This is a genomic window from Metabacillus malikii, assembly GCF_030813355.1.
Lineage (GTDB): Bacteria > Bacillota > Bacilli > Bacillales > Bacillaceae > Metabacillus > Metabacillus malikii.
Genome location: NZ_JAUSUD010000017.1, coordinates 57672 through 112040, shown reverse-complemented (window position 1 = coordinate 112040; position 54369 = coordinate 57672). Strand labels below are relative to the sequence as shown.

Here is a 54369-nt window from a genome sequence, read left to right as displayed (position 1 = left end):
GATCACCCTCTCAGGTCGGCTACGCATCGTCGCCTTGGTGAGCCGTTACCTCACCAACTAGCTAATGCGCCGCGGGTCCATCTGTAAGTGATAGCCAGACGCCATCTTTCAATTTCGAACCATGCGGTTCAAAATGTTATCCGGTATTAGCTCCGGTTTCCCGGAGTTATCCCAATCTTACAGGCAGGTTACCCACGTGTTACTCACCCGTCCGCCGCTAATCTTCGGGAGCAAGCTCCCTCAGATTCGCTCGACTTGCATGTATTAGGCACGCCGCCAGCGTTCGTCCTGAGCCAGGATCAAACTCTCCAATAAAGTGTTTGATTGCTCAATTGTTTTGTGTACATATAATGTACGATTGTTGTTAATAAAAATTAACGTTGGCACGCTTGGTTTTGTTTAGTTTTCAAAGAACATCATTGTCATCTTCTCTCGGAAGCGACTTTCTTAATATATCACCTTAAGTAAAGCTTGTCAACTCTTTTAAAATTATATCTTTTAAGTAAAAGATTGAAATAATTTGTCGGTTAACGCGGCGACAAGAAATAATATATCATGCTATGATTTTTGTTGCAACCCTTTTTTATAAATATTTATAGTATTGTCCACTACTTCTTTAATCAGAACTTTGTTGTCTCTTAATTTAGTTTGTTATTTCAAAGTTGAATTACTCATAGTTATTGGTGATGGTGAAGAGTTAGATAACTTTTGAAGCTATTTATTCAGAACGTACTCTACAATATGTTGATATCTTTGATTCTACATCGTACGCGAAGAAATACCTTATTTTATTTTGATATTCAGTTAAGTTTGTTTTCAGATAGACGAATTCAATTTCATGATGCAAATGCCTCACATTTACTTCGAATCCGGAGAAGTTTCTTTATTGGTTCTAAACTTTCCGTATTAAGTTATTGTATATAATTATCTAATAGAAGAACTCATTCTATAATATATAAACCCTTCTACCCATTATTTTTAAGTACCCTCCCCCGATTCACTAATCTGGTATTTGATATGATTAGCACGTTACGTTTACTAGGATTAACCCGGAATACTCAGAACTAAACAGAGATATGCAACCTTATAATAGAATAATTGTATCCAAACCTGAAAACATTAAATCAACTTTAGATACAATTCCAAATACTAACCTTGGTCAAATTTTTAACGATACGTGTACAGAGTAGATATTATATTCTTCACTTGTTACCATAGTTTTTTTGATGTATAGTAACGTTAAAATATAATATGCATAAAACCACAAGGGGAGCCTATTGGCTGAGATTGAATATCTATTATTATTCTAACCCTTCGAACCTGTTAGTTAATGCTAGCGTAGGGATGTGGATGGCCATAACAAAAGCAATGCTTGGAACCATCTTTCATATTCCATGCATTGCTTTTTTTCATGCACTGGTCTATAAATTTCTTATTTTTTCTACTAATAGGTGTTGGTTGATATGCAAGGAGAGAGGGTATTAATTTGCAAGTGAATCAACGTTTACTATTTTTGATTGAAGTAGCCATGATGGCTGCGTTGGCTTTTTTACTAGATTTAATTTCCGGAATGTTCTTTAAAATGCCACAGGGTGGAACTGTTTCGTTAGGGATGCTCCCGGTGTTTATTATGGCTTTTCGCAGAGGCTTAAGTGGTGGTCTTTTAACAGGTTTACTTTTCGGTTTTCTGCAGGCAGTGCTTAGTAATGCAAGTATTTATCATCCAGTGCAAGGGTTTTTAGATTATTATTTAGCCTTTACTGTCGTAGGCTTCAGTGGTTTATTCTTTTCGTTTATTCAAAAGGCTGTTGAAAACAATAAACGCAACCAGGCCGTTATCTATATTGTACTTGCGACACTAATTGGAAATGCACTTAGATATATCGTCCACGTAATCGGTGGTGCAGTATTTTTCGCAGAATATGCACCTGAAGGAGTACCGGCAATTCTTTATTCACTAGGATATAATGCTACTTATATGATCCCAACCTTCCTAGTGTCTGCTGCTATATGTTGTTTTACATTGTTGACAGCATCAAGACTTATTACAAGAAAATAAATTGTCCTTTAAAGATGACTCAATCCCAAAGTTTCAGCATCGGCAATTCATTAGATAGATTAAATAGGAAGTACATTCTAAATCTATTGGTGTTTGTTGAAGCGACTAGACAGGCTTGTGTCATCTTTTTTCTTTCTCTATTAATTTGTATTCATATTCTTAAAACTATTAGCATCTATTAATAGTAATAGAATAATGAATTGTTAATGGAGGATGACATGATGAATATGACGTTTGCGTTAATGCTGCTGACACTTTTTCTTTCAATTTTTCATTTTTTATATGGTTATAAGGAAGCATTACGGATTAGTAATGAGGACGGACGTGTTAACGGAGTATCTGTTATCTTTAGTATTCCACTAGGTTTTGTTTTTGCCATATTGTGTACTGCTTTGTATCAACAAATTTGAACAGATGATCAATCAGCTTGAGACTGGAACAAACTGTTATTAAGAAGGAGCTTTAACTTACTTCCATTTTTAACATTTGGCTAAGCTTGTATATTATATGAGGTAGTCGTTACGGTTGATTTCCGCTCTAGTACACGCCTTTCAAAGGAGTCTCGCAATTTGCTCCAATCAACAATTATATAATATATACAAAAAACAACCCCCAGTAGTTTGTATTTACCGGGGGTATTTACGTTATCCTCTTTCAGTTGCATTCCTCATAATCCAAATTTATTTAAAATTTCATGATTTTTTTCAACAATGTCTCATAAATATGTAAAAAGGAAAATCACCTTAGGAGGATTTTATTGGACATTGTAAAGACAATTAGCAAACATTTACTTATCTTTTCCCTTGCTCTTATCTTCCTTTTTCTATTCTTTTTAATCATTTTCATATTTACACATATCCTATTAGGCTTGGTTATTAGTATTATCCTTTGCCTAATGTCTGTTGGTTTGTTCTTCTTCCTCGTATTTGATTTTGTCAAAGGCAGGAACTTAGTGAAAATTTCGTTACCAGACACTTTTAATAGACGTGTATCGCTTTCATGTTTTTCACTAGCTTTCATATTTGTCTCCTTTTACTTCTTGTCAATTCATCTTATGATTAGAATGGAATTAGGAAGCAACCTCTCAATGAACGAGAAAATTCAATACTATATGCTTCCTTTACAAAAGCAACCATCTGATTCGATTGATTATCATGCTATGAAGAAGAATAAGCTGACACATACTTATATGAATGTTACCGTGTATTATGACAAAGATGAAGAAGTGCTGTTACCAATCATTGAAGAAGCACTGACGAAAGCTGATAAACTAACGACAGATATCATCGGTACATTGAAGGATAACGAGATCGAGTTACTATTACATTCCTCACCTGATGAGCTTTATGAACAAACAAAACTTGTCAAAACAATGGGCTATTTTGATGACCCAAATGATATTGTTGGGATCGCTATAACAAATCTCGATGAAATCATTTCAGACCAAATGCCTGGGGCGTTTTATTTCCAAAGTACGATTATGCACGAGTACACTCATTATCGATTGCAAGCATTCATTAAAGAACAAGGATTATTTGTTTACCGGATTCCATTATGGTTTCATGAAGGTGTTGCCGAATATATCGGTATGAACAACGTTGACCAGCGTTATTATCCTTTTAAAGATACTTCATTTCAGCATTTACAAACACATGAAGATTGGGAAGAGTACCGCTTGGATAATTATGATGTCTACCTGCAAAGCTATTATGCGATTCATTTTTTAATTAATACGTATGGAGAGGAAATCATAAAGGAAATAATCCTTGAAACGGCGAAAACAAATGATTTTAATAAGGGTTTTAAAAAAGCTACAGGAATGAATATGGATGATTTACAATCGGTGTATTTACTATTTGAGCAATCGAAAAATAGTGAGAACGAGGATAATTCTTATTGATCTTAAAAAATAGTAGAAGATTCTCTATATTTCGATATTTTGTCTATAGTATAATAAATTCGAATGACTAAAGGGGGGAAATAGATGATTTTCCAGCTTGAAGCAACACGTAAAGAACTATTGACGGTAATTGAGGCGATACCAGAAACCTTCATAAACGTAAAAGAATCTGAAAAAAAGTGGAGCATTGGACAAGTGCTTGACCATTTACACAAAACGGAGGTAAACATTACAAAGGTCATCAAACATATGTCTACATTACCAGAACAGCAAGATAGTCTCCCAACTAAACCATTAGTACTTACTCTAGATCGAACAAGAAAAGTGAAAGTATCTGATTCATTAGCTCCTGCATTAGCCGAGCTGGATAAACAAGAGTTATTAGACGCACTTGCACAATCACGAGCAGAATTAATTAATGTTATTGAAGCAATTCCACAAACAGTCGATTTTACTAAAATCGGATATAAGCATCCAGTTTTTGGTGAACTTTCACTTATGCAATGGATCGAATTTATCGGTTATCATGAAAAACGTCATCTTGCACAGATTGAAGAGGTTAATGCGATACTCATAAATGAAAGCGTTTGAATATTGGAATACGAGGCTGCCTCAACATAGAAAGAATGAGACAGCCTCTGTATTTTTTGTTAATCCTCTTCCCCTATTGTCGTTTTATCTTTAAAAGGGCCTTTATGTCCGCCAAAGTAATAATGTCTGTCTTCATCAAACGGGAATAGCTTCTGTTCTCTAGCTTCATCAGCGTGCTTTGTATAAATTTCTTCCATTAACTCATGTGGAGTCTTGTCCTTTGCATCAATTCCTAGAATCTCAGCAGTTTGTAGAATTTTTTTCTCGAACACTTCCATCATTAATTCGCGTTCAGTCTTACCCTTTGTATCGATGCCTAACTCTTGAGCATCTTGTTGGATTATTTTTTCACGAATTGCTTTCGCTAATTCATCCATATCCTTACCTTCAGTCTCAATTTTCAATTCAGCAGCTTTTTTCATTAAAATCGTTTTTCTTACTTCCTTGGCGATTTCTTCAATTTCTTTGCCGTTCGTATCAATACCCATCTCTTTCGCCTTCAGTAAAATTCGTGTTTCCTTTACTTCCTTTGCCAGCTCGTCAATTCCTTTGCCATCGACTTTAATCCCTAATTCTTCTGCATGACGTTTAATATGTGCTGCTTTTACTTCTTCTGCAAGTTCTCTAGGCTTTTTTCCTTCTGTTTCAATTCCTAATATCTTGGCCTGTCTTTTTAATACTTCATAATGCTTTTCTAGGTTCATATGATTTTCAGCAATTTCGTTTTTAATCACAACGCTTTTGTTGCTTGTATAGCCTATTTCGGCATGTACCTCATTCATATGGATGAAGCCTAAAGTGAATATTAACGTAACATATGTAAGAAATTTCTTCATGTTGTGCCCTCCAATATAGTTGTTTGTAGCTGCCTTTATATACCGATTCACCTCATTATCATTTAGTGCTACTTTGTATCTATTTTCTATAAGAAGAGAACAAATTATGAATACATTTTAATTTTTTAACAGAAATGAAATATTTCATTTATTAGATTAGGTGCATCATGCTCATCAATATTCCCCGGGAGTTTAAATAAAAAAAGCAGTCATTCATCGAGGAATAACTACTCTTCTACTTTTATTTAGTTGGACGGTAACGATTACCAGGAAATCCCGTGACATTCAGTTTCACTTTAAAAAGTCCACCTGACAATGGATATTGTCTTAGCTCCTCTTCAGCTAGTCCAATACGGGCTGTTGTGATGTATAACTCATCTAAATGCTCGCCACCGAATGTACATGATGTCACATTTTTAGCCGGTATCTCAATTCGATCAAGCTGTTGCCCTGTTTGTGGATTCCAACGTGATACACACGCACCACCCCAATGAGCAATCCAGACCATTCCTTCCGTATCAATTGTCATGCCATCTGGTGAACCCATATCGTGTGGGATTTTTACCCCAACTTGTTTATATGTAATGTCACCAGTAGTCTCGTCATAATTGTAAATGCAAACTTGACCTGTCGGAGTATCGATGTGATATAAGAATTTTCCATCTGGACTAAACGCTAACCCATTTGATATCGTTAAATTTGTAAGTAACGTATGGATTTGACCATCAGGATCGAGACGATACAGTGCACCCGCTCCCTCTTTAGCATCTACATCCATTGAGCCAATATAAAAACGACCATACTTATCACACTTACCATCATTAAAGCGATTCATTGGTTTATCCGCTTCTGGATTTGCTAGGAATGTTAATTGTTTTGTCGCGAACTCATATTGATGTAGGCCATTTTGCATTGCAAGAATCATCTTACCAGCTTCACTCGGCACCGCAGCACCAATAAATTGTTCAAATTGATCATTAACATCTGTATTTGTTTCGGACTGAAATGCATGTAGCTTCTTATTTAAAATATCAACCCAATATAATGTTTTTGATTGCTCGTCCCAGTGTGGACCTTCCCCTAACGTGGCCTTTGCATCGATTACTAATTGTACATTGTATGTCATTCGTCTACCTCTCTCCTTGTTGGTTGCTTTTACTACGATTCCACATAAAAAGGTAAAATCCTTTAAAATTTTTTTAAAGGAGATTGAAGATTTTAAGCGAATTGTGGTTAAGGGGTGATAAAATGACTCATTTTCAACTGCTTTTTAAACTTAATAAAGATAATCAAATCGATACACGTGAAAAGGATGGTAAACTTTTACTAGATATTGAAGGCAAACTAGAGGTAATGATTAATAACCAATGCTTTTTTTCTGAGTCTTACTTAGCCTTGCTAGAGTTTGCGGTAGCATTATCACAGTGGGACCAAAAAGATTCCTTTACTTATTATACAATGGAGCATGATGAAAGAGAGGGTCCCATTCTCACATTTCGAAAACATGAAGATAACACCTGGTCCGTTTTTTCTATTTGGCAAACATTTGAATACAATGGAACAATATCGAGTACTATTTTACATAGCGAGGTTGACAGGTTCCTGCTAGCAATAAACAATGAGCTAGCCCAAACCTATAAACTGACCACGAAAAGCTTTCGATAAGTTAGTAAGCACTTATACATAATGATTTTACAACTTTGGAGGTTGAAATGAAGAAAATATTAATTATTATCGGTTCATCCATTATCGTAGCAGGAGCAATCTTTTACTTTACTTTTACAGGTTTATCTGAAAAACCAACTTCACCAAAAAAAGCTGCCACAATGACAGTAGAAGAAACGAATACTGGCAAGGCAGTCGAAATTGAAGAGGTAAATAAGAAACCCGTTGAAGAGGAATTTCCTCTCGATATGGAAGAATATCGAATCAAGGATGCCATCCACGGAATGTCCCACCAAAAAATTAAAGCGGATAAGAAATGGGGATTCATTCCACTTACATCAGACCGGGTCAGCCGACTACTTGAAATCGTAGAAGCAAATAAGGCAAACTACAAACATTCAACCGTCTACCTAGAAATCCTAAACCGTTGGGCAAAGAAAGACTTCTCACGAGTTGATAAAGACCATAACGAAATTTGGGAATTACAGAACGGAACAATTGGAAGAGCAACTGGAATACTAAGTAGCGAAGAGGAAATGGAATTTATACAGAAATATTATAATGTAGACCAATAATAGTAACTTTGCGCTTTTCATATTACATAGTAAATGTAGTAGAAAAGCGCATTTTTACTATACATGACAATTAAATCATTCATCATGATACTAGTCCTACTAATGGATGGATGTTACTCTTATGAAATAATAAGAATAAACATTAATAGAATGAGGAGGTCAAAATTCATGACTGAACAACTAGTCGTAAAAGACGAAATCATTATCGAGGCAGCACCCGCAAAAGTATGGGAAGTCCTCATTAAACCTAAATATGTCGCACAATGGGATGCACTTCCTGACAATTACCCTCAAGAAGATATGACGATAGGGAGTAAGGTCATTTGGGAAAATCCTAATGGTGGAGAAACAATTACAACAATAATAAAAGCAGATGAAATGAAAGAATTAAAAATTGCTTTATACTTATCAAACTGGGAAGTCAAACCAAATGAAGGTGATGTCGCATACCTTTATCGTTTAGAAGACTTAAACGACCGCACTTTGTTAAAAATCGAGATTGGTGATTTTGCTTTATTGAAAGATGGTCAAAAGTATTATGATGCTTCGGTGGAATTTGCCGATGAGTCGAAGCATGTTATTAAGGGTTTGGCGGAGAAGCATTAGGTTTTATATCGTTTATTGGAAAATGTTTTTCATAAATTCGATGAACCCATTTTGGATTTTCATGTGGAGAGAAAGGTCTTCATAAGTTCGATGAAGAACATTTTGGATTTTCCTACGAAAAGAAATGGTCTTCATAACTTCGATGAAGAACATTTTGGGTTTTCCTACGAAAAGAAATGGTCTTCATAGGTTCGATGAAGAACATTTTGGATTTTCCTACGAAAAGAAATGGTCTTCATAGGTTCGATGAAGACCATTTTGGGTTTTCCTACGAAAAGAAATGGTCTTCATAAGTTCGATGAAGAACATTTTGGGTTTTCCTACAAAGAGAAATGGTCTTCATAGGTTCGATGAAGAACATTTTGGATTTTCCTACGAAAAGAAATGGTCTTCATAAGTTCGATGAAGAACACTTTGAATTTTCCTACGAAAAGAAATGGTCTTCATAAGTTCGATGAAGACCAAAAGGAATGCAGAACCAGAAAGGAATGTCCTTCATGAACAGGGATGAAGACTAAAATGTAGGATAGAGATTGTGCTTAATAGAAATCCATAGGAAGATGGATCTGAAAAACAAGAAAAGCCCTACCAAAAGCCGCTTCACAACAATGAAGAAACCTAAAAACTGCGATTTCCCCAAAAACGTCCCTTACACATCACTTTGTACAATCCTATATAGTCGAAAATGCACATAATTATATTGACATTAATAAATGAGGTTCAACGTGAGTTACAACATAACATTATACAAGACGTTTCCTATAGGGCGTCTTTTTTTCTGTTTTTTAGGCTTAATCGATATGTAAGTTCTAGTTTTACAATTTAATTTATCGCACATTTTTGATTATTGACTAATTTTTCTGACCATATTAAAATATTGATTATTATTAAGGGGCATTAGCTCAGCTGGGAGAGCGCTACACTGGCAGTGTAGAGGTCAGCGGTTCGATCCCGCTATGCTCCATTTATAGAAAAGCCACTCCTAAGAATAAGAGTGTCTTTTTCTGTATTAGAAACTATTTTTGTCTTTTAGTACTATTACCGCATCACATCACCTTAATCTTCCACCAGCCTTAGAAATTCATTGAGCATACACTTAGAACATCACTTTACACTCTTTTCTTGTTTACTACCCTTGAATTAAATCTAAACTTTCATCGATATACAAATGTCTGTATACAGTAATGTAAATAATAAAGAAGCTACTATGTATTATTTCTTTTATATCATACTGATTTTTTCCCACTATATTCTTGTGTAACACAGACTAAAGGGAACAATGCTGAAATTGTTTCTTTAAGACATTTCATAATAAGCGTGTGCTTTATTTTTACACAAATTTGCTTTTCCAAATATTATCTGTTAAGCTTAAGAAGAATTATTTTTGTTCGGTCTGTAAGGAAAGAATAAGTTTTTAAAACTTTCGCCTTTGATATCTAATTGAGCAACGATAGTAATAAATTGTGGATTTCATCCACACAGGAGGAAACAAACATGCAACAAGGTACAGTAAAATGGTTTAACGCAGATAAAGGTTTCGGATTCATCGAAGTTGAAGGTGGAGAAGATGTATTCGTACATTTCTCAGCTATCCAAGGCGAAGGATTTAAATCATTAGAAGAAGGTCAAAAAGTAACTTTTGACACTGAGCAAGGTCAACGTGGCCTTCAAGCTACAAACGTAAACAAAGCATAATGACTGAGGACTCCATAATGGAGTTCTTTTTTATTTGGAGAAAAATATAAAACCCCCTATTCAATATTGAATGAATAGGGGAAAGATTCAAGATGCTATAAGGTACTAAATGGTTAGCTAAAGCATAACACACTGCTTGCAGATAACCTAATCTTATTTCTAGAATTGTGCTTTAATAAAGCAACCTTCTATTTTTATCAATTTTTATATTTTCTGAATCTAGGACATAACGTAAAACCTCCAATAAAAACAGATGTGTTTCTTGACTAGGTTTATTAGGTCAGGTCAACTGTCTTTTCACTTCCATACATAACCCTACATTCTTCCCTAGTTTTATACTCCATACTCAAAATCTCAATTGAATTTTCAAAGTCTGTATTTATTGTCATTTCCCTCATAACTTGGTAGATTTCACTATTCACATCAATCAAACAATTTCTCTATGGATTGCATTCATTATCTCCATTCTCTGTTTTGTCTCTAAATATAAATAAAACGAAGTACTCATCTCCTACTTTTGACTAGCTTCGAAGCCAAACTCTACGAATCTCACATCCACATTGACAAGGAAACATTTCAACCACTACATGACAATTGTCACCCCACATCATGACATAACCCACTAATCTCACTTCAACATCCATTGTAAACTTACCTCATAAGCAAATCGGAGGTGTCACAAATGGAACAAATCATTGAGTTAAAAAATGTTCAAAAAGTGTTTAAGGATAAAAAGGCGGTAGACGGGATTTCCTTTTCGATTACGAAGGGAGAGATAGTTGCCATTCTAGGACCAAATGGGGCAGGAAAGACAACGACCATGAATATCATGCTTGGGTTATTAGAGCCTAGTGAGGGGCATGCTCAATTATTTAACAAGCATCCAAAGGACAAATTTGTTCGGGAGAAAATTGGTGCAATGCTTCAAGAGGTAAGCGTTATCGATGCTTTAAAGGTGAGTGAAGTGATTCAACTTTTTAGAAGTTATTATCCTACTCCCCTGTCATATGAGGAATTAGTTCAGTTCACTGGTTTTAGCCAGAAAGAGTTGCAAAAACGGGCAAATAAGCTATCTGGTGGACAAAAAAGACGTCTTGGCTTTGCACTTGCGATGGCGGGTAATCCTGATGTGTTATTTTTTGATGAACCGACAGTTGGTTTGGATATTACAGCAAGAAAGATGTTTTGGAAAACGGTGCAGGAGTTAAAGCATCGCGGGAAAACTATTTTGTTCACGACTCACTATCTTCAGGAAGCAGATGATGTTGCTGAACGTGTCATTCTCTTTCACGATGGAAAAATTGTTGGTGATGGTACTCCTACAGAAATTAAAAATAAGCTGACAAAACAAGCGATTACGTTTTCAACCGATTCAACTATTCCTCACGAAGAATTAAGCACCCTTCCTTTTGTAACAGATGTATATGAAAAAGATGGGCGGATGTTTGTATTAACAGAACAGCCGGATGATGTGTTAAAAGCTATTTATAGCAAGAACCTTGATGTACGTAACATAGCGATTGAACGCGGAAGACTTGAAGATGCATTTGAACAATTAATGGAAAAACGGGAGGTCATTTAAGATGAATGGATTTTTGATGCAATGCAAGGTTGAGATATTGAGGATATTACGGAATCCCTATTATGTGTTTTGGTCGTTGTTCATGCCTATTGCGTTTTACATTGTGTTTACGAAAATTTTCAACTCTGCCATGGAGGATCAACAACTTTGGCAGGCACATTATTTAATGTCAATGACAGCCTTTAGTTTGATGGGTTCTGCGATTATGACGCTCGGTATTCGTTTAGTTGAAGAACGTACACAAGGTTGGTCAACATTTATGAGATTAACCCCTTTAAGTGACCACGCTTATTTCATTGCAAAAATGGTCGGACAAATGATGATACACTTAGTTTCAATTGTGGTTATTTTTACAATCGGTGCAATTGTTAATGGGGTTACCCTAACTGCTTTAGAGTGGATAATGTGTGGTATATGGTTATTGTTTGGTTCCTTACCGTTTCTAGCTCTAGGAACATTAGTAGGAACGATGAAAAGGGTTGATACAGCTGCAGGTATTTCAAATATGGGTTATATGGTTCTTGCCATCGCAGGAGGTATGTGGATGCCACTTGAGATTATGCCAGACTTTGTACAAATGATTGGGAAATGGCTACCTTCATACAATTTTGGCAATGGTGCATGGAATATTGTTCGTGATAGCAGTCCTGACTGGATTAATTTTTTCCTATTAATAGCGTATCTCATTGTATTCGTGCTACTTTCAGGATATATTAGGAGAAAACAGGAAATGACGGTGTAGTATACATGCTTCAAAAACTGAAGAGTTTTAAAGTTTTCCCAGCAAGATACGGCTTCTTTCCATATGTATTTTTAATCTATCTTTTCATGCCAACCTACTATGTGTTATCTGAACAAGGTTGGAAACAATCACTTGGGATTGGGCTGTTACTGTTGTTTCTCGTAACTTATCGACAGCTCTATAATTCCTTTGACAAAAAATCCTATACGTACTGGTTAATTATTCAGGTGTTGATTATTATAACTCTAGCAATCTTCTATAATCTTTATAACGTATTTTTAGGATTTTTCTCCGCTCATTTTATCGGCTGGTATAAACATAAGCAAATGTTTTACTGGGCATTGGGACTGTTTTCGATAGCTATTATTTCCCCATTCATTGCCCGGTGGAACAGACTAGAATTAGAGAATGTCTTTTTTTATGGGATATTTATCGTGATTATGATTATCTCTCCATTTGGCATTAAATCGATGAATAGTCGAATGGAGTTAGAAAAAAAGCTCGATGAAGCAAATGAACAAATTAGAGAATTGGTAAAACGGGATGAGCGAATGCGAATCGCTAGAGATCTTCATGATATCTTAGGGCATACGCTATCACTTATTACATTGAAAAGTCAACTCGTCTATAAATTAATTAGCAAGGATATTGAAAAAGCAAAATTAGAAACAAAAGAGATTGAAAGAACGACAAGGTCGGCACTTAAGCAAGTAAGAGAATTAGTATCAGATATGAGGACAATTACGATAGCAGAGGAACTAATCGAGTCAGAAATCCTTTTACAAGCAGCTGGAATTTCCTTTGAATATAAAGGTGACCCAAAACTTGAAGAAGTACCTCCACTTACGCAAAATATCCTCAGCATGTGCTTGAAAGAAGGAGTAACAAATGTCGTCAAGCATAGTCAGGCAAGTACTTGTCTTGTTCAGATTGTGAAAAAAGATGGCGAACTCGAATTATCGATCACAGATGACGGCAAAGGACTTGATGGGATAAATGAGGATGGCAACGGACTAAAAGGAATTAATGAACGATTAAGGTTAATTGACGGTTTATTAAAAGTCATTTCACATAAAGGAACAAAATTAATCATTACGGTTCCAATCATTGTTAAGGAAAAGAAGGTTGGTGTTGGTTCATGATTAACGTGTTAATCGCAGAAGACCAAGGAATGTTAAGGGGCGCATTAGGCTCATTACTAGATTTCGAAGACGATATTGATATTGTCGGGAAGGCATCAAATGGCAAGGAGGCATTACAGTTAATCCTCTCCCTCCAACCTGATGTATGTTTAATGGATATTGAGATGCCTTTTATGAGTGGCCTTGAAGTAGCTAGTGAGGTAAAAAAGCAAATGTCATCATGTAAAATTATCATTTTAACGACATTTGCTCGTCCTGGATATTTTGAACAAGCAGTAAAAATTGGTGTTGATGGCTACATGCTAAAAGATGGGTCAATTGATGAATTAGCTGAATCAATCCGAAGTGTGATGAGAGGCAAAAGAGAATTTTCCCCTGAATTAATATTTGGTAGTATGAAGAACGATAACCCGTTAACTGACCGTGAAAAGGATGTATTACGGTTAGCAGGGGAAGGAAAAACGTCAAAAGAAATGTCTGCTGAGTTATTTTTATCAGCAGGAACTGTTCGAAATTATATGTCTGAGATTATAAATAAATTAGAAGTAAAAAATCGAACTGAAGCTGTGACGGTTGCGAAGGAAAAAGGCTGGATTTAATAATAGCATTGAAATATATTTTTTATTAATAATGAATTAGGGGATGTCCAAAAGATTGGTTTCTTTTGAACATCCCCTTGTATCTTACTTTAATTTAATTTCAATCGTTTCAGTTCCCCAAAATCCTGTTTGACATTGGAGGACTGCTTTTGTTAAATCAAGGTCGCCAGGTACTTCGAAGACGACTTTACCTGATTTAGAAAGTCCCGGGTTGATTTGTTCTAAGAAGAAGTCAGTGCCGGCATCACCCATTGCCATAGTTACTTCTGCATCTGTTACAGCCTCATATTCAGTACCATCGTCTTTTAAAATTTTGAAAAAGCTAGAGTTAATTGTTAAAGCTTCCTTTTGGGCATTTTCGATTGTTACATCTGCAATAATGAATTTACCTTCTGTTTTAGCATTTTCAATAAATTCGTTCCCACTTTTTATTTCATTTGTTTCTTCTACTCCATTTACAGTGAAGCTCACATCTGCAATTGTTGCCTTTTCCCCTACTTTTACAGCAGTAACTTCATCCTCTTTTGCTTCTTCTTTCGGTTCTTCTTTTGCTTCTTCTTTTGGTGTTTCCTCTTTTGTTTCATTTGCAGCAGTATTTTCATTTGTCTCTTTAGTAGCAGTGTCCTCCTCGTCACCCCCGCCACTAGCAAATGCAATAATAACAATAATTACAATTAACCAGAACCACCATTTTTTATAAAATGGCTTATTCACATTGTCTTTAGCCATTACGAATACCTCCTGGATGTATATTCATGTAGTCAACTCATTTGGCTTGTACAACTGTTATTATGTACAATGTTAATGAATCAATTCTTTTTTAGAAGGTGTAGTTGGCTCAGTAAAAATTACCTGTAATTAAAGATACTTGAAATAAAAAATCCACACCCATTCAAAAGACAAAAAGAAGCTTAGGGGATCCCAAGCTTCACAGTGTTGCATTACTTTGCTATATAAGTTGCTAACGCCTTTTGCACATCGTATATGCTCTTATCTTTTTTAAATTGTTTAGAAACTGGATTTGTCGTACTAGAAATCCAAATTTTTAATTCAGCATCTAAATCAAAGCTACCAGCAGTTTCTACACTAAAATGTGTAATACTTTTATAAGGAATCGAATGATATTCAACTTTTTTACCTGTGACACCTTGCTTATCAATTAGAATTAGCCGTGTATTCGTGAATACAATTAAATCCCGGATTAACTTATACGCTTTTTCAACCTGTTCATGCTCTGTGATAACTAATTCTAATTCCTTCTCAACCGCTGTCGTATCAACCTCTGAAACGTTACCCATTAAACCATCTAAAATACCCATGTAACCCCCCATTACTCATTTAAGAAATTTTATATAAGCTAATGATTCCCTCATAACTTTAATATATATTCAAACATAATTGTTCATACTACATAATTAGGAAATGCTTTATGTATGAACTACATGTAAATAATGAGGTGTTAAATGAACTTTAGATAGTTAAACAGTATATAGTAAGATGTTATTTTTTTCTCGGGTCAACATAATCCGGATAGTCGGTAATAATGGCATCAACCTTCATTTCAAACAGGAAATCTGCTGCTTCTTGACTGCGAACCGTCCATGAGCCAATTTTCATCCCAAGAGAATGAACTTGATTTACTAATTCCTCAGTAACAATACCATAGCTTGGGTTAAACCAATCAGCATATGTTGCGAATTGTTGCAATGCTTCTGGTGTTGTATGGGCACGGTTTGATGTTAATACTCCGATTGGCACTCTTGGGAGAAGCTTATCCATCTTCTTCATTGATTCAAAGTTAAACGATTGGATAATAATTTTGTTATTTCTTGGTTTATCTAAATTACGTTTTTTGATTGCAGCTGCTACTTGCTCTTCCATTCCTGGATAAAGTTCAGGGGCTTTTAATTCTACTAAAATTCCTACTTTACCACGGTAACGATCAAGGATTTCGTCAAATGTTGGGATTTTTTCTCCCGCAAATTGCTCACCTTTCCAGCTTCCCGCGTCAAGGCTTCGTAGTTGTTCAAACGTTAAATCTCCAACTTTGCCAGTGCCATCTGTTGTACGATCAACAGTTGTATCATGAATCAACACTAACTCACCGTCTTTACTTCTTTGCACATCAATCTCAATGTAGTCGGCTTTCATGTTAACTGCTAAATCAAACGCTGCAATTGTGTTTTCTGGTGCATATGCTGTAGCACCACGGTGGGCAACATTATCGACTTTTTTCCTTTCCCCGTTCGTCGGTTCCCCTGCAAAAGCCTGACTAAAAGAACTGAATAACAACGTAAATGCGATACCTGCACCAGCTAATAGTTTTTTATTCACTTTCCCATCTCCTATCAAAATAGTAGTTTCATATATAGTGTAGAAAAGCTATATTGAGCCAGTGTGCAGAAATATTTAAACATTGATGAAGATTATGTTAAGAAAAATCTACCTTTTCTCTTATTTTCATTTACATTTTTTTCAGAAAAACAGGTACACTCTACCGGTCAATATCTCCTATAAATCACTAATATTCAACACTTTTAATAATCCATATCTAATCGGGAATAATAATGAAAATGTGCTCATATAGGAGGTTTGCCGAATGAATGAATATGTAGTCATAGCAGGACGTGCACTATTATCGTTCATCATTTTGTTTTCACTCGCGCGCATGCTTGGAAAGAAACAAATTTCACAGCTTACCTTCTTTGATTATGTCGTTGGAATCGCAATCGGTACGATGGCTGCCTCTATTGCCATTAATACTTCGATTAAATATACGTATGGCATCATCGGGTTAATCGTTTATAGCATAATGTCACTATTGATTTCATTTGGTGCATTGAAATCATTTAAGTTTCGAGATTTAGTTGAAAGCAGTCCCTCCATTTTAATTAAAGATGGGAAAATCTTGGAGGAAAATCTAGCAAAGCATAAAATGACATTCGATGACCTTTTGAATGGGTTACGGGTTAAAAGTGCCTTTAATGTATCTGAAGTTGAACTCGCAATGCTAGAAACAGATGGACAAATAAGTGTCATGAAGAAACCTGAATACCAGGCATTAACTCCGAAAGATATTGGACTATCTGTAGAAGCGGACCATGCCCCTTCTCTGATTATTATTGATGGGACTCTTTTAGAAAAACGGTTAAACTATTTAGGCTACAAAGAGGAGTGGTTACTAACTGAAATTAAGAAGAAAGGTGCTACTACGATAAAAGATGTTTTTTTGGCACAAATCAACTCAAACGGAACCGTTTATGTGGATTTATATGATGATAAGAAAAAGTTCCAACAAAACAGTCAGAAACAAGAGTTAGCAAGCAGATTGAGAAAAATACAAGCCGACATTGAAAGCATCGCTACACAAACATCAGATAATAACGCAAAAAACATGTATTATACTCAATCAATTGAATTAGATAATATGATAAAAAAGTTAAACCCTGTATTGAAAGAATAATATTTCTTCACAAGAGATGAGATGTGTATGATTACATGAGCAATGGAAATGATAGATGAGGGAGTCTTAGTAGACTACCATTTCCTAAAGTTAGTAATTGAGAAATAAGTAGAACAAATAAGAATAGTTGTAAAGGAAGTAATCGATTTCACATATCTCTATCGTCATAATTTTGTAACGATTTTCGTTAAATTTAAAACAAACATTGGCTATTTCCTTGACAAAAAAGTAATAATCATACAATAATAAATATTGAATTAAAATTATTATTAACAACAACTAATGTTAAAAACATTTAATCTAAGGAGGACTTTAACATGTCATTAATCGGCAAAGAAGTATTACCATTTAAAGCACAAGCATTTCATAACGGTGAGTTCATCGAGGTAACAGATGAAAATTTCAAAGGAAAATGGAGCGTTGTTTGCTTCTATCCAGCAGATTTCACATTTGTTTGCCCAACTGAGCTTGAAGATTTACAAAACGAATATGCAACATTAAAAGAGCTAGGTGTTGAAGTATATTCAGTATCAACTGACACACACTTCACTCACAAAGCATGGCATGACCATTCAGAAGCAATTGGAAAAATTGAATACATAATGATCGGTGACCCTTCTCAAAGAATTTCTCGTAACTTCGATGTTCTTAACGAAGAAGATGGTTTAGCAGATCGCGGTACATTCATCATCGATCCAGATGGTATCATCCAAACTGTTGAAATCAACGCAGGCGGAATTGGCCGTGACGCAAGCACAATCGTAAACAAAATTAAAGCAGCACAATATGTACGTAACAACCCAGGTGAAGTTTGCCCAGCTAAATGGCAAGAAGGTTCAGAAACTCTTAAACCAAGTCTTGACCTTGTAGGTAAAATCTAAGGAGTGCAACCAATATGTTAGAAGCAGATATCAAAGCTCAATTAGCCCAATATCTCGAAATGATGGAGGGCGATGTTCTGCTTAAAGTAAGCGCGGGATCTGATAAAGTTTCCCGCGACATGCTTGCTTTAGTAGATGAATTAGCAACTATGTCACAACGAATTAAAGTTGAGCACGCAGAATTACCAAAAACACCAAGCTTCAGTGTAAATCGAATTGGTGAAGATACAGGAATCACATTTGCAGGGATTCCACTAGGACATGAATTTACTTCATTAGTTCTAGCCCTTCTCCAAGTAAGCGGTAGAGCACCAAAGGTCGACCAAAAAGTAATCGACCAGATTAAAGCGATTAAAGGCGAATACCACTTCGATTCATACATTAGCTTAACATGTCATAACTGTCCTGATGTCGTTCAGGCACTTAATGTGATGAGCTTATTAAACCCTGGCATCACTCATACGATGATTGATGGTGCAGCGTTTAAAGATGAAGTTGAAAGCAAAAACATTATGGCAGTACCAACTGTATTCTTAAACGGTGAAACATTCGGCAGCGGCCGTATGTCTCTAGAGGAAATCCTTGCAAAATTAGGCAGTACTCCAGACGCATCCGAGTTAGCTAACAAAGACCCATTTGATGTTCTTGTTGTCGGTGGTGGTCCAGCTGGTGCAAGTGCAGCCATTTACGCAGCTCGTAAAGGAATTCGCACTGGTATCGTTGCAGAACGCTTCGGCGGCCAAGTAATGGATACAATGGGAATTGAGAACTTCATCGGAACAAAATATACTGAAGGTCCAAAGCTTGCAGCAAGTCTTGAAGAGCATGTAAAAGATTATGAGATTGATGTCATGAACTTACAACGTGCAAAAGGCTTAGAAAAGAAAGACCTTATTGAAGTAGAACTTGAAAGTGGTGCAGTGCTCAAGAGTAAATCTGTCATCATTTCAACTGGTGCACGCTGGAGAAACATCGGTGTCCCAGGCGAAGCCGAGTTCAAAAACAAAGGTGTCGCATACTGCCCACACTGTGATGGTCCATTATTCGAAGGCAAACATGTAGCAGTTATCGGTGGAGGTAACTCAGGTATCGAAGCAGCTATTGACCTTGCTGGGATTGTGAAACATGTCACAGTCTTAGAATTCTTACCAGAGCTAAAAGCAGATTCAGTATTACAAGAACGCCTATATAGCCTTCCAAATGTAACGGTTCTTAAGAACGTTCAAACGAAGGAGATTACAGGTACAGACAAAGTGAACGGTATTACGTATGTTGACCGTGAAACAAATGAAGAACACCACGTTGAACTTGAAGGTGTATTTGTCCAAATCGGTCTTGTTCCTAACACAGATTGGTTAGGCGATAAAGTGGAGCGCACGAAATTCGGCGAAATCATCGTAGACCGCCACGGCGCAACAAATCTTCCAGGAGTATTTGCTGCAGGAGACTGTACAGATAGTGCCTATAAACAAATCATCATTTCAATGGGTTCAGGTGCGACCGCTTCATTAGGCGCATTCGATTACCTTATTCGAAACTAATGATTAAATGAAAAGTCACTTTACTAAAATAGTAAAGTGACTTTTTTTATGGTCTAACTTTAAGATTGCAAAGTGTATTTTATAGCTATTTAAGGATATTTACTTCAACAACATGATGAGATCTTTTACTATTAAAGTTTATCGAGAATTCCCTTTTTTTCTTTAAGTTCATTCGAGAAAACTACTTCATCAACACTATTGAATCCTTTTTCTCTTAATCTTCATTGAGAAAAACTTCTTCATCACCGTTATGAATCCGTTTTTGCTAAAAAGTCATCGAAGAAATCCGCTTCATTAACATTATGAAACCCTTTTTTCCTAATCTAAACGGCTTCCACTACCTCATGAGCCTCTTTTTCTTAATCATCATCAGGAAAATAAAGTTTCATTGTTGCTTTCTATATTCATTCTTACCCAGGGTGAAGAACTCACCTTATAACAGCTATATCCTTCACCCACCGTATGAAACCTACTTCGTATACCGATACTCCATCAAACTATTTAAGATAGAGATTTCTTGTAAAATCTCTTCACCAATGTTCGTTTCTAGTACCTTTTTCCGTTCTAATTCTTTATCTACTAATCTTTTAACTGATAGGACGTCTGTGCCGTTTAGGAGGACGTCTTTTTTCGAGTTAAATTGTTGGTGGGCAACGAGCTGCATACCGTATGAATTATACAAGAGTGTGTAACCAGCTATTCCTGTTTTTGATTGATACGCTTTTGAAAAGCCGCCATCGATAACGATCATTTTTCCGTTTGCTTTGATTGGGTTTTCACCTTCGATTTCTTTAACAGGTGTATGGCCGTTTATGATATGCCCTTGGTCCGGATTTAATCCGAATTCTTGTAAAATTTGACGGCAAGTCTCTTCGTTTTCACGTAAATAGTAGTAAGGGTTTTTCCGTTCTTTATGTGTTTCTTTATCTTTAATGAAATAGCGCTCAAATGTTGTCATCTCTCGTTTTCCAAATAGCGATGAATACTCGCCTGTCCATAGGTACCAAACTATGTCTGTTGCTAGATCGTCTGTTTCTTCTGGATGTGCAAACGAAAAACGTAATTGCTGTTCAAATACGTCAAGTAATTCACGCCCTGCATACGTAGCATTATTAATTTCCATTTCTTCCATCTTTCCATTTTCATCTAATGGAATACATCCATGAATTAAAAGATTTCCATTATAACGTAAGTAGAGGCTACCTTTTTTCATTAAGAAGTTCATATGTCGTGCTAGCTTTTCTGAATGTTGAACAGAAAATAGAAGCTTGTCGATTACTTCCTGCTCTTCCTCAAGCAGTTCGTCTGGCTTCTCTGGATTGATTGTCGCAAAGCATGTGTTTTCTAGTTCGTATGTTTTATCATGAATGGTAATTTCGTTTGTGTCATAGTTAATTTTTTCTAGTAACAGTCTATCTGACATATTAAAGTTAGGTCGTCTTTTAATGATTGGACTTTCAAGCTTAAACTGGATAATAGCAATCGCTTGGTGTATTTTTGTTATTTGCAGCTGTTCATGCTCACATTGCTTTTTATCAGAATGACGCTTTGGTCTGAATGCCGGATTGTCATCATAATATTTTTCTGCTAAGTTGAGTAAAGGGCGTAAATTGATTCCGTAGACATCTTCGATAATGTCGAGATTATCGTAACGGGCACAGATACGGATAATATTTGCTAGACATACTTTTGAACCGGCAAATGCACCAAGCCAAAGAACATCATGGTTCCCCCATTGTATGTCAACAGAATGATAGTTTATAAGTGTATCCATAATTTTATCAGGTTCAGGTCCGCGGTCATAGATATCTCCGACAACGTGAAGATGGTCAACTACTAATCTTTGTGTGCTGTAAGCCAGACCAATAATGAGCTTATCCGCCTGTCCGAGCGAAATAATTTGCTGAACAATCTTTGTATAGTATTGCTCCTTATTTGCTGGTTCCTCGGTTTTATATAATAGTTCTTCAATAATATATGTAAACTGCTTAGGCAATGCTTTACGCAATTTCGAACGTGTATACTTCGATGATGCATATGAAATAAGCTTAATCATGCGGTCAATTGTTTCGGAGTACCATGTATGTAATTCCTGTTCATTAGTAAAATTATTCTTAATTATCTGTAATTTTTCTTCAGGATAATAGACTAATGTCGCGAGTTCAATGATTTCTTTCTCATACAAGACACCGCTAAAGATGTCTCTAATCTTTTCTTTTACTCGTCCTGAACCATTTCTGAGCACATGTTGAAATGCCTGATATTCACCGTGTAAATCACTGACAAAATGTTCGGTACCCTTTGGTAAATTAAGGATTGCTTCGAGATTAATAATTTCTGTAATAACCTTTTCTTCACTATCATAGCGTTGAGCCAGTAAATCTAAAAATCTTGAGTTCACTGTGACTGCATCCCCTTTTTTAAACATTCTTTATATGAGACTTCTTTTAGAACACTAGTAAATACTTATATTATAAAAAAACGATGTGTAAATGTTTAGCTCTTTATTTGCAAATATACTGACTATCATAGTACTCTTTTCATAGTCTAGTGACAACCATCAATCTTAAAATGACCATAACATATCAATGTACAAAGGTGTAGATTATATGAAAAACAAACAAAGACAGAAAGCAGCACTTCAGCAAAAAAGGAAAAAAGAGCGGGCATTAGCAGGTAAGACCCGGCAAAATAATAAAGATGACTCATCATCACAACCTCTGTTAACGAGCATTACGCTAACGCTTCTGCTGTTAATTGGTTGGTATTGCTTAACAAATCATCTTGAGGAAACCATCCATGACGCTGGCTATGAGCCTGCCCTTGCAGAGCCATACTACCAAATCTTAAAAACGATCTCAATTCTATATTGGGTAATAGGAATTGCTAGCATCATTGGTACATTACTAGTGAATAAGATACATAAACCTTTATCACATTTCTTTCTGTTTGTAATCGGAATGTTAGCAGGACTTGGTATATTCGCTACCCTTCCAATTGCATTAATTAAACTGCACGTACCAATGCTAGCAATTATCTTAACAATCTTTTTCGTCATCGGCTTAACAATTCATTTCATTTTAAATCTTAACAAAGACGTACCGACTGTGTTGAAATTTGCAAGTGGCTTTTTCGTTATTTTTGCCATCCTTTCATTAGTCTTTCTCATTATCGCAGAGCCGACTGACGGCAATTACCTAATGATCTCTAAAGGCTCAGCAACAGGAAATTTCTTCACAAAGTTTTTTACATGGATTATTGGAATGGGTGGCCTACTTTATTTACTCATTTTTATCATGCTTAAAAGTGAAGATGTCGAACCATTATTTAAAAAGCGTCATCGTGAATAACCGCAAACGTTTACAATAATTGTATAATAAAATTTTGACTATTGATAGAGTAAACTACTCGATTTTATCGGTTTTAGCTACTAATTGGTGCGTGTTTAAACAGGTGGAGATTGGTGAGTTTGCGGCAGGAGGATTTTTGTCGAATGGTAGATTTTCTGGTGAAGTTGAGAGATTTTTTTGAGAAGTTGAGAGATTTTCTGCTAAGGTTGAGAGATTTTTTCGAGAAGTTGGGAGATTCATAGTGATTCTATGAGTTGTTTTGTTGAAATTGTGGAGTTGCCCAATAAATTAGAAAGCTTTTCAGCAAATTTGTGCATCTATTGCCTAATATGCTAAGAGTCTGACAAGTTTTTTGGGCAAATTTATATTTAGCAATTACTAACTGACCTCCTTCATAAAAAATAGACCAATTCCATCTACCATATCAATGAAATCGGCCTTTTCATATTACTTATTTATTCATCTTTTTCAATGTCCCCAGTAACTCAAGTGGGCTTTCACATGTAATCATTTCACCGTTTACGATTGCGTACGGTGATTTTTTACATTCCTTGCATTTGCTTTGACATTGATATTCTTTATACTCAATTCGTTTATCGTTAAAAAGTGTACTAAATTGTACAAAATCTTCTTCCGAATAGAAGCGGTCAAGATTCTTTTCACAAAACTCTATCTTTAGTTTTTCCTTTTTCGAAAACCATTTTCCCAAAACGTTCATCGGTCATGCATCCTTTTTAAAAATCTTCTCTATAAGTATAGTGCATTTTCGAATATAAATCACACAATTAAGTTGTCTAATTTTTGTTCTCACCTGTTGTTGGGCTATAATATATATATGGAGTAAATCTTTAAGTTAAAAGAAGATTACTAAAGAAAACGAGGTGCACCAATGAAACTAACTGTTAGCAAAGAAGCGGCAAACTGGTTCAAAACGGAGATGGATTTACAAGATGGTGAGTTTGTACGTTTCGTCGTCAAGCTCTATGGTGGAATTCCGACAGTCCATCGTGATTATTATTTAGGCCTTTCCATCGGAAAAGAAGAGTCCATCGCAATCAGTACTGTTGTCGAAGGTATCACATTTTACTTTTCACAACAGGATGCGTGGTTCCTCGAGGATTATCGCTTAAAAGTTGACCTGAAAGATGATGATGTTGAATATATTTTTGAATAAATGAAAAGAGAGGGTAGACCTCCCTTTTCATTTAAGCGATCACTTTTCGCTGACCTTTAATCTTCATAAAGACAAACCGCACTAATGGCCCCATGATAAGTAACTGCAGAGGCAATGCAACAATAAAGTTTTTCATGAAAATTGCCAAATAGTTCTGTACGAATGAATTCTCGATTCCATTGCTGAAATAAGCTGTTCCCAAGCCATATAAAGACATCCACGTAACCATTCCTAATACCATAAAAAACGATATAGAAAGTACGACAAACACCTTTTTCGACTTATCGTAAGGCAAAGAAAAGGCAATCTTTTTAGCAATTGGTCCAACGATAAATAAATCAAGCAATAAGGCAATAGCAAACCCGATAAGCAGTTGGATAAAAAATTGGTTTATTGTCATTTTCCCAGCCATACCTGAGATGTACAAATTATAAATCGACATTACGATGACCATTCCAGTGCACATCATGACCCCAAAATAAAAGCTCTCCCTCTTTGTTGAAGGCATATCAATCAACTCCTATATTTTTTGACACGTTGATTATTATAGGAGTTTCGAATTTTTCTTGTAAGTGAACAATTTGTGAACTTTTTCAGCCGTTGAACTCTTTTCACTTTTCATTAGCAAATGTACCTAAGAAACTCAAGTACTTTTCATTGGTTACATGTGAGGTGTTGCCAAGCCAAATAAGATGGCCCCATGTATTTAGGAAACAAAGTTCAGAGTGCGGAATGTGTTCATGTGCATAATTTGGATGCTCTAAAGAAACTGAACCGTCATTCTTGCTATACATAATGAAGGTTGGACACTTGATCTCCTGTAATTGTTCCTTTGTAAGTTCTTTTGTCTGGTCTAAATCAATAAAAAACCCACAACCTGACCGTTGGCGATTGTTCATTTTCCTAATCGCTTCGATGTCCTCTTCACGTATCATTTTCTTGGCTTCCTTATATGACAGCTTACTAAATGATCCGAACATTTGCCTAAAGATGAAAGAAGGAAATAGGTTGCTCATTGTGGCTATGAGTTTCCAAGTCATTTTTTCAGTTATTGGTCGAAATAATAGTTTGGCAGCTTTATATTCAATATCTTGAGGAGTTAACCATTCTTTCGTCACTGCAGATTGCAAAGTAAGCGACTTAACGATTTCAGGATATGTAGATGCGAAATAAATCCCCGTTGGTCCACCTGCTGATATTGCGAGTACATGAACGGTTTCAATTTTTAAGTATCTTAATAATTCCATATAGATAGTACAAGCTACTGCTAAATTTTCGCCAATTTCTTTTGAAGTAGCTCCATACCCTGCCCGAGAAGGTGTGATTAAAGAATAGCCTTTTTCCACTAATGCATCATAACCAAACTCCTCGTGGCAATTGGAATGTCCACCATGGAAAACGAGGATCGGTTTTCCGTCACCTATGATTGAATATTCAAGTGATTGTCCATTAATTGAAATCGTTTCAATTTTCCTTTGCATCTAATCAGCCTCATTCTTTTAGGATGTATCACTTCTTTAATACGAATAAGTCGATGCTTTGTTTCAAAACTTTCTGAATTATGGTGGATTTAAGGCTATAAAAGAAGCAGTCCAATTCTAATTACTCATTGAACTGCTAGTTTGTATACAGATAGCGGCGAACCCATTCATTTCATTTATGTTTTTTCATTATTTCTGCCTATTACTCTCAATTACTTGAAAGAAATCTGCATAGTTTTCTAGATAGTAGTCTGCTACTTCACTTTTTGTTCCAAATGCACAAGTTTTAATGCCTAATTCTTTTCCAGGAATTAGATCAAGATCCCGATCGCCAATCACTAAATCAATGTGATGCTTTTCATGTAAATAACGATAAGATGCAGCATCTGGTTTGCGTGGATAGCCATCATCACTTGCAACCATATCAACAAAGTATTTTTCCCATCCGTAATGTTTTAATATATCAAGCACACCTGCTCGATCCTTATGTGTCATAATCACATTTTTATCAGCATATTTTAAAATTTCTTCAACATGCTCAAAAGGCAAGCTATCCTCAGGTAGTAACTGACGTTTTAATTGTTCCATCTCTTTTACTTGATTTTCTGTAAGACGATAGTAGTCAATCGCATGTGAAAGTGATACTTTTAATCGTTTATAAATTTCATCTTTTGGTGCTTCGACTTCTAACACTTGCGAGAAAATCTTTGTATAACCAGGATATGTATCAAATAATGTTCCGTCAAAATCCCATAATATGTTCATATGTACCCATCCTTATCTTGAAATTATATCGTTTCTTAATAATAGATTAGCATACCTTTTCATGAAGTGTGCGTGTTACAAGAAGATCTGATGAGAACTTAAGAATAGTGGGTGCCTCTATTATCATTACAAATGAATTAGTCATAAGCTTGCCTCTCTTTCCTCGGACTATTTTCATTGTTCCCTTACATAGGGTTCTTAAAAATCTCAACTTCATTATGTAGTTCATAAACTTCGAATTTTTTATATAGGTCATCACTTTTATCAATGAGTACGTAATTCTTTTTTTTTGTTTGAATGTGATATGTATGCCCGCCAACATATGTAATATCAATAATTTCTCCATCTACTTGTTGTTGTAGCTTTTCATATTTTGCTAGATTGTTAGCGGATAGTGCAGACAAAATATTGTAAGGACCAAGGAAATTGAGAGCAATCAAACCTAAGACGATAGTGACAACGATACTTAGCACTGCAACTTTTCTCATTCTTTCACTCCTGTATATTTATTCCTGCCACTATAATAGTCGATTTCGTAATCAGAGAGGCTCGTTTTTTGTCGAATGGTAGATTTTCTGCAAAAGTTGAGAGATTACTTTGAAAAGTTGAGAGATTTTTCACCGAAGTTGGGAGATTTTTTACTAAAGTTGAGAGATTCAGCTGATAGAAAGCGGCAATGTATTGAAATTGGGAGATTTTCCGATGTGGTAGACCGGTTCCACTTCCAAATATGATAGGTTTTTACTATTTTTGTTGGAAAAATTTCATTAAGAGTGTTCAGTTTACTTCATATTTCCCAAAAAAAGTGCTAATACACGATATGATAATCCAAATAATTGAAAATCATATTGCTCATTATTATCAAATGTGATAATATTTAATTAATTGATAACAATAAGGAGTTAACGCCCTATGAATAAATTAGAAACGATTATGCATCCAATTCGATTTCGAATTGTTCAAATGTTTCTCGACGGTCAAAGTAGAACAGCGAAAATGTTAGCAAAGGAATTAAAGGATATCGCACAAGCTTCCCTTTATCGACAGCTGGATGCGCTAGTGAAAGCAGATGTGCTTCTCATAACAGAGGAAAACCAAATTCGTGGCACTATTGAAAAGGTATACACATTAAATACACCTGCAGTCACGATGATGAATGATGATGTAAAGCATTTATCAAAAGAAGAACATATGCAGCATTTTCTCTTTTTTACTACACAGTTAACAGCTGATTTCCAAACATATCTTGCAAACGATGAGATAAATTTTGAACGTGATGGGGTAGGTTATCGACAGGTTGCCCTCCACCTTTCTGATGAAGAGTTTCTTCAATATATACAAGATTTAAGAAAGATCTTTGAAAAATATATGCAATTTACACCTGCTCCGAATCGTACGAAGAGAATCATCTCAACTATTTCGATGCCTAAAAAAGAAGGGAAGCATAATGATGAGTAAAAGTTTAGAAGTTACAATTCATGGAACATATCCGCTAAGTGCGACATTAACAATTCCTGAAGAGTCCACTTCCACATATCCAGCTATATTGTTTATTTCTGGTTCCGGTAAAGGTGATCGTGACGGAAACCTGAAAAATATGCCGATGAATATTTATAAAGATTTAGCAGATTTCCTGACAAGTAAAGGGTTTATCACATTGAGATATGACAAAAGGGGTATTGGGAATAGTGGTGGAAAATTTATTGAAACTGGCGTTAATGATTTTATTGACGATGCAGTGGATGGATTAAAATATTTAGAGGCCCACCCTAAAGTAGATGCGAATCGAATTCTTATATTAGGTCATAGTGAGGGAGCCTTAATTGCACCAGCAGTTAATCAGAGGAAAGCTGTTTCAGGGTTAATCCTCCTTGCAGGCGCGGCTGAGCCTAATAAAGATTTATTACCTAGACAAAATGAAATGGCCTTTGCCGAATTAAATCAGAAAAAGGGCTTACAAGGCTGGATGTTCCGCACATTTAAACTAGCCGATAAAGCAAGGAAGCAAAATAAAAAAATCTTTGCTAAAATTGCAAACTCTAACAAAGATGTCATGAGAATTCAAGGTTTTAAACAAAATGCGAAATGGTTAAGAGAATTATATACATTTAATACTTGTGACTATTTAAAAGATGTAACCTGTCCTGTTTTAGCGATTACTGGTGATAAAGATATTCAAGTTCCACCTGACCATGCCAAGCTAATTGCTGAGATGGTAAAGGGAGACGCAGAGTGGGAAATCATCCCGAACATGAATCATATCTTTCGAAAGTATGAAGGCCAACATGCCATGCTCACTTTAATTAAAGAATACAAAAAACAGGTACATGAACCAATTGACGAGGATTTACTTAAACGGTTAGACACTTGGTTAGAACGTTTTCAAAATTAATAGGATTGTAGGAGCTTATAAGCTCAATTGCTATAAAAGCTCCTATCTTTTTGATAGCTACTATGCTCTCTCCGTCACTGCGAAATAATTGTTCTCATTGTCTGCAAAATTAAACACTCTTCCTGAAGGCATTTCAACAATCTCACCGACAGTGACTTGATTATTTTGCAATTTTTGATAAAACGCGTCTAAATCTTTTGTATAAAACATCAGCGATGGTGTCCCTAAATGTAAATCTGGATCCATCTTTGCGATGAGTTCTTTATTGTGAAGCACGATCGTTGTCTCAGCATCAGTAGTAGGTGCAAGCTCAATCCACTTCATGCCTTGACCGTTATCCTCCTCGGCAATTATCGTAAACCCAAACTTTTCACTCCAAAATTGTGCGCCTTCTTCTTGGTTATCTACATATAACATCACTTGGCCTAGAGTTTGAATCATATTATTTCCTCCATCATTTAACTTTTTCTATTATTCTATTAAAGTTGTGCTTAGAGACATTGCTTTCATGCCATGTTATGGACTTTTTTATTTGAAACATATTCCGCTTAATGGTCGTTTACGTACAATACCTATATCTTATAAAGAGCGAGTAGCAAGCTTAACCCATTTAGAAAGTTGCTCAAAGTCGGTTGCTTCACCCTTTTTCAGTTTCAATGTTTTACGTTCTTGTGGTCCAGAGAAACTGTCCTCTGGCAATTGTAAATCTTGGGTGTTATAAATGGTAAAGCTAACATTAATTTTCAAGACAGAGATGACTGCGTCATACTTCCCATTTTTTAAAAAATGTGGTTTTTTATATTGGATTCGTTCTTCAACATTCGGAATCGCTTTGTGGACTGCCTCACGTAAATGGTTACATAAATCTCTTTTCCATGGTGTGTCAAGCGCATCGAGATATTCAGTTACAGTTGGATTCATAGCTATATCTCCTATCTAGATAGCCGGCTGTGTCACGATTTGCCATGTGACTCCGAATTTGTCGATAACCTCACCAAAAAATGCATCCCATGGCTGATACGTAAATGGATATTTCACCGTACACCCACTGTTACTTAAAGCTTCAAACGTATGACGCGCTTCCTTTTCATCTTCAAAGGATAACGAAAGCTCGATATGGTTTCCAGAAACAGGCTCAAAAGAATCTGCCATATTTAGCGTATTTGAACCAGCTATCGTCATACTAAGGAACATGATTTTATCCTTTGCTTCCTCTGGCGTTCCTTCAACTTGACCAAATGTAGATTCCGCCAATATCTCACCGCCAAATACTTGTTTGTAATAATCTGCTTGTGTACGAGCGTCCTCAGACATAATAAATGGAATAACAGTTGCTTTCATATTTAACACCCTCTCCTTCATTTTTGTCATCGCTTCCACATTACTCATTCATATAACTTTACAAAAGGTAAGTTATAACCGAATCGTAAAATATTACTTACCACTTGTCAAGTTATACTTTACAAATGGTAAGTAAATTTGACTTTCCTAAATAGAATGTCTAACATTAACGATAGCAAGGAGTGATCATCTATGGGAAAAATTCGAAATGCAGAGCGGACACGCCAAAACATTTTGCAGGCAGCTAGAGAAGAATTTTTTGATAAAGGTTATACGGGTACACGTATTGAATCAATCGCAAAACGTGCCGGTGTTAATAAACAATTAATCTATCATTATTTTAAGGGGAAAGATGAACTCATTAATGAAACGATAAATGCTTTCGTCGCTGAACAATTGCCGACAGGAAATTTAACATTACCTGCGGATCCTGTGCAAATCGCTGAATTCCGCTACAAGGTAAATAAAGATTATTTAAAGGATTTTTTGAAATTTTCGGCCTGGGAAGCAGTTGATAATTTACCTGATAGCTTAAAGGGTGAGGAACAACGGAAAAAGGTTCTTCAATCTTATAACGAGGATATAAAATCTAAACAAGAGAACGGACTTGTTCCAAAAGAATTAGACCCTGAACTCATTACATTAATGATGTCAAGTTTAACGATTTATCCGCTTCTATATGGTGAAGTAACAAAAATGATTACAGGCTTGCATCCCGATGATCCTGAATTTCAGGAAAAGTGGATGAGATTTTTGCGACAGATAAGTGAGCGTGTATTTAGAATGGAAGAATAAACAGTTAAGGTATGGGTGGAGCTTTTGCTACATATTCGGATTATTGATGGGGAATTTGTTTAAAAAGTGATTTCAATTTTATCTTGTTATATTTATAAATCGGCCATTGAAAGAGGTTTCCCTCTGCTTTTTTACTATAAGTTTGTATCATTCGTGTTCTGAAGAAGGTTTTTCATTTCCGGCATTGGGAAATTCGGATTCATCGGCGGGATGAAGATGATTTCTCAACTCCGGCTTTGGCAAAATCCGTTTCATCGGCGGGATGAAGATGATTTCTCTCCACGCAAATTCGAAAATAGGCTTCATCAACTTTACGAAGAACTTTTCTCTTCTCATATAATTTCAAAATCGGCTTCATCAACCTTATGAAGAACTTTTCTCTTCTCATACAAAATCAAAATCGGCTTCATCGACCTTATGAAGAACTTTTCTCTTCTCATACAATTTCAAAATGGGCTTCATCAAAATTATGAAGAACATTTCTCATCTCATACAATTTCAAAATCGGTTTCATCGACCTTATGAAGAACTTTTCTCTTCTCATACAAAATCAAAATCGGCTTCATCGACCTTATGAAGAACTTTTCTCTTCTCATACAATTTCAAAATCGGCTTCATCGAAATTATGAAGAACATTATTCTTCTCATACAATTTCAAAAAGGGCTTCATCAAAATTATGAAGAACTTTTCTCATCTCATACAATTTCAAAATCGGCTTCATCAAAATTATGAAGAACATTTTTCTTCTCATTCAATTTCAAAATCGGATTCATCAAAATTATGAAGAACATTTCTCTTCTCATTCAATTTCAAAATCGGCTTCATCGAACTTATGAAGAACATTTCTCTTCTCATTCAATTTCAAAATCGGCTTCATCGGCCTTATGAAGAACATTTCTCTTCTCATTCAATTTCAAAATCGGCTTCATCGACCTTATGAAGAACATTTCTTTTCTCATTCAATTTCAAAATGGGCTTCATCGAAATTATGAAGACCTTTTCTCTTCAAATACAAATTCAAAATCGGCTTCATCAAAATTATGAAGACCTTTTCTATTCAAATATATATCAAAATGTTCTTCATCAACTTCTAGCATTGGCAAAATCAGGTTCATTAGCAAGATGAAGGCGATTTCTCAACTCCGTCATTGGAAGCATCGGATTCTTCGGGAGGGATGAAGATGATTTCTTTCCTCAATACATGTAAATAACGCGGTGGATGAATACAATTTCTGCAGCTAATATGGATTTGTTCTAGATTACTCTTTGGGAGCGACTCCAACCCAAGAATCCGACAAGCCAACCTCGAGGTACCTATCCTCCATGTTGCTGTGGCCCTCTTTGGGGAGAGGATAGCCTCTACAAATCAGTCAAAACATGCTTCATCATCCCTATGTTTATCACATTCTAATAATCTATCATCGCTTTAACCGATATGCCCGTCTCTCAGCGTATTCTGAGCAAGGGATGCATACTTTTATCGTTTTCCCTTTATCATTGAGATAATGACGTAGTTGACTCTGTTTTCGATTACAGATCGTACACTTTTTTCGAAACATATTCAATAATGACATTGCCACACCCCTTTGCAACTTTATTTCCCGCTTTCTTTTATTAAAGCAAAAAAACAGAGAGTTTCCTCACTGTTTTTATCAACTTACTTCAATTTAAAGTAATATTCATGTGAACCCATTATCGACATCCAGTTACTTAGATAGACCATTTCAGCTGGTTCGCTACCTTTTGGAATCGGTATGATAATAGTCCCTTCATTTTTACCACCTGGACGGACCGATGCTTCATTATATGTCATACCTTGAAGGTTTTGTTCAATATAATTATTTTCTTCTATTTCTACACCATTCTCATTATAAAATTTGAATGAATAATTTGCTACTACCGTTTCTAAAGCTTCTATTTCTCCTATATTTTCAATAGCTACATCGAATTGAGCGTAATCGTATTTGTCATTGTCTTCTTGAACAGTTGACTTCCCTTGTACAATCTCAAAGTTACTAACTGTCATTTTTAATTCAGTTGCTTTCTCTGGATTAATGCTTGTTATCACATTAAATGGTTTATCAATAGTGACTTCTTTCGATTCCTTTTGTACTCCCGTTTCTTCTGTCGTTACCTCTTTAGTTGTTGTATCAGCTTTCTTAGTTGTTCCTTCTTCATTTGAAGAACATGCAGCTAAAAATGCGAGTAATAAAATGGCTAACACACTTAACTTTTTCACGTTTATCTCTCCTTGTTGTAATGGTATGTATTTCTCTCAATAACTCACATCATTAATATCGACAAAATCAATAAGAGTTTTAATGTTTTAACGGATAAAAGTAGATTTTCTTCCTCCCCCTCTTTAGCCTCTTGGTTTGCTAGAGTCTAATAGACTTAAAGCATATCCATAACAGGAATTCCTATCTGCATGCGATTTGTATTAATTACGTAATCTACAAACTTATTAATGACAAAAAGAGGAAATTGTTGATTCATGTTGAAATATCAATATACAACACTATAAAAAGAGGTTGATTGTTAATGGAGATAAAAATCGTTGAAAGAGGGCCAGTCCGTATTATTGGTATGAAGATAGATACTTTATTAAAGGATACGAGAGAACAACACTTAATTCCTAAACTTCAGCAGGCATTTCATAAAAAAGTAAGTACGATTGAGGGTGTCATTGGTCTTCCGACAACTTATGGAATTTTTATCGATCCACCTAATTACAATCCCGATACTGACTTATTTACATGGATAGCTGGAGTAGAAGCAACTGCTGAAGTTGAGGTTCCTTTCGATATGATTTCCTATGTAATTCCACAAGGAAGCTATGCTGTTCTTTCGTACGAAGGTGACATTGACAATGCAGGTAGTGCCTATGATAAGTTATTTGAATGGATTCAAGACTCTGCCTACGAACAAGCAGGTACATTTGGTTTTGAATTGTATTCAGAAAAACACGATGTGTTAGAACGAAAGAGTGCAAGCTTTTTATTACACTTTCCTGTAAAGTTATCCGAATAATGAAAGGTAAATCTGACGTATATTGGAATGATAATGAATCATCCTTTCAAAAGAGGTGAACGGAATGCCTAACCGAATTGTTCGAAGTAATTAGTTCCCGGGCTGGAAAAAACGCGTACCAGCTATCAAGGGGGAAGTCTGCCCTTTTTTGGAACAATTGTACTTGAACAATGAGTAGGACTAATGTTTAATCGAAAGGTGATATTAATGGCTAAATTAAACGAAAAAGAGTTTTATGAAAAGGTTGGCAAAACAAACGGCTGGGATTTTAGCAAGCTGCAAGTGACAGTAGAAGGCATGCGATGGGATTTTCATGATGAGGTAAAGAAAATGAGCAAATCAACAGACGTGTTGCTTGATGTTGGTACTGGCGGGGGAGAAAGTTTACTACAACTAGCATCTTCATTTCAATTCTTAGTTGGGATTGATTTATCGGCTACGATGATTGAAACGGCTCAGAAAAATGTGAAAGACTCTCAAATATCAAATGTTCGATTTACGCAAATGTCGTCAGACCACTTGTTATTTCCTGAAGAGTTTTTTGATATTGTGACGTGTCGTCATGCACCTTTTTGTTCAAAAGAGATTGCTAGAGTATTAAAAAGCGGTGGATCTTTTCTAACTCAACAAGTCGGTGAAATGGATAAGCTTAATTTAAAGCAGGCATTTAAGCGAGGTCATACAATGCATAAAGATGGTGCATTATGCTCTATGTATGTAAAAGAATTGTACGATGCAGGTTTTTCTGAGATTCAGACATTTGAATATGATGCAACTGACTATTACCATCGTCCTGAAGACCTCATTTTCTTACTTAAGCATACACCAACAATTCCCCAATTTGGTGAGAAGCAAGATGATTTCGAAATCTTAGAAAAGTTTATACGAGAAAACACAACGTCTAAAGGTATACGTACAAATTCTAAACGATTTCTCATTGTTGCAAAAAAGTAAATGGTAGATAAGTAGGTCGCTCCAAGTTCTAGAACATATTCTTATATATATTAGGGGGTGACACATAAGTAGTCACCTCTTCTATTCCAATCAAAGGTGTTGATAACTTTGAATAAAGTACTGTCGTTTTTTAAAGAAATCGTTTTGGATATGACATCGATGACTAAAGGCTTTTTTTACGGGTTCTTTATCGTCGGTTTATTTGTAGTCATTTGCAGTTTGATTATCACTGGATTAATATTTATGAAAAATTTATTCCTCTAACCATTATTAAGGTAGGCGTAGATTATGACAACGATACAAAAGCTATTCGAAATTTTATTATATTTTTACTGCTTAGGGTATGTTTTTGTGTATATTGGCTTCTTTTTAATTATTCAAGTTACACATTTAGATTTTAATCTAGTTAGCACTCTAGCAATTATCCTTCCCTTTCTTATATTACTAGTATTTGTATCCGGTTTCTGGAATGCTACTTACCACGATGTAAAAAAAGAGTTTTGGATGAAGCAAAGGTTACTATTCATAACGATTCTTGGTAGTCTCCCTCTCATAATCTGTTCGATATTTCTAGCAATTAATGAATATCAATCTATTTTCCAACGCGAAAGATGGGTAAACAATGAATCAGATAGGGTTTATATGGTTGATGACTTGTTGTCGGAAGTAGAATTAACCGGGAAAACAAGAGAAGAAGTGATTACGCTACTAGGAGCTCCTACTGAAACTGAATACTTTCAAACAGATAGTAATATCGTATATTATCTAGGTACTGAAAGAGGGATTATTCCAATAGATAGTGAATGGCTCGTCATAGACTTTGATCATAACGATGTTGTGAAAGGATATACGGTACAAACAGATTAACTAAGATGATATTGCGTATTCATTAGGTTACAATTAGAAATGTTTAGACAAGTGCTGCATTATGTTTAAAATTTACGTTGTTAAGTCGGCTGTAATCCTGCAGAACTAAAGGTTGGAGAAGCTTGAAGCCAAGCTTCTTTTTGTTTCCTGGTTCTTTTTATATAAAATGTCTTACCATTTATTCACGATCTAGCTTTCTTTTCAAATTAATCATTTCCTCTGCTAATTTCTCAATCCGCATTTTTACATTTGTATTGATTATTTCATTGTCATCATCAAATTGGTCATTTTGGATGAACACGTTTCCTGTGGGGACAGTCCCCTTTAAATAGGTGAGGATTGGTCTTAATTGATATTCTGGTACGAGGAAGTGTTTGTCGGTTCCAGCTGTTGTTATCATCCCTGTTACTTTTCCTTTAAAGGCGTCTACCGGAAAGTGGTCTAGTACGTTTTTTAATGCACCTGTTATTGAAGCTTGATAAATAGGCGTTCCGAATAGAAGTATATCAGCTGCTGCTATTTTATTGACAACATTCACCGTATCGTGATTATAGTACGTTAAAGGTGTACCCCTTACAAATTCCACGTCATATTCTTTTAAATCAATGAGTTCAACTTGAATATCAGCAGAATACTTTCTTGCAGCGGTCAATACATCATGTACTGCTTTTGATGTTTTCGTACCAACGAGTGAGCCCGAGATACCGACTAGTTTCATGATACTCTCCTCCATCAAATTAACATATCCCAAATAGCTTACCCTCTCGTTGAGCATTTATTATCAGCATATCTCCCATAAAAAAAGAGTCAGACCGCTCTAACACTTGTTATAGATAAAAGTTGCTGGTTATCTATAACAAGTGTTATTTGTGGGGTCTGACCCTGATATTATACAGCTGGCGGGCCGAATTTTCCGTTATGGAAATCTCGAAATGCTTGTCTAATTTCATCCATTGTGTTCATTACAAACGGACCGTATGGAACAATCTCTTCCTTGATTGGCGTTCCTGAGTAAATTAATACTTTTGACCGTCTATGATTTGATTTCAAGACAAGCTCACTGCCGCGTTTTGTGTCGCCACCTTCATTATAGGTTAATGTTGCGACACCATGCTTTTTTAAATTAACCTTTTCAACACCAATATCTAAGTCACCAGATAATACATAGATGAAAGCATTGTGTGTTTCTGGGATGTTATGAATAAATGTCGCACCTTCAGTCAGTGTAATTTCTGATAATGTGATGGGGACTACAGAATCCATTGGACCTTTTACACCTGCAACCTCACCAGAGAATACCCGAACGAATCCTCCATCAAAACGAACGACAGGTGCATCCTCTTGATAAATGTTTTGATATGTTGTTTCCGTGTTTTTCTGACTTTTCGGTAGATTTAGCCAAAGCTGCAATGTATGTGCAATATCATTTTCAACAGCTTCTTCAGCATGTCTTGCCGCCCACCCTGCATTCATGTACTGAACATCTCCAGGTTCGAGAATATCTCTGCCTCCAGCGTTATCGATATGCTCAAGCCTTCCATCGATGACATATGTTACTGTTTGAAAGCCTCTATGTGGATGGTCAGAAAATGTACCTCTTTTAAACCAATCCTCTGCCATTAATACGAATGGATCGAATTCCTTCCAGCGTTCGACTGGCAGTACCCAGCCTTTTTGTATGGAAGGAAAACCAACCTCTTCATATTGTACATACCAATGATCCTTTACATTTCTCTGAAAGGCGAAATGTTCGTTAGTCATGCTATCACCTGTTCCTAACTTTGTATATCTTATAATGAATATTCAGCTAACTCTGCTTCAATATGAGCTCTAATTAATACTAAGCATTCTTCAGCAGTCTTTGCAAAAATCCGTTTTCCGTTTACAATCGCATATGGTCGCTTCGCACACATCCCACAAAAGGAAAGGCAGCTGCTTTCTATTACGGCAACCTCCGGATATTCAGCTTCAAGAATACCTTCAATGTCTAGTTCATTAATTAAACTGCCATCACAAATTTCCACAACGACGATCCCCATCTACCTTTCCCCTCCTTACTATATTAAATATGGTGGAAAAACCAACCATGCCTGCTTCTATATAAAGTTATTTTACTTAATTGGTATAAAAGAATATCATGATTACACCATATTATTATTGTGATTGCAAACGATTGAGCCTTTCCTGTTTCTAACAATTACATTTTGTTTTTTTGCAAACGAATACAAAAGTTAGTTTATTGGGTATACAAAGTAACTGAAATCCGTTATACTAAAGATGAGCAAAACTATAACTTTAAATGAGGAGATATTATGGGACAAAATACAAAACCTAATAAACCGTTAGTTACACATATCTACACAGCAGATCCTTCTGCACATGTATTTGATGGAAAACTATATATATATCCTTCACATGACCTTGACCATGATGAACCTTCAAATGATAATGGTGACCAATATAAAATGGAGGACTACCATGTACTTTCAATGGATGATATGAACTCTCCAGTTGTTGACCATGGTGAAGTGCTTCATTTAAAAGATGTTCCTTGGGCTAGCAGACAAGCTTGGGCACCAGATGCAGCTTATAAAAATGATAAATATTACTTATACTTCCCTGCAAGAGATAAGGACGGGATTTTCAGAATTGGTGTTGCAACAGGAGATAACCCAGCAGGTCCATTTAAAGCAGAGGAAAACTACATCCCAGGAAGCTTCAGTATTGACCCTGCTGTATTAGTTGATGATGACGAAAAAGCATATATTTACTTTGGCGGTCTTTGGGGCGGTCAGTTAGAAAAATGGCAAACTGGATCGTTTGTGGACGATGCTGAAGGTCCAGCACCAGATGCACCTGCATTAGGACCAATCGTTGCTGAATTAACTGATGATATGTTAACATTCAAATCTGAACCAAAAGAAATTTCAATTGTTGACGAGGATGGTAATCCAATTGTTGCTGGTGATGAAGACCGTAGATTTTTCGAAGGTCCATGGGTTCACAAATACAATGGCCTTTATTACTTATCATATTCAACAGGAACAACACACAAAATCGTTTATGCAGTAAGTGAAAACCCACAAGGACCATTCGTGTTCAAAGGAACGATCCTTACTCCTGTAATCGGCTGGACAACACATCACTCTATCGTTGAATTCCAAGATAAATGGTATTTATTCTATCATGATTGTGAATTCTCAGACGGAGTTAACCATAAACGTTCAGTTAAGTTCACTGAATTAACGTATAATGAGGACGGAACAATCCAAACAATTGACCCGTATCCGGAAGAAAAGTAAGAACAAAAGTGCTGACACTCAGTTTAATGAGGTCAGCACTTTTTTTATCCCTTAAAATCAATCGTATTCCCTAGCACAGGATGCGGAGCTTGAGATGTTTGTAGCATTTCTACCATTTGCTGTCCTTTTAGCTCAGCTGTATCTAACGTTTTTTTCGTCATTGCTAAGCTGACCTTTTGCAGTAATGCTGCTTGTGACTTATCTAATGAGTGATAATTCCAATCATGATACCCCCTTGTTCTTCATATCGACATCATAGGGAAAATATGAAGACAACCTGACAATATAAAAAAGATGGTGAAGTTAAGAGGTTAACTCCTCCTCTTAATCACCATCTTTCTTTATTTATTCGTGAAAATTCGTACCATCAGTTGTCGCTTTAATAATACCAGCGCGGATAACGAAGTCACCAAAGTGTTCGCCATCTTCACGTTCTTTTGCATAGCGAGCAAGCAGAACACGTAGTTCTTTTAAAATTTCTTCTTCGCCAATATTTTCGCGATACATTTTATTTAAACGACTACCGTCAAAGGCAGCTCCTAAATACATGTTGTATTTGCCAACCGCTTTACCGATGAAGGCAATTTCACCTAATGCAGGTCGAGCACAGCCGTTCGGACAACCTGTCATTCGGATCGTAATTTCTTCATTACGTAAGCCGTTTTCATCAATAATCGTGTCAATTTTTTCTATTAATGTTGGTAAATAGCGTTCAGCCTCAGCCATTGCTAATCCACATGTTGGTAACGCAACACACGCCATTGAACTGCGGCGAAGTGCTGAATAATGTGCACCATCTGTTAATTGATATTCTTCAATTAGCTCAGTAATTTTTTTCTTCTTCTGTGCAGATACATTTGCAATGATTAAGTTTTGGTTCGCTGTTAGGCGGATATCCCCTTTATGAATTTTCGCAATTTCACGAATACCCGTTTTTAGTTTGTAACCGTCAAAGTCAGCGATACGACCACCTTGAACAAATAATGTGAAGTGCCATTTTCCATTTAAGCCTTTTTCCCAGCCATAACGGTCGCCATTGCTATCGAATTGGTATGGCTTTGCTTCGTCAAGCTTCCAGCCGAGACGGTTTTCAAGCTCTTCTTTTACTGTTTCAAGACCAAGTCTGTCAACTGTATATTTAAAACGGGCATTTTTACGTACAGAACGGTTTCCGTAATCGCGTTGAATTGTAATAACCTTTTCTGCTACATCGTAGATTTGGTCTGGTTTTACAAAACCGATTACTTTCGCAAGCTGTGGGTATGTTGCTGTGTCACCATGACTCATTCCCATACCGCCACCAATCGCAACGTTAAATCCGATGAGCTTCTCATCTTCGACAACTGCAATTAAGCCTAGGTCTTGTGAGAAAACATCAATATCATTAGATGGTGGAACAGCAATCCCAATTTTAAATTTACGTGGTAAATAGAGCGGACCATACATTGGTTCGACATCCACGTCAGGTGTACTTGCTACCTTTTCTTCATCAAGCCAAAGCTCGTGGTAAGCTCTCGTGCGTGGTAGTAAGTCATTACTTAATTTTTTCGCCCATTCGTACACTTCTAAATGGACATCAGATTTGTAAGGATTTGGGTTACACATCACGTTTCTGTTTACATCACCACATGCGGCAATTGTATCTAATAATGATGCGTGAATGGCTTGAATCGTTTTCTTCATATTCCATTTTAAAATACCGTGCATTTGGAATGTTTGACGAGTTGTAAGCTTTAATGTGCCATTACCGTATTTATCAGCAAGCTCATCCATGACGAGCCATTGGTCTGGTGTTGCAACGCCACCTGGCATTCTGACACGAAGCATGAATTGATATGCTGGTTCTAGCTTTTGTTTTTGACGTTCATTACGAAGGTCACGGTCATCTTGCAAATAGCTCCCGTGGAATTTCATTAAACGATTATCGTCATCTGAAATTCCTGCGCTTAGAGGCTCAAGCATTGATTCTTTTAGTGTTCCACGCAAAAAGTCACTTTCTTCTTTAATGCGCTCAACATCACTTGGTTTACCTTCTGGCGCTTTTAAAATCTGATTCCCCATGTTCAAGTAAACTCCTTTCAAGTTAAAAATTAATATACGTCACGTTGGTAACGTTTTTGTTGCTGCATGTTCGCTAAATATTCTTCTGCTTGTTCACGAGACATGTTTCCTTCTTTTTCTATAATATCTAGTAATGTATTGTGTACATCATGTGCCATGTTTTTCTCGTCTCCGCAAATATACACGACAGCACCTTCTTGTAACCACTCATACAAGTCTTTACTATGTTGCTGCATACGATGTTGGACATACACTTTTTCTTCTGTATCACGAGAGAAGGCAACATCCATTCTTGTTAACACACCATCTTTAACCCATCTTTGCCATTCTGTTTGATACAAGAAATCTGTGACAAAATGCTGGTCTCCAAAGAACATCCATGATTTTCCTTCAGCACCAACCTCTTCACGTTCTTGCATAAATGAACGGAATGGAGCTACACCTGTACCTGGTCCAACCATAATAATTGGTGTATCAGGATTTTCAGGGAGCTTAAAGTTTTGGTTGTTTTGGATATAAACTGGGATTGTATCACCAGGCTGTAATCGTTCTGCAGCTTGAATTGAACATACACCTTTTCGCTCACGACCGTTCGCTTCATAGCGTACAGCGCCAATTGTTAAATGTACTTCATCAGGATTTGCTGTTAAGCTGCTAGAAATTGAATATAAACGTGATGGCATTTTACGTAGCACAGAAATAAGTGCTTGTGGTTCAATCTCCCACGGACCGAAATCACGGATTAAATCTAGCAAATCACGGCCATCGATATATGCTTTAATTTTCTCATCATCACTAGCAAGCTCTTGCAATTCTTTATTAGAAGAAAGCTCTGCAACTTGTTTTATTAATGGTTTTGTTATAACCGTAATTTCAAAATAAGTGCTTAATGCTTCTTTTAAGGTTAGAACCTCACCTTTTTTATTAATCGTTACTGTTTCATCTTGATTCCACTTTAATTCACTCAAGATTTCTTCAACGAGAGATGGGTCATTTTCTGGATAGATTCCTAGACTATCACCAGGTTCGTATGTCAACCCTGAGCCTTCAAGTGAAATTTCAAGATGACGTGTTTCTTTATTTGAACCTTTACCATTTAAATTAATATTTTCTAATACTTCTGCTTTAAATGGGTTCGTACGTGAATAAGCAGATGCTTCTGCTTGAGGTGCAGCTGTAGTCGCTTGTGCTTCAGCAACTCCGCCTCCCTGTGCTTCACTCAAGCCATTTAGCACACCTTCTAGCCATTCTGCTGCTGGTTCATCAAAATCTAAATCACAGTCAACACGGTCAGTTAGACGTGTTCCACCTAACTCTTCTAGGCGCTTATCGAAGTCTTGACCAGTCTTGCAGAAAAACTCATATGAGCTATCCCCAAGTGATAAGACCGCATAGCGCAAGTCTTCAAGCTTCGGTGCACGTCTGCCATGTAAAAATTCATGGAAGGAAAGTGCGTTATCTGGAGGATCTCCCTCACCATGTGTGCTCACAATAATAAGGAGATTTTTAACCTTTTTCAAATTATTTGGTTTAAAATCACTCATCGCAGATACAGTTACTTGAAAGCCTTTTTCTTCAAGTGTTTTTCCTGCGTTTGTTGCTAAGTTTTGCGCATTACCAGTTTGTGATCCAAAAAGGATTGTAACTTCTTTTGATACTGGTTGTGCAGGAGTTTGTACGGGATGAGCAGGACTTGCGTCAACACTTCCAACTGCGGTAACTGTACTTGTTGCAGCTAAATATCCGCTGAGCCATACTTTTTGCTGTTCTGTCAAGGTTGGCAGAAGACGATTAAGGAGTTCTACCTGCTCCTGATTAAAAGGACTGTTTACTACCTGAAGTTGCAACGATATCCACCTCACAAAGGAATTTAACTATGTAGGTCATTTTATTGACGAATCCATCAAATTTCGCCATCTCATAGTCGTGAAAATTAGTTAGTTTTATCGTACTATATTATTCCTATAAGTCAAGTAGGTTTTAGTCAATTAAACCATTAACTTATTTATATCCGAAAAAATTGATACTGCTATGAATCTCGTTATCTATAATGGTGTTGTCTACACATTTGATAAACTTTTTGTTATTATCAAATTTTTTAATTATTGCACAAATTGTATCACCTTCACCATTGTTTGTCTCGTCTTTTCGTCTCATATTAGGGGAATTTACCGAATAATGTCGGATTATGTTCATCTAGAGGTTTTTAACAGTTTTTTTTGCTTCACACTAACCGTTATATAGCCAATTGATGCCAGTGCCAACAGTACAAAAGAACCGTAATAGGACAATTGATGTTTTATGTAATCTCCGATAAATAATGAGAGTAAACCAACGATTCCCAAAACAAAGAAATGTCGTTTATTATTTTCAAGTACAGTAAAATGATAATTTCTCTGTTCTGCCTTTTCTTTTAATTCGATGTAACGTTGCGGTGCATTGATTAACGTATGAAACTGTCTAAAAACTTGCGCGAATGGTTGATGACTGAGCCATTTTAAGACGAGCTTCCACTTACTTAAGTCTTTTTTATTGACCCAATCGATTAGTTCAGGCTTTGCAACGTTCTGTAGTTCTTCATCTTCAATAATCGTTAACAGTATTCCTTCAATCGTAATGTATGCTCTACCTAAAAAGATAAACCGAGTTGGCACTTGTATAGGTAACGTTTGGACCATTGCATTCATTTCTTTTTTAACAGCGAGTAAGTCCATTTCTTTTAATTGTTGAAAATCAAAATTCACAAATTCCATCAGCATCTTTTCAATTGGCTTTGGATCTGAACCAGGGATTAAGAAACCTAGTTCATTTAATATATTTACCGCTTCTGGGTAATGTTTAAAGAAGATTGCTTCAATTAAACGTTGAAAATTCACCGCATCGCTTTTCGTAATTTCACTAACCATACCGAAATCTAACAAGATGATTTTACCGCTTGTTGTTACTAAAACATTTCCTGAGTGTGGGTCTGCATGGAATAACCCCGCTTCAAGCCACTGTGGTAAAAACAATCTAATCATTTTCTTTGCAAGCTCATTTTGGTCAATCTCATTTTCCTGAAGAAATGCAATATCTGTTATTTTCGCTCCATCAACCCATTCCATCACTAAAATTTTTGATGTACATAATGAGGGAAAAACATTCGGCACGATATAGTTTTCATTATCCTCAAACCGCTCTTTAAAATTAAGGCTCGATGCCAATTCTTGTTTAAAATCAAGCTCTCTCTCAATAACATGCTTCATTTCCTTATACAACATATTAAAGTTTATAAAGCCTTTTGGAATCGGTGCAAAAGTCTTAGCAAACCAAAATAATATAGATAAAATTCTAAAATCAGTGCGCACTATCGCCTGAATTGTAGGACGCTGCACTTTAATTGCAACTGTAGTCCCATCTAATAATACAGCTTTATACACTTCACCAATGGATGCTGAAGCAACCGCATCCCTATCGATAGTAGCTAAATTTTCATCAATTGATGCATTCCATTCTGTTTCAAGTACTGTCTTAATTTCACTCCATGAAGATGGTGGTACTTTATCTACTAATTGGTCAAGCTGCTTAACAAATCCTTTTGGCAGTAAATCGGAACGGATACTTAGCAATTGACCCACTTTAATTAATAAACCCTCTAAGTCAAATAAAGTTTGCCGAAATTGTTGACCAATTCTTTCCCATAGAGCTTGCTTTTCTGCTTCGGACTTCTTTAATAGTTTGTACCAATAAACACGAAAGAGAATTGAAATACCTAATGAAAGCACACGCCACATCCGATATATTTTTATTTCTGCTTTTCTTTTCATGGTAACCTGCTCCTTTATCTATAAGGTAAGTTAATTCTTACAATCTATATCCTCAAGTAATTTCTTATTATACTTTTCTCCCCAATCCTTCATTGCTAGAATAATCGGTTCTAATGTTCTGCCAAATTCGGTCAAGGAGTATTCTACTTTTGGTGGAGTTTCAGGGAATACCTCTCTATGGATGACACCGTCATTTTCCAATTCTCTTAATTGCAATGTTAAAATCCGCTGTGTGATCCCAGGAATTAATGCCCTCAACTGATTAAAACGCTTCGTATCCTCAATAAGGTGAAATAAGATAACACCTTTCCATTTTCCACCTATAACATCAAGCGTAGCTTCGACTGGACATCCTTCAGGACAACCATATCCACTCTTTCTATTTCTCATCTTGGTCACTCCTATTCAATTTTTATATAATCATTTTAGAAAAGGCTAATATGATTATAAACATCCTAATCTTACCATATAAGTTAAACAAATTTGGTGAATATGGAATCTATTCCCTCATTTATTATGGTCATAGAAAAATACGAAACTCTATAACTAACATTTATGTAACTAACTTACTTAATTGTGCCTACTTACAATTCATCACCTTCCTTACTATAATGAACACATAATGAATTTATGAGGAGGAATATGAATGAAAGCAATAGGATTATACAAATATTTACCGATTGAACATATGGACAGTCTTGTTGAGGAATCGATAGAAAAACCAATTCCTAGCAACCGTGACTTACTTGTAAAAGTTCATGCCATTTCGATAAATCCTGTAGATGTAAAAGTCCGTTCTCCTAAAGAAAAGACCGAGAATACCCTTAAAATTCTTGGTTGGGATGCATGTGGAGTAGTTGAAGCGGTTGGTCCGGATTGCTCAATATTTAAAATAGGGGATAAAGTGTATTATGCTGGTAGCATTACTAGGCAAGGAAGTTATAGTGAATATCAGGTAGTTGATGAACGGATTGTCGGCAAGAAACCATTGACATTAACTGATGCAGAAGCAGCCGCCTTACCTCTAACTGCCATTACAGCTTGGGAAGGTCTATTTGAGCGACTCAATATCCCTCTACATCATCCAGAAGAAAATCGAAACAAATCGATTCTAATTATTGGTGGGGCAGGTGGAGTTGGTTCAGCTGCTATTCAATTAGCCAAACTCGTAGGTCTAACCGTTATCTCCACTGCATCTAGAGAAGAAAGTAAGAAATGGGTTGAAGAGTTAGGCTCAGATTACGTAATTAACCACTACAAACCTTTCAAAGAACAGTTAGCAAGTATTGGTTTTGAGGATGTAGACTATATTTTCTGCCTAAATAATACGGACCAACATTGGCAAAGTATGGGGGAAGTAATTGTTCCTCAAGGTAAAATTTGTTCTATTGTTGAAAATAGTGAACCACTTGACTTAAATGTATTAAAAAGTAAAAGTGTCACATTTGTTTGGGAATTCATGTTTACTCGTTCTATGTACGAAACTACTGATATGATTAAACAACATGAACTATTAACTTCATTAAGCCAACTAATTGATGCAGGAAAATTTCGGACGACGTTAAAAGAAATCATTTCTCCTATTAATGCCGAGAACCTTCGAATAGCCCATCAAAAGGTGGAAACAGGGCAAACAATCGGAAAAATTGTATTGGAAGGATTCTAACTTTTTCAAGTTATATATGTAATTCATTGACTAGCTTCATGAATTAAGTGAGAAAATAGTCGATGTATAAAAGATAGAAAGGATAAGAATAATGCCAACATTATTAGATGCATTTGAATTAAAAGATTTAAAACTGAAAAATCGAATTGTGATGCCGCCAATGTGTCAATATTCTGTAACGAATAAAGATGGCAAACCGAACGATTGGCATTTCACCCATTATACGAGCCGTGCCATCGGCGGTGTTGGGCTAATTATTATGGAGATGACAGATGTAGAGCCTGACGGTAGAATTTCAGATTTTGATTTAGGTTTATGGTCTGACGAGCAAATTCCAGCGTTTGAAAAGGTAATAAAAGGATGCCAAGCATACGGAGCAAAAGTCGGCATTCAAATTGCGCATGCCGGCCGTAAAGCTGAAGATGCACCAAAACCTGTATCATCTACAAATCAACGATTTTCAGATGCGTACAAAGAGCCTCATCAATTATCAACCGATGAAGTGAAAGAAATCGTTAAAAAATTTGAGGACTCATTTACGAGAGCCATTAAAGCTGGTGTTGATACGATCGAAATCCATGCAGCACATGGTTATTTAATCCACCAATTCCAATCTCCATTAACGAATAAGCGAGACGATCAATACGGTCAAGATTTGTCGCTGTTCGGTGTTGAAATCATCCAAGCAGCTCGACGTGTCATGCCTGAATCTATGCCATTGATTATGAGAATTTCTGCGGTTGAGTATGCTGAAAATGGGTATGACCTTGACTATTCAATAGACTTAGCCCAGCGATATATAGAGGCTGGTGTAGATATGTTCCACGTCTCATCAGGTGGAGAGAGTGAATCAGGACCTAGCCATTCAGGACCTGGTTATCAATTAGACTTTGCAAAGGAACTAAAAGCAGCTCTTCAAGTGCCAACAATTGCTGTTGGTCGATTGGAGGACCCTAAGCTGTGTGATGAAGCAATCCGTGAAAAAAAAGCAGATTTAGTTGCTGTAGGCAGAGGCATGCTCCGCAACCCATATTGGGCAAATGAAGCCTCTCTTGCATTGGGTGGTAAGCCATTAACACCAAGACCTCTTGCTGCGGGGTATAGTATTTAATACACAAAAGAGGGGTCTGACCCTTCTTTTATAAGTTATTAACTTATACCTTTTTAATAAGATCGCACTTTTGTTTTTTGGAGGGGTCAGACCCCCTTGGAACAATGTACAAGGAGTGCTAAATATGCCCCCACATTTTTTCTTTTTCTATTCAACCCACTGCACAATATCATCAAACGCGCGTCTGATTTTCGGACGTGGTTCTTTGTCGCGATATCCGAAGGCTGCCATAACTGAGATTGCTAAGTGGCCGTCTTCTAATAAGCCTTCTTCGTCTAAGATTTGTTGGACTTTATCAAAATGGAAGCCTTCGATTGGACATGAATCAATACCGATTTGTGCTGCAGCAGTCATCATGTTTGCTAATGCGATATATGTTTGCTTACCAGCCCAATCAAGCATTGTCCGTTCATTATCTAGCAGATGTAAATCTTCCTCTTGAAAGCTTTTATAACGGACCAACATTTTCTCGAAGATTTCAGGTGGAAACTTTTTCTCTTCTAACATTAAATGTTTTACATAATCTGAATCGTATTTCGTATCTTTAATTGTTCTAGCTAAGATGAGCACAAAGTGACTTGCTGTTGGAAGCTGACCTTGTGCCCCCCATGAAACTTCTCTTAATTTTTCACGTAATTCTTTATTTTGCACGACGACAAATTTCCAAGGCTCATAGCCGACAGAGCTTGGTGAAAGGCGCCCTGCTTCAAGAATAAACCGAAAATCTTCATCTGAAATTTTCTTTGTTGGGTCAAACTTTTTCGTCGCATGTCTAAACTGTAGTGCTTCTAATATTTCTTGCTTTTTTTGTTCAATCTTAGTCATCATTGCAACTCCTTTTAGATATGGTCATCGATTATGTAACTTTAACTTTTTAGCGTTACATTTTATATTGTGCTACTAGTAAAAGTTTTTGTAAATTTATACGCTTTTATTAGAGCAAAAAAAGAGTGAGCATCATTTGCTCACTCTTTCCCCTAACGACGATGCTGGACGAGGTCAATCGTACCTAAGACGACATGGGCTAAACCGAAGCCGAATAGTGTGTTGGCCATCATTTTATTTGAACCGCGTTTTTGCTTTAATGCATAGCCGGTTGCTGTTACCGCTGTACCTAATGCAGTTGGAATCATGCCTTCACGAATATTCATCGTCCCATTCCTCCACATCAATGTTAGTTGTGTTATAAAACACATCTACTATCATGTCCTCTTTTGCAGCTTTTATGAGAAGGTACGTCCTGGATATGTTTTGTAAAGGATATAAAGCAACACAACCATGACGATATCTAAACGAGCATTAAAAGCAAAGACAAATATTCCTTCATGTAACAATGGTATTTTCGTCAAAACTATCGATATAACCATTATTGCTAATAGAACGGCTACAGCTTTTTTTACGTATTTATGCAATAAGATTAGTGCTGCACAAATAAGTTCAATAATTGCGAGGATATACATTGAGTTAAGTGGATAGGGTATTCCTATTTGACTAAACATGCTACTCATGTCTGGACCAAACAATTTCATTAATCCTGATGCAATAAATACGTAAGCGACTACATAACGGATAAGCGAGATTGTTGATAGTTGTTTTTTCATAGCAAGTCCCCCTTTGAAACAATTGTATGCTCCTTCTAAAGGGATCATCACTACATTTATTTGTAAACAATTCCCATTAACTTTTCTACTGTTGGGATATCTGCCGGTGCCCACTGTAATGTGTTTAGTTCATGAGGGAATAGCCATTTCATCGCAGTATGTTCTGTTAAAGTCGGTTTACCCTCGGTGAGCTTACATTTAAATGTTTTTAGGTTAACAATGCCAAAATCATACTCGTAAACCGTTTCATCAAGTAGTTTCTCAATCTCAATTTCACATTCCATTTCTTCGATTATTTCACGATGTAATGCTTGTTGTGGTGATTCACCCTCTTCTATCTTCCCGCCAGGAAACTCCCAAAATGATGAGAGAACCTTTGTATTTCCTCTTTGGGCACATAAAATTTTCCCATCCTTCATAATCACAGCACCGACAACATTAATTAACTTTTTCATGATTCCTCCAACCTACGACAGGTCCATTCCATTTAACAATTCTTTTAAGTTTTGCAATTCTTCCTTTGTAAGTGTAACTCCCTTTCCCATTTTTTCATTTGACTGGTCCCAATCACGCAAATCATATTTAGCTTCACGGTCATTCCAGCTTATTAAATTTAATTCTTTTTTCCAACCTTTTGCTCCTTCAGATACTGTTCCTAGCTTTTCTACGATTTCATACTTAATATTAGCCATTTTTCATCATCTCCTCTTTCATATTTTCTTGGTTATTGTCGAAACGATATGTTCCATGTCATTATTTTACGATGAAAAGGTGTTCAGATCTAATCGATTCCCGTTCATAATTAAAAATAGGAAAATTAGACGAAGGGGTTTTATGTCATGACATTAACAAATGAAGACAGAGATTATATTGAGTACATAACAAAATGGCACTTAAATAAACTACCAGACGGTTTAGCGATTGAGGGAAAAAACCACCTTGACGATTTAAGTGTCGAAAAACTAGTGAGTTTATATCATGGAACAGAACAACTAATTTCCGAATTAACCATCGACATTAAAGAAAATCAAAACTATGAACTTTTATTTAAAGCAATTGATTATTTATCAACAAAGTCACTATTAGAATCAACAATTGAGAATAAACTATCTGGTCAAAACATCGTATTTTTACATTAAATCTAGTTAGTCTATTTAAAACCAAATAGAGCACTTAAACATACACAACAAAAACCATAACATTGAAGTAAGTGTTATGGTTTTTGTATGATTTGCTATTTATCAGCCTTATTTAAAAATTGAGTCGATTTCATTTATCTCTGTTTCAGTTAAATCAATATGTAATGTGTTTAAATTATCAATCATCTGTTCGGCACGTTTTGCACCTGGAATTAAGACGTCGATTGAATCTCTCGTTAAATACCACGCGAGGACTACATGGGCAACTTGAGCATTTTTGGCATGAGCAATTTTGCGGAGCTGTTCGACCTTTTCTAAATTACGTACGAATTGGTCACCTTGAAGATGTGGCATATCTGCTCGTAAATCATTAAACGTCATATCCTTTGTATACTTCCCGGCAAGTAATCCAGCTGCAAATGGGAAATAGGGGATAAACGAAATTTTCTGCTCCTTCGTATAAGGGAGGAATTCCTGTTCTGCTTCACGCTCGATTAAATTGTAATTACCTTGAACAACATCAACATAGCCATCTTTATTTGCTTCTTTTAACTGCTCAATTGAGAAATTCGAGACACCAATTGCCCTGATTTTCCCTTCATCCTTCAATTGTTTTAAAGCACCAACAGCCTCGTCCTTAGGAGTCGTTTCATCCGGAAAATGAATGTAATACAAATCAATATAGTCGGTTTGTAGTCTTTTTAAGCTATCCTCAACAGATTGCTTCAAAAATGCGGGAGAGTTATCTACTATTACATCATCTCCAACAATTTTATGTGCTCCTTTTGTCGCAATGACGAGTTCATCACGTTTTCCTGATTCCTTTACAACTTCTCCAACTAACTCCTCTGAACGCCCTGGACCATAAATAAAGGCCGTATCAAGGAAATTCACACCATGATGAATAGCTGTCCGAACTAATTCTTTGCCCACTTCTTCATCTAAATTCGGATAAAGATTATGCCCACCAACAGCATTTGTCCCAAGGCCAATCGGGTTAACAAGTAAATCGGTTTTACCAATACGTGCTTGCTTAGTCATCTTCTTCGACTCCTTCGTGATAGATGTACGCTGTTATCGTACCATATTTGTTCATGTGCATTCCTCTTATTCGCTTGACAGGATTTAACTTTATATTTTTTTGTGATACCAGGTTTTTTCAGTAAAGTTCATATTTGTGTGTAATATTGGTAGGAACGAGTTCGAGCAAAAACAAACACATGGTTAGCGGGAAAGACAGTATCGATTTTACAAGTGAGGGGGTAGGCTGCTGCGGTGGGCATTCGTTTTCGTCTTCATATTCTTTATGAAGATGATTTCTGCTCGAGGTCTTTCTCGTTTTGGTCTTCATACTTTTTATGAAGAACATTTCGGCTCGGAATCTTTCTCGTTTTGGTCTTCATACCTTCTATGAAGAACATTTCGGCTCGAGGTCTTTCTCGTTTTGGTCTTCATACCTTCTTTGAAGAACATTTCAGCTCGGGGACTTTCTCGTTTTGGTCTTCATACCTTCTTTGAAGAACATTTCAGCTCGGGGACTTTCTCGTTTTGGTCTTCATACACTCTATGAAGACCATTTCGGCTCGAGGTCTTTCTCATTTTGGTCTTCATACCTTTTATGAAGACGATTTCTCCTCGGAAGATTTCTCATTTTCGTCTTCATACTTTTTATGAAGAACATTTCGGCTCGAGGTCTTTCTCGTTTTGGTCTTCATACTTTTTATGAAGAACATTTCGGCTCGGGGACTTTCTCGTTTTGTTCTTCATACCTTTTATGAAGAACATTTCTGTTCGGAATCTTTCTCATTTTGGTCTTCATACACTCTATGAAGACCATTTCGGCTCGAGGTCTTTCTCGTTTTGGTCTTCATACCTTTTATGAAGACCATTTCGGCCCGAGAACTTTCTCATTTTCGTCTTCATACCTTTTATGAAGAACATTTCGGCCCGAGAAGTTTCTCATTTTCGTCTTCATACCTATTATGAAGACGATTTCTCCTCGAGGGTCTCTAAGCACTAGCCTCGCTCACATTGTTAAGCCTACATCTCTGTTAAAAAAAGCCATCTATACAAAATTATCTCGCCTGACAATGCTCTGTAATGTTAAAAACAAGTTTCCTTATCTACAAAAAAAAGCTTTGCCTCAACAAGTTGAGATACAAAGCCCTTTCTTTTTCCTACTTATACCATTACTTTACACATGTCATTTGTAAACTCTACAGGATCTTGGATCGGTAGGCCTTCGATTAACAGTGCTTGGTTATATAATAGGTTCGTATATAAATCTAATTTTTCTTTATCATTTTCAAAAGCTGTTTTTAGTGATTTGAAAACGTCATGGTTCATATTGATTTCTAATACTTTATCCGCTTTGACATTTTGATTGTCTGGCATTGCGTTTAGGATTTTTTCCATTTCAATTGTTACTTCACCATCAGCTGTTAAGCAGACTGGGTGATTTTTTAAACGTTTTGAAATGCGAACATCCTTCACTTTGTCTTTTAGGATATTTTTCATGTAATCAAATAGCTCTTTGTTTTCGTTGTTTTCTTCTTCGGTTTGCTTTTTGCTTTCTTCATCCTCAATACCGAGGTCACCGCTTGATACAGATTTAAATTCTTTTTCTTTATAGGACATGATCATTTTAATCGCAAATTCATCAATATCCTCGGTAAAGTAAAGAATCTCATAGCCTTTGTCTGCAACAAGCTCTGTTTGTGGGAGCTTATCGATTCGCTCGATTGATTCACCAGTCGCATAGTAAATATACTTTTGATCTTCTGGCATTCTTGATACGTATTCATCTAACGTTACTTGTTTTTTCTCTTTTGATGAGTGGAACATAAGTAAGTCTTGAAGCAAGTCTTTGTTCGCTCCAAAATCATTGTATACGCCGAATTTAATTTGACGTCCAAATGATTTGTAGAACTTCTCATATTTCTCCCGTTCATTTTTCAATAAGCTTTTTAGTTCATTTTTAATTTTCTTGCCGATATTTTTTGCGATAAGACTTAATTGACGATCGTGCTGCAGCATTTCACGTGAAATATTAAGTGATAGGTCTTCTGAATCGACCATTCCCTTCACAAAGCTGAAATAGTCTGGGAGAAGGTCTGCACATTTGTTCATGATTAACACGCCGTTTGAGTAGAGCTCTAAGCCTTTTTCATATTCCTTTGAGTAATAATCAAACGGTGTTGTTTCAGGAATATATAAAATCGCATTGTAACGGATCGTACCATCAACACTGATATGAATATGTTTTAACGGTTTGTCAAAGCCGTAACGCTTTTCTTGATAGAAGTTTGCATAGTCCTCATCAGTAAGTTCACTTTTGTTTTTTCTCCATATTGGCACCATGCTGTTAATGGTTTGCTCTTCTTCGTATTCCTCAAGCTCATTTTCTTCACTGTCTGCTTTTGGTCTTTGACCTTTAACATCCATTTTAATTGGATAGCGGATGAAATCAGAATATTTCTTAATAATTTCTTTTAGACGGTATTCTTCTAAAAACTCGTCATACTGATCGTCTTCTGTGTTTTCTTTTATTTTTAAAGTAATCTCTGTACCAACTGTCTCTTTTTCAACAACCTCTAACGTATAGCCGTCTGCACCTGTTGATTCCCATTTGTAAGCTTCATCACTACCTAGTGCTT

General features: G+C 36.2%; 57 protein-coding genes, 1 tRNA gene, 1 rRNA gene, 1 pseudogene and 1 riboswitch (1 of these 61 cut by a window edge). Of the genes and pseudogenes, 29 read left to right on the top strand and 31 right to left on the bottom strand.

What is annotated here, in order from left to right:
* Positions 1-315: ribosomal RNA gene (locus J2S19_RS15855) — 16S ribosomal RNA — on the bottom strand; the annotation flags it as partial.
* 941 nt (positions 316-1256) lie between these two features.
* A riboswitch (TPP riboswitch) is annotated at positions 1257-1362 on the top strand.
* Positions 1363-1492: 130 nt separating this feature from the next.
* On the opposite strand from J2S19_RS15855, the gene thiT reads away from it, so the two are divergent.
* From thiT to J2S19_RS15835, 4 genes are all read left to right on the top strand, one after another.
* Positions 1493-2059, top strand: coding sequence for an energy-coupled thiamine transporter ThiT (gene thiT, locus J2S19_RS15850; protein WP_307344128.1), 567 nt, complete (start codon positions 1493-1495; stop codon positions 2057-2059).
* 221 nt (positions 2060-2280) lie between these two features.
* On the top strand, positions 2281-2469 hold the full coding sequence (locus J2S19_RS15845; protein WP_307344122.1) for a hypothetical protein: 189 nt from the start codon (positions 2281-2283) through the stop codon (positions 2467-2469).
* Between the two features lie 347 nt (positions 2470-2816).
* Positions 2817-3959, top strand: coding sequence for a hypothetical protein (locus J2S19_RS15840; protein WP_307344120.1), 1143 nt, complete (start codon positions 2817-2819; stop codon positions 3957-3959).
* Positions 3960-4043: 84 nt separating this feature from the next.
* A complete protein-coding gene (locus J2S19_RS15835; RefSeq protein WP_307344118.1) occupies positions 4044-4550 on the top strand; it encodes a DinB family protein in 507 nt (168 codons plus the stop codon).
* Positions 4551-4609: 59 nt separating this feature from the next.
* Here the strand turns inward: J2S19_RS15835 and J2S19_RS15830 are convergent, their stop codons facing one another.
* A complete protein-coding gene (locus tag J2S19_RS15830) occupies positions 4610-5386 on the bottom strand; it encodes a hypothetical protein (protein ID WP_307344116.1) in 777 nt (258 codons plus the stop codon).
* A 241-nt stretch (positions 5387-5627) separates the two neighbouring features.
* Positions 5628-6512, bottom strand: coding sequence for an SMP-30/gluconolactonase/LRE family protein (locus J2S19_RS15825; RefSeq protein WP_307344114.1), 885 nt, complete (start codon positions 6510-6512; stop codon positions 5628-5630).
* 122 nt (positions 6513-6634) lie between these two features.
* On the opposite strand from J2S19_RS15825, the gene J2S19_RS15820 reads away from it, so the two are divergent.
* The 9 genes from J2S19_RS15820 to J2S19_RS15780 all read left to right on the top strand — a co-directional run bounded on the left by J2S19_RS15820 (position 6635) and on the right by J2S19_RS15780 (position 13992).
* A complete protein-coding gene (locus J2S19_RS15820) occupies positions 6635-7051 on the top strand; it encodes a DUF7878 domain-containing protein (RefSeq protein ID WP_307344112.1) in 417 nt (138 codons plus the stop codon).
* Between the two features lie 47 nt (positions 7052-7098).
* Entirely contained in the window at positions 7099-7626 is a 528-nt protein-coding gene (locus J2S19_RS15815; RefSeq protein WP_307344110.1) for a DUF6241 domain-containing protein, read from the top strand.
* Positions 7627-7794: 168 nt separating this feature from the next.
* Entirely contained in the window at positions 7795-8232 is a 438-nt protein-coding gene (locus J2S19_RS15810) for an SRPBCC family protein (RefSeq protein ID WP_307344108.1), read from the top strand.
* 891 nt (positions 8233-9123) lie between these two features.
* Positions 9124-9196: transfer RNA gene (locus tag J2S19_RS15805), tRNA-Ala, on the top strand.
* A gap of 530 nt (positions 9197-9726) precedes the next feature.
* The gene (locus tag J2S19_RS15800) at positions 9727-9927 is read left to right on the top strand and encodes a cold-shock protein (RefSeq protein WP_307344106.1); all 201 of its coding nucleotides are present in this window, start codon (positions 9727-9729) and stop codon (positions 9925-9927) included.
* 682 nt (positions 9928-10609) lie between these two features.
* Positions 10610-11509 carry an ABC transporter ATP-binding protein gene (locus J2S19_RS15795; protein WP_307344104.1) on the top strand — a complete coding sequence of 300 codons (900 nt, stop codon included), beginning with the start codon at positions 10610-10612 and terminating at the stop codon, positions 11507-11509.
* 1 nt (position 11510) lies between these two features.
* Positions 11511-12251, top strand: a complete 741-nt coding sequence (locus J2S19_RS15790; protein WP_307344102.1) for an ABC transporter permease — start codon at positions 11511-11513, stop codon at positions 12249-12251.
* Between the two features lie 5 nt (positions 12252-12256).
* Positions 12257-13393 carry a sensor histidine kinase gene (locus J2S19_RS15785; protein WP_307344101.1) on the top strand — a complete coding sequence of 379 codons (1137 nt, stop codon included), beginning with the start codon at positions 12257-12259 and terminating at the stop codon, positions 13391-13393.
* Positions 13390-13992, top strand: coding sequence for a response regulator transcription factor (locus J2S19_RS15780; RefSeq protein ID WP_307344099.1), 603 nt, complete (start codon positions 13390-13392; stop codon positions 13990-13992). The genes J2S19_RS15785 and J2S19_RS15780 overlap by 4 nt, the downstream gene beginning before the upstream one ends.
* A gap of 84 nt (positions 13993-14076) precedes the next feature.
* On the opposite strand, the gene J2S19_RS15775 is transcribed toward J2S19_RS15780, so the two are convergent.
* From J2S19_RS15775 to J2S19_RS15765, 3 genes are all read right to left on the bottom strand, one after another.
* Entirely contained in the window at positions 14077-14721 is a 645-nt protein-coding gene (locus J2S19_RS15775) for a DUF4352 domain-containing protein (RefSeq protein ID WP_307344098.1), read from the bottom strand.
* Positions 14722-14933: 212 nt separating this feature from the next.
* Entirely contained in the window at positions 14934-15311 is a 378-nt protein-coding gene (locus J2S19_RS15770; protein ID WP_307344097.1) for a PH domain-containing protein, read from the bottom strand.
* Between the two features lie 181 nt (positions 15312-15492).
* Positions 15493-16326 carry a glycerophosphodiester phosphodiesterase gene (locus J2S19_RS15765; RefSeq protein WP_307344096.1) on the bottom strand — a complete coding sequence of 278 codons (834 nt, stop codon included), beginning with the start codon at positions 16324-16326 and terminating at the stop codon, positions 15493-15495.
* A 265-nt stretch (positions 16327-16591) separates the two neighbouring features.
* On the opposite strand from J2S19_RS15765, the gene J2S19_RS15760 reads away from it, so the two are divergent.
* The 3 genes from J2S19_RS15760 (at position 16592) to ahpF (ending at position 19877) form a co-directional block, all read left to right on the top strand.
* A complete protein-coding gene (locus J2S19_RS15760; protein WP_307344094.1) occupies positions 16592-17455 on the top strand; it encodes a DUF421 domain-containing protein in 864 nt (287 codons plus the stop codon).
* Positions 17456-17772: 317 nt separating this feature from the next.
* On the top strand, positions 17773-18336 hold the full coding sequence (gene ahpC / locus J2S19_RS15755; RefSeq protein ID WP_307344092.1) for an alkyl hydroperoxide reductase subunit C: 564 nt from the start codon (positions 17773-17775) through the stop codon (positions 18334-18336).
* Between the two features lie 14 nt (positions 18337-18350).
* On the top strand, positions 18351-19877 hold the full coding sequence (gene ahpF / locus J2S19_RS15750; protein ID WP_307344090.1) for an alkyl hydroperoxide reductase subunit F: 1527 nt from the start codon (positions 18351-18353) through the stop codon (positions 19875-19877).
* A 469-nt stretch (positions 19878-20346) separates the two neighbouring features.
* Here ahpF and fbp read toward each other — a convergent pair whose 3' ends face one another.
* The gene (gene fbp, locus J2S19_RS15745) at positions 20347-22278 is read right to left on the bottom strand and encodes a fructose-1,6-bisphosphatase (RefSeq protein WP_307344089.1); all 1932 of its coding nucleotides are present in this window, start codon (positions 22276-22278) and stop codon (positions 20347-20349) included.
* A 208-nt stretch (positions 22279-22486) separates the two neighbouring features.
* On the opposite strand from fbp, the gene J2S19_RS15740 reads away from it, so the two are divergent.
* A complete protein-coding gene (locus J2S19_RS15740) occupies positions 22487-23227 on the top strand; it encodes a hypothetical protein (RefSeq protein ID WP_307344087.1) in 741 nt (246 codons plus the stop codon).
* A 451-nt stretch (positions 23228-23678) separates the two neighbouring features.
* On the opposite strand, the gene J2S19_RS15735 is transcribed toward J2S19_RS15740, so the two are convergent.
* Entirely contained in the window at positions 23679-23945 is a 267-nt protein-coding gene (locus tag J2S19_RS15735) for a DUF1450 domain-containing protein (protein ID WP_307344085.1), read from the bottom strand.
* A 171-nt stretch (positions 23946-24116) separates the two neighbouring features.
* On the opposite strand from J2S19_RS15735, the gene J2S19_RS15730 reads away from it, so the two are divergent.
* Positions 24117-24401, top strand: a complete 285-nt coding sequence (locus J2S19_RS15730) for a HesB/YadR/YfhF family protein (RefSeq protein WP_307344083.1) — start codon at positions 24117-24119, stop codon at positions 24399-24401.
* Positions 24402-24432: 31 nt separating this feature from the next.
* Here the strand turns inward: J2S19_RS15730 and J2S19_RS15725 are convergent, their stop codons facing one another.
* From J2S19_RS15725 to J2S19_RS15710, 4 genes are all read right to left on the bottom strand, one after another.
* Positions 24433-24909, bottom strand: coding sequence for a DUF2798 domain-containing protein (locus J2S19_RS15725; protein WP_307344081.1), 477 nt, complete (start codon positions 24907-24909; stop codon positions 24433-24435).
* A 103-nt stretch (positions 24910-25012) separates the two neighbouring features.
* The gene (locus tag J2S19_RS15720; protein WP_307344079.1) at positions 25013-25882 is read right to left on the bottom strand and encodes an alpha/beta fold hydrolase; all 870 of its coding nucleotides are present in this window, start codon (positions 25880-25882) and stop codon (positions 25013-25015) included.
* A gap of 189 nt (positions 25883-26071) precedes the next feature.
* Positions 26072-26647: an HAD-IA family hydrolase gene (locus J2S19_RS15715; protein ID WP_307344077.1), complete on the bottom strand. Its 576-nt coding sequence runs from the start codon at positions 26645-26647 to the stop codon at positions 26072-26074.
* A 185-nt stretch (positions 26648-26832) separates the two neighbouring features.
* Positions 26833-27135 carry a hypothetical protein gene (locus J2S19_RS15710; RefSeq protein ID WP_307344075.1) on the bottom strand — a complete coding sequence of 101 codons (303 nt, stop codon included), beginning with the start codon at positions 27133-27135 and terminating at the stop codon, positions 26833-26835.
* 424 nt (positions 27136-27559) lie between these two features.
* Between J2S19_RS15710 and J2S19_RS15705 the strand changes: the two genes are divergently transcribed.
* Positions 27560-28105, top strand: coding sequence for a helix-turn-helix domain-containing protein (locus J2S19_RS15705; RefSeq protein ID WP_307344073.1), 546 nt, complete (start codon positions 27560-27562; stop codon positions 28103-28105).
* Positions 28095-29039: an alpha/beta hydrolase family protein gene (locus tag J2S19_RS15700; protein ID WP_307344071.1), complete on the top strand. Its 945-nt coding sequence runs from the start codon at positions 28095-28097 to the stop codon at positions 29037-29039. Before J2S19_RS15705 ends, J2S19_RS15700 begins: the two co-directional genes overlap by 11 nt.
* 60 nt (positions 29040-29099) lie before the next feature.
* Here the strand turns inward: J2S19_RS15700 and J2S19_RS15695 are convergent, their stop codons facing one another.
* The 3 genes from J2S19_RS15695 to J2S19_RS15685 all read right to left on the bottom strand — a co-directional run bounded on the left by J2S19_RS15695 (position 29100) and on the right by J2S19_RS15685 (position 30380).
* Positions 29100-29480, bottom strand: coding sequence for a VOC family protein (locus J2S19_RS15695; RefSeq protein ID WP_307344069.1), 381 nt, complete (start codon positions 29478-29480; stop codon positions 29100-29102).
* A 138-nt stretch (positions 29481-29618) separates the two neighbouring features.
* Positions 29619-29960: a DUF1801 domain-containing protein gene (locus tag J2S19_RS15690; RefSeq protein ID WP_307344067.1), complete on the bottom strand. Its 342-nt coding sequence runs from the start codon at positions 29958-29960 to the stop codon at positions 29619-29621.
* A 15-nt stretch (positions 29961-29975) separates the two neighbouring features.
* Positions 29976-30380 carry a VOC family protein gene (locus J2S19_RS15685; protein ID WP_307344065.1) on the bottom strand — a complete coding sequence of 135 codons (405 nt, stop codon included), beginning with the start codon at positions 30378-30380 and terminating at the stop codon, positions 29976-29978.
* A gap of 192 nt (positions 30381-30572) precedes the next feature.
* On the opposite strand from J2S19_RS15685, the gene J2S19_RS15680 reads away from it, so the two are divergent.
* Positions 30573-31175, top strand: a complete 603-nt coding sequence (locus J2S19_RS15680; protein ID WP_307344063.1) for a TetR/AcrR family transcriptional regulator — start codon at positions 30573-30575, stop codon at positions 31173-31175.
* A gap of 1658 nt (positions 31176-32833) precedes the next feature.
* Here the strand turns inward: J2S19_RS15680 and J2S19_RS15675 are convergent.
* Positions 32834-33415 carry a DUF4352 domain-containing protein gene (locus J2S19_RS15675; RefSeq protein ID WP_307344061.1) on the bottom strand — a complete coding sequence of 194 codons (582 nt, stop codon included), beginning with the start codon at positions 33413-33415 and terminating at the stop codon, positions 32834-32836.
* A 302-nt stretch (positions 33416-33717) separates the two neighbouring features.
* On the opposite strand from J2S19_RS15675, the gene J2S19_RS15670 reads away from it, so the two are divergent.
* The 4 genes from J2S19_RS15670 (at position 33718) to bamE (ending at position 36027) form a co-directional block, all read left to right on the top strand.
* Positions 33718-34206 (top strand): GyrI-like domain-containing protein, encoded by a 489-nt coding sequence (locus tag J2S19_RS15670; RefSeq protein WP_307344059.1) that lies wholly within the window; start codon positions 33718-33720, stop codon positions 34204-34206.
* Positions 34207-34413: 207 nt separating this feature from the next.
* Positions 34414-35160, top strand: coding sequence for a class I SAM-dependent methyltransferase (locus tag J2S19_RS15665; RefSeq protein ID WP_307344126.1), 747 nt, complete (start codon positions 34414-34416; stop codon positions 35158-35160).
* A 108-nt stretch (positions 35161-35268) separates the two neighbouring features.
* A complete protein-coding gene (locus tag J2S19_RS15660; protein ID WP_307344057.1) occupies positions 35269-35424 on the top strand; it encodes a hypothetical protein in 156 nt (51 codons plus the stop codon).
* A 24-nt stretch (positions 35425-35448) separates the two neighbouring features.
* Positions 35449-36027 carry an outer membrane protein assembly factor BamE domain-containing protein gene (bamE, locus tag J2S19_RS15655; RefSeq protein ID WP_307344055.1) on the top strand — a complete coding sequence of 193 codons (579 nt, stop codon included), beginning with the start codon at positions 35449-35451 and terminating at the stop codon, positions 36025-36027.
* A 178-nt stretch (positions 36028-36205) separates the two neighbouring features.
* Here the strand turns inward: bamE and J2S19_RS15650 are convergent, their stop codons facing one another.
* From J2S19_RS15650 to J2S19_RS15640, 3 genes are all read right to left on the bottom strand, one after another.
* Entirely contained in the window at positions 36206-36745 is a 540-nt protein-coding gene (locus J2S19_RS15650; protein ID WP_307344053.1) for an NADPH-dependent FMN reductase, read from the bottom strand.
* A gap of 170 nt (positions 36746-36915) precedes the next feature.
* Positions 36916-37788, bottom strand: a complete 873-nt coding sequence (locus tag J2S19_RS15645) for a pirin family protein (RefSeq protein ID WP_307344051.1) — start codon at positions 37786-37788, stop codon at positions 36916-36918.
* 29 nt (positions 37789-37817) lie between these two features.
* Complete coding sequence (locus tag J2S19_RS15640; RefSeq protein ID WP_307344049.1) at positions 37818-38066, bottom strand: YuzB family protein; 249 nt, start codon at positions 38064-38066, stop codon at positions 37818-37820.
* 273 nt (positions 38067-38339) lie between these two features.
* Here J2S19_RS15640 and J2S19_RS15635 point away from each other — a divergent pair, with 273 nt between their 5' ends.
* Positions 38340-39329, top strand: coding sequence for a glycoside hydrolase family 43 protein (locus J2S19_RS15635; protein ID WP_307344047.1), 990 nt, complete (start codon positions 38340-38342; stop codon positions 39327-39329).
* Between the two features lie 44 nt (positions 39330-39373).
* Here the strand turns inward: J2S19_RS15635 and J2S19_RS15630 are convergent.
* The 5 genes and pseudogenes from J2S19_RS15630 to J2S19_RS15610 form a co-directional block, all read right to left on the bottom strand.
* A pseudogene (locus J2S19_RS15630) lies at positions 39374-39520 on the bottom strand (YjfB family protein); the annotation flags it as partial.
* 154 nt (positions 39521-39674) lie between these two features.
* A complete protein-coding gene (cysI, locus tag J2S19_RS15625; RefSeq protein WP_307344045.1) occupies positions 39675-41390 on the bottom strand; it encodes an assimilatory sulfite reductase (NADPH) hemoprotein subunit in 1716 nt (571 codons plus the stop codon).
* Between the two features lie 29 nt (positions 41391-41419).
* Positions 41420-43237, bottom strand: coding sequence for an assimilatory sulfite reductase (NADPH) flavoprotein subunit (locus tag J2S19_RS15620; RefSeq protein WP_307344043.1), 1818 nt, complete (start codon positions 43235-43237; stop codon positions 41420-41422).
* A 345-nt stretch (positions 43238-43582) separates the two neighbouring features.
* On the bottom strand, positions 43583-45196 hold the full coding sequence (locus tag J2S19_RS15615) for an ABC1 kinase family protein (RefSeq protein ID WP_307344042.1): 1614 nt from the start codon (positions 45194-45196) through the stop codon (positions 43583-43585).
* 30 nt (positions 45197-45226) lie between these two features.
* Positions 45227-45586, bottom strand: coding sequence for a winged helix-turn-helix transcriptional regulator (locus tag J2S19_RS15610; protein WP_307344041.1), 360 nt, complete (start codon positions 45584-45586; stop codon positions 45227-45229).
* Positions 45587-45842: 256 nt separating this feature from the next.
* Between J2S19_RS15610 and J2S19_RS15605 the strand changes: the two genes are divergently transcribed.
* Both J2S19_RS15605 and J2S19_RS15600 read left to right on the top strand, forming a co-directional pair.
* Positions 45843-46862 carry a zinc-binding alcohol dehydrogenase family protein gene (locus tag J2S19_RS15605; protein ID WP_307344040.1) on the top strand — a complete coding sequence of 340 codons (1020 nt, stop codon included), beginning with the start codon at positions 45843-45845 and terminating at the stop codon, positions 46860-46862.
* Positions 46863-46953: 91 nt separating this feature from the next.
* Positions 46954-47973 carry an NADH:flavin oxidoreductase/NADH oxidase gene (locus J2S19_RS15600; RefSeq protein WP_307344039.1) on the top strand — a complete coding sequence of 340 codons (1020 nt, stop codon included), beginning with the start codon at positions 46954-46956 and terminating at the stop codon, positions 47971-47973.
* Positions 47974-48120: 147 nt separating this feature from the next.
* Here the strand turns inward: J2S19_RS15600 and J2S19_RS15595 are convergent, their stop codons facing one another.
* The 5 genes from J2S19_RS15595 to J2S19_RS15575 all read right to left on the bottom strand — a co-directional run bounded on the left by J2S19_RS15595 (position 48121) and on the right by J2S19_RS15575 (position 50266).
* A complete protein-coding gene (locus J2S19_RS15595) occupies positions 48121-48798 on the bottom strand; it encodes an NAD(P)H-dependent oxidoreductase (protein ID WP_370875156.1) in 678 nt (225 codons plus the stop codon).
* 152 nt (positions 48799-48950) lie between these two features.
* Positions 48951-49124 carry an asparagine synthase gene (locus J2S19_RS15590; RefSeq protein ID WP_307344038.1) on the bottom strand — a complete coding sequence of 58 codons (174 nt, stop codon included), beginning with the start codon at positions 49122-49124 and terminating at the stop codon, positions 48951-48953.
* A 72-nt stretch (positions 49125-49196) separates the two neighbouring features.
* Positions 49197-49574 carry a DoxX family protein gene (locus J2S19_RS15585; protein WP_307344020.1) on the bottom strand — a complete coding sequence of 126 codons (378 nt, stop codon included), beginning with the start codon at positions 49572-49574 and terminating at the stop codon, positions 49197-49199.
* A gap of 56 nt (positions 49575-49630) precedes the next feature.
* Positions 49631-50029 (bottom strand): (deoxy)nucleoside triphosphate pyrophosphohydrolase, encoded by a 399-nt coding sequence (locus J2S19_RS15580; RefSeq protein WP_307344018.1) that lies wholly within the window; start codon positions 50027-50029, stop codon positions 49631-49633.
* A 12-nt stretch (positions 50030-50041) separates the two neighbouring features.
* Positions 50042-50266, bottom strand: a complete 225-nt coding sequence (locus J2S19_RS15575) for a YdbC family protein (RefSeq protein WP_307344016.1) — start codon at positions 50264-50266, stop codon at positions 50042-50044.
* A 147-nt stretch (positions 50267-50413) separates the two neighbouring features.
* Between J2S19_RS15575 and J2S19_RS15570 the strand changes: the two genes are divergently transcribed.
* Positions 50414-50713 carry a hypothetical protein gene (locus J2S19_RS15570; protein ID WP_307344014.1) on the top strand — a complete coding sequence of 100 codons (300 nt, stop codon included), beginning with the start codon at positions 50414-50416 and terminating at the stop codon, positions 50711-50713.
* 108 nt (positions 50714-50821) lie between these two features.
* Here J2S19_RS15570 and J2S19_RS15565 read toward each other — a convergent pair whose 3' ends face one another.
* Both J2S19_RS15565 and htpG read right to left on the bottom strand, forming a co-directional pair.
* Entirely contained in the window at positions 50822-51754 is a 933-nt protein-coding gene (locus J2S19_RS15565; RefSeq protein WP_307344010.1) for an aldo/keto reductase, read from the bottom strand.
* Positions 51755-52894: 1140 nt separating this feature from the next.
* Positions 52895-54369, bottom strand: the 3' portion of a protein-coding gene (gene htpG / locus J2S19_RS15560; protein WP_307344007.1) for a molecular chaperone HtpG. The gene runs 409 nt beyond the window's last position; the window shows 1475 of its 1884 coding nt (coding positions 410-1884); the start codon falls outside the window, past its right edge — the gene reads right to left on this strand; its stop codon occupies positions 52895-52897.

Coding starts and splice junctions, on each gene's coding strand:
- J2S19_RS15835 (WP_307344118.1), top strand. CDS start 4,044: ATGATTTTCCAGCTTGAAGCAACACGTAAAGAACTATTGACGGTAATT.
- J2S19_RS15635 (WP_307344047.1), top strand. CDS start 38,340: ATGGGACAAAATACAAAACCTAATAAACCGTTAGTTACACATATCTAC.
- J2S19_RS15730 (WP_307344083.1), top strand. CDS start 24,117: ATGAAACTAACTGTTAGCAAAGAAGCGGCAAACTGGTTCAAAACGGAG.
- J2S19_RS15715 (WP_307344077.1), bottom strand. CDS start 26,647: ATGAACATATTATGGGATTTTGACGGAACATTATTTGATACATATCCT.
- J2S19_RS15735 (WP_307344085.1), bottom strand. CDS start 23,945: ATGAACGTTTTGGGAAAATGGTTTTCGAAAAAGGAAAAACTAAAGATA.
- J2S19_RS15575 (WP_307344016.1), bottom strand. CDS start 50,266: ATGGCTAATATTAAGTATGAAATCGTAGAAAAGCTAGGAACAGTATCT.
- J2S19_RS15845 (WP_307344122.1), top strand. CDS start 2,281: ATGAATATGACGTTTGCGTTAATGCTGCTGACACTTTTTCTTTCAATT.
- J2S19_RS15760 (WP_307344094.1), top strand. CDS start 16,592: ATGAATGAATATGTAGTCATAGCAGGACGTGCACTATTATCGTTCATC.
- J2S19_RS15580 (WP_307344018.1), bottom strand. CDS start 50,029: ATGAAAAAGTTAATTAATGTTGTCGGTGCTGTGATTATGAAGGATGGG.
- J2S19_RS15600 (WP_307344039.1), top strand. CDS start 46,954: ATGCCAACATTATTAGATGCATTTGAATTAAAAGATTTAAAACTGAAA.
- J2S19_RS15670 (WP_307344059.1), top strand. CDS start 33,718: ATGGAGATAAAAATCGTTGAAAGAGGGCCAGTCCGTATTATTGGTATG.
- J2S19_RS15770 (WP_307344097.1), bottom strand. CDS start 15,311: ATGGGTATTTTAGATGGTTTAATGGGTAACGTTTCAGAGGTTGATACG.
- J2S19_RS15825 (WP_307344114.1), bottom strand. CDS start 6,512: ATGACATACAATGTACAATTAGTAATCGATGCAAAGGCCACGTTAGGG.
- J2S19_RS15595 (WP_370875156.1), bottom strand. CDS start 48,798: ATGACTAAGATTGAACAAAAAAAGCAAGAAATATTAGAAGCACTACAG.
- J2S19_RS15685 (WP_307344065.1), bottom strand. CDS start 30,380: ATGAAAGCAACTGTTATTCCATTTATTATGTCTGAGGACGCTCGTACA.
- bamE (WP_307344055.1), top strand. CDS start 35,449: ATGACAACGATACAAAAGCTATTCGAAATTTTATTATATTTTTACTGC.
- J2S19_RS15810 (WP_307344108.1), top strand. CDS start 7,795: ATGACTGAACAACTAGTCGTAAAAGACGAAATCATTATCGAGGCAGCA.
- J2S19_RS15795 (WP_307344104.1), top strand. CDS start 10,610: ATGGAACAAATCATTGAGTTAAAAAATGTTCAAAAAGTGTTTAAGGAT.
- J2S19_RS15665 (WP_307344126.1), top strand. CDS start 34,414: ATGGCTAAATTAAACGAAAAAGAGTTTTATGAAAAGGTTGGCAAAACA.
- J2S19_RS15690 (WP_307344067.1), bottom strand. CDS start 29,960: ATGAATCCAACTGTAACTGAATATCTCGATGCGCTTGACACACCATGG.
- J2S19_RS15775 (WP_307344098.1), bottom strand. CDS start 14,721: ATGGCTAAAGACAATGTGAATAAGCCATTTTATAAAAAATGGTGGTTC.
- ahpC (WP_307344092.1), top strand. CDS start 17,773: ATGTCATTAATCGGCAAAGAAGTATTACCATTTAAAGCACAAGCATTT.
- J2S19_RS15615 (WP_307344042.1), bottom strand. CDS start 45,196: ATGAAAAGAAAAGCAGAAATAAAAATATATCGGATGTGGCGTGTGCTT.
- J2S19_RS15790 (WP_307344102.1), top strand. CDS start 11,511: ATGAATGGATTTTTGATGCAATGCAAGGTTGAGATATTGAGGATATTA.
- J2S19_RS15585 (WP_307344020.1), bottom strand. CDS start 49,574: ATGAAAAAACAACTATCAACAATCTCGCTTATCCGTTATGTAGTCGCT.
- J2S19_RS15740 (WP_307344087.1), top strand. CDS start 22,487: ATGAAAAACAAACAAAGACAGAAAGCAGCACTTCAGCAAAAAAGGAAA.
- J2S19_RS15830 (WP_307344116.1), bottom strand. CDS start 5,386: ATGAAGAAATTTCTTACATATGTTACGTTAATATTCACTTTAGGCTTC.
- J2S19_RS15705 (WP_307344073.1), top strand. CDS start 27,560: ATGAATAAATTAGAAACGATTATGCATCCAATTCGATTTCGAATTGTT.
- J2S19_RS15695 (WP_307344069.1), bottom strand. CDS start 29,480: ATGATTCAAACTCTAGGCCAAGTGATGTTATATGTAGATAACCAAGAA.
- J2S19_RS15785 (WP_307344101.1), top strand. CDS start 12,257: ATGCTTCAAAAACTGAAGAGTTTTAAAGTTTTCCCAGCAAGATACGGC.
- J2S19_RS15640 (WP_307344049.1), bottom strand. CDS start 38,066: ATGGGGATCGTCGTTGTGGAAATTTGTGATGGCAGTTTAATTAATGAA.
- J2S19_RS15800 (WP_307344106.1), top strand. CDS start 9,727: ATGCAACAAGGTACAGTAAAATGGTTTAACGCAGATAAAGGTTTCGGA.
- J2S19_RS15570 (WP_307344014.1), top strand. CDS start 50,414: ATGACATTAACAAATGAAGACAGAGATTATATTGAGTACATAACAAAA.
- J2S19_RS15815 (WP_307344110.1), top strand. CDS start 7,099: ATGAAGAAAATATTAATTATTATCGGTTCATCCATTATCGTAGCAGGA.
- J2S19_RS15725 (WP_307344081.1), bottom strand. CDS start 24,909: ATGCCTTCAACAAAGAGGGAGAGCTTTTATTTTGGGGTCATGATGTGC.
- J2S19_RS15710 (WP_307344075.1), bottom strand. CDS start 27,135: ATGAGAAAAGTTGCAGTGCTAAGTATCGTTGTCACTATCGTCTTAGGT.
- cysI (WP_307344045.1), bottom strand. CDS start 41,390: ATGGGGAATCAGATTTTAAAAGCGCCAGAAGGTAAACCAAGTGATGTT.
- J2S19_RS15650 (WP_307344053.1), bottom strand. CDS start 36,745: ATGAAACTAGTCGGTATCTCGGGCTCACTCGTTGGTACGAAAACATCA.
- J2S19_RS15645 (WP_307344051.1), bottom strand. CDS start 37,788: ATGACTAACGAACATTTCGCCTTTCAGAGAAATGTAAAGGATCATTGG.
- J2S19_RS15565 (WP_307344010.1), bottom strand. CDS start 51,754: ATGACTAAGCAAGCACGTATTGGTAAAACCGATTTACTTGTTAACCCG.
- ahpF (WP_307344090.1), top strand. CDS start 18,351: ATGTTAGAAGCAGATATCAAAGCTCAATTAGCCCAATATCTCGAAATG.
- J2S19_RS15590 (WP_307344038.1), bottom strand. CDS start 49,124: ATGAATATTCGTGAAGGCATGATTCCAACTGCATTAGGTACAGCGGTA.
- J2S19_RS15820 (WP_307344112.1), top strand. CDS start 6,635: ATGACTCATTTTCAACTGCTTTTTAAACTTAATAAAGATAATCAAATC.
- J2S19_RS15610 (WP_307344041.1), bottom strand. CDS start 45,586: ATGAGAAATAGAAAGAGTGGATATGGTTGTCCTGAAGGATGTCCAGTC.
- J2S19_RS15720 (WP_307344079.1), bottom strand. CDS start 25,882: ATGCAAAGGAAAATTGAAACGATTTCAATTAATGGACAATCACTTGAA.
- J2S19_RS15700 (WP_307344071.1), top strand. CDS start 28,095: ATGATGAGTAAAAGTTTAGAAGTTACAATTCATGGAACATATCCGCTA.
- J2S19_RS15680 (WP_307344063.1), top strand. CDS start 30,573: ATGGGAAAAATTCGAAATGCAGAGCGGACACGCCAAAACATTTTGCAG.
- J2S19_RS15605 (WP_307344040.1), top strand. CDS start 45,843: ATGAAAGCAATAGGATTATACAAATATTTACCGATTGAACATATGGAC.
- J2S19_RS15780 (WP_307344099.1), top strand. CDS start 13,390: ATGATTAACGTGTTAATCGCAGAAGACCAAGGAATGTTAAGGGGCGCA.